The 57,671-nt window shown below is 32.5% G+C and carries 61 protein-coding genes; 55 read left to right on the forward strand and 6 right to left on the reverse strand.

Annotation, left to right across the window (positions count from 1 at the left end; translation table 11 throughout):
• The 20 genes from B5D16_RS05980 to B5D16_RS06070 form a co-directional block, all read left to right on the forward strand.
• Positions 1–183, forward strand: a 183-nt coding sequence (locus B5D16_RS05980) for a transposase (protein ID WP_200803948.1), incomplete at its 5' end; no start/stop codon positions are given.
• Positions 184–406: 223 nt separating this feature from the next.
• Positions 407–565 (forward strand): hypothetical protein, encoded by a 159-nt coding sequence (locus B5D16_RS12455; protein ID WP_159444304.1) that lies wholly within the window; start codon positions 407–409, stop codon positions 563–565.
• 37 nt (positions 566–602) lie between these two features.
• Positions 603–1,052 carry a hypothetical protein gene (locus B5D16_RS05985; protein ID WP_078766075.1) on the forward strand — a complete coding sequence of 150 codons (450 nt, stop codon included), beginning with the start codon at positions 603–605 and terminating at the stop codon, positions 1,050–1,052.
• A gap of 119 nt (positions 1,053–1,171) precedes the next feature.
• Positions 1,172–1,828 (forward strand): GNAT family N-acetyltransferase, encoded by a 657-nt coding sequence (locus B5D16_RS05990; protein WP_143405056.1) that lies wholly within the window; start codon positions 1,172–1,174, stop codon positions 1,826–1,828.
• A gap of 382 nt (positions 1,829–2,210) precedes the next feature.
• A complete protein-coding gene (locus tag B5D16_RS06000; RefSeq protein ID WP_143405057.1) occupies positions 2,211–2,528 on the forward strand; it encodes a hypothetical protein in 318 nt (105 codons plus the stop codon).
• 187 nt (positions 2,529–2,715) lie between these two features.
• Positions 2,716–3,111, forward strand: coding sequence for a hypothetical protein (locus B5D16_RS06005; protein ID WP_078766078.1), 396 nt, complete (start codon positions 2,716–2,718; stop codon positions 3,109–3,111).
• A 56-nt stretch (positions 3,112–3,167) separates the two neighbouring features.
• Positions 3,168–3,554 carry a hypothetical protein gene (locus B5D16_RS06010; RefSeq protein ID WP_078766079.1) on the forward strand — a complete coding sequence of 129 codons (387 nt, stop codon included), beginning with the start codon at positions 3,168–3,170 and terminating at the stop codon, positions 3,552–3,554.
• Between the two features lie 91 nt (positions 3,555–3,645).
• The gene (locus B5D16_RS06015) at positions 3,646–4,386 is read left to right on the forward strand and encodes a DUF7738 domain-containing protein (protein WP_078766080.1); all 741 of its coding nucleotides are present in this window, start codon (positions 3,646–3,648) and stop codon (positions 4,384–4,386) included.
• A 95-nt stretch (positions 4,387–4,481) separates the two neighbouring features.
• Positions 4,482–4,781, forward strand: a complete 300-nt coding sequence (locus B5D16_RS06020; protein ID WP_242943000.1) for an ABC transporter ATP-binding protein — start codon at positions 4,482–4,484, stop codon at positions 4,779–4,781.
• 248 nt (positions 4,782–5,029) lie between these two features.
• Positions 5,030–5,422 carry an HIT family protein gene (locus B5D16_RS06025; protein ID WP_078766081.1) on the forward strand — a complete coding sequence of 131 codons (393 nt, stop codon included), beginning with the start codon at positions 5,030–5,032 and terminating at the stop codon, positions 5,420–5,422.
• 28 nt (positions 5,423–5,450) lie between these two features.
• Entirely contained in the window at positions 5,451–5,588 is a 138-nt protein-coding gene (locus tag B5D16_RS12460; protein ID WP_159444305.1) for a hypothetical protein, read from the forward strand.
• Between the two features lie 36 nt (positions 5,589–5,624).
• Entirely contained in the window at positions 5,625–6,005 is a 381-nt protein-coding gene (locus tag B5D16_RS06030) for a GNAT family N-acetyltransferase (RefSeq protein WP_078766082.1), read from the forward strand.
• A gap of 34 nt (positions 6,006–6,039) precedes the next feature.
• Positions 6,040–6,726: an HAD family hydrolase gene (locus B5D16_RS06035; RefSeq protein ID WP_242943001.1), complete on the forward strand. Its 687-nt coding sequence runs from the start codon at positions 6,040–6,042 to the stop codon at positions 6,724–6,726.
• Between the two features lie 149 nt (positions 6,727–6,875).
• A complete protein-coding gene (locus B5D16_RS06040; protein WP_143405058.1) occupies positions 6,876–7,127 on the forward strand; it encodes a hypothetical protein in 252 nt (83 codons plus the stop codon).
• Between the two features lie 326 nt (positions 7,128–7,453).
• Complete coding sequence (locus B5D16_RS06045) at positions 7,454–7,648, forward strand: hypothetical protein (RefSeq protein ID WP_078766084.1); 195 nt, start codon at positions 7,454–7,456, stop codon at positions 7,646–7,648.
• A 42-nt stretch (positions 7,649–7,690) separates the two neighbouring features.
• Positions 7,691–7,873, forward strand: coding sequence for a hypothetical protein (locus B5D16_RS06050; RefSeq protein WP_143405059.1), 183 nt, complete (start codon positions 7,691–7,693; stop codon positions 7,871–7,873).
• Between the two features lie 160 nt (positions 7,874–8,033).
• Positions 8,034–9,992, forward strand: coding sequence for a leucine-rich repeat protein (locus B5D16_RS06055; protein ID WP_078766086.1), 1,959 nt, complete (start codon positions 8,034–8,036; stop codon positions 9,990–9,992).
• Between the two features lie 204 nt (positions 9,993–10,196).
• Positions 10,197–10,604, forward strand: a complete 408-nt coding sequence (locus B5D16_RS06060; RefSeq protein ID WP_078766087.1) for a hypothetical protein — start codon at positions 10,197–10,199, stop codon at positions 10,602–10,604.
• Between the two features lie 20 nt (positions 10,605–10,624).
• A complete protein-coding gene (locus B5D16_RS06065) occupies positions 10,625–11,134 on the forward strand; it encodes a GrpB family protein (protein WP_078766088.1) in 510 nt (169 codons plus the stop codon).
• 188 nt (positions 11,135–11,322) lie between these two features.
• Positions 11,323–11,922, forward strand: a complete 600-nt coding sequence (locus B5D16_RS06070; protein ID WP_078766089.1) for a helix-turn-helix domain-containing protein — start codon at positions 11,323–11,325, stop codon at positions 11,920–11,922.
• On the opposite strand, the gene B5D16_RS06075 is transcribed toward B5D16_RS06070, so the two are convergent.
• Positions 11,919–12,308, reverse strand: a complete 390-nt coding sequence (locus B5D16_RS06075) for a cupin domain-containing protein (protein WP_078766090.1) — start codon at positions 12,306–12,308, stop codon at positions 11,919–11,921. The genes B5D16_RS06070 and B5D16_RS06075 overlap by 4 nt on opposite strands.
• A 115-nt stretch (positions 12,309–12,423) precedes the next feature.
• Here B5D16_RS06075 and B5D16_RS06080 point away from each other — a divergent pair, with 115 nt between their 5' ends.
• The 6 genes from B5D16_RS06080 (at position 12,424) to B5D16_RS06110 (ending at position 20,546) form a co-directional block, all read left to right on the forward strand.
• On the forward strand, positions 12,424–12,840 hold the full coding sequence (locus tag B5D16_RS06080; RefSeq protein ID WP_078766091.1) for a GNAT family N-acetyltransferase: 417 nt from the start codon (positions 12,424–12,426) through the stop codon (positions 12,838–12,840).
• Between the two features lie 4 nt (positions 12,841–12,844).
• Positions 12,845–13,462, forward strand: coding sequence for a hypothetical protein (locus tag B5D16_RS06085; protein ID WP_078766092.1), 618 nt, complete (start codon positions 12,845–12,847; stop codon positions 13,460–13,462).
• A gap of 564 nt (positions 13,463–14,026) precedes the next feature.
• Entirely contained in the window at positions 14,027–16,354 is a 2,328-nt protein-coding gene (locus B5D16_RS06095; RefSeq protein WP_078766094.1) for an ABC transporter ATP-binding protein, read from the forward strand.
• 9 nt (positions 16,355–16,363) lie between these two features.
• Positions 16,364–16,903: a DUF1854 domain-containing protein gene (locus tag B5D16_RS06100; RefSeq protein WP_078766095.1), complete on the forward strand. Its 540-nt coding sequence runs from the start codon at positions 16,364–16,366 to the stop codon at positions 16,901–16,903.
• A gap of 87 nt (positions 16,904–16,990) precedes the next feature.
• Positions 16,991–19,156, forward strand: coding sequence for an ABC transporter ATP-binding protein (locus tag B5D16_RS06105; protein WP_078766096.1), 2,166 nt, complete (start codon positions 16,991–16,993; stop codon positions 19,154–19,156).
• Between the two features lie 250 nt (positions 19,157–19,406).
• The gene (locus B5D16_RS06110; RefSeq protein WP_078766097.1) at positions 19,407–20,546 is read left to right on the forward strand and encodes a toxic anion resistance protein; all 1,140 of its coding nucleotides are present in this window, start codon (positions 19,407–19,409) and stop codon (positions 20,544–20,546) included.
• 141 nt (positions 20,547–20,687) lie between these two features.
• Here the strand turns inward: B5D16_RS06110 and B5D16_RS06115 are convergent, their stop codons facing one another.
• From B5D16_RS06115 to B5D16_RS06125, 3 genes are read right to left on the reverse strand one after another with little or no spacing between them, the layout of a single operon-like run.
• Complete coding sequence (locus B5D16_RS06115) at positions 20,688–21,326, reverse strand: flavin reductase (RefSeq protein ID WP_078766098.1); 639 nt, start codon at positions 21,324–21,326, stop codon at positions 20,688–20,690.
• 47 nt (positions 21,327–21,373) lie between these two features.
• Positions 21,374–23,071, reverse strand: coding sequence for a vWA domain-containing protein (locus tag B5D16_RS06120; RefSeq protein ID WP_078766099.1), 1,698 nt, complete (start codon positions 23,069–23,071; stop codon positions 21,374–21,376).
• A gap of 32 nt (positions 23,072–23,103) precedes the next feature.
• Positions 23,104–23,829: a hypothetical protein gene (locus B5D16_RS06125; RefSeq protein WP_078766100.1), complete on the reverse strand. Its 726-nt coding sequence runs from the start codon at positions 23,827–23,829 to the stop codon at positions 23,104–23,106.
• A 400-nt stretch (positions 23,830–24,229) separates the two neighbouring features.
• On the opposite strand from B5D16_RS06125, the gene B5D16_RS06130 reads away from it, so the two are divergent.
• The 25 genes from B5D16_RS06130 (at position 24,230) to B5D16_RS06245 (ending at position 49,731) form a co-directional block, all read left to right on the forward strand.
• Positions 24,230–24,886 carry a prepilin peptidase gene (locus B5D16_RS06130; RefSeq protein WP_078766101.1) on the forward strand — a complete coding sequence of 219 codons (657 nt, stop codon included), beginning with the start codon at positions 24,230–24,232 and terminating at the stop codon, positions 24,884–24,886.
• A 25-nt stretch (positions 24,887–24,911) separates the two neighbouring features.
• Positions 24,912–25,085 (forward strand): Flp family type IVb pilin, encoded by a 174-nt coding sequence (locus B5D16_RS12385; protein WP_143405060.1) that lies wholly within the window; start codon positions 24,912–24,914, stop codon positions 25,083–25,085.
• Positions 25,086–25,178: 93 nt separating this feature from the next.
• Positions 25,179–25,307: a Flp family type IVb pilin gene (locus tag B5D16_RS06135; protein ID WP_078766102.1), complete on the forward strand. Its 129-nt coding sequence runs from the start codon at positions 25,179–25,181 to the stop codon at positions 25,305–25,307.
• 141 nt (positions 25,308–25,448) lie between these two features.
• The gene (locus B5D16_RS06140; RefSeq protein WP_143405061.1) at positions 25,449–25,919 is read left to right on the forward strand and encodes a TadE/TadG family type IV pilus assembly protein; all 471 of its coding nucleotides are present in this window, start codon (positions 25,449–25,451) and stop codon (positions 25,917–25,919) included.
• Between the two features lie 13 nt (positions 25,920–25,932).
• Entirely contained in the window at positions 25,933–26,445 is a 513-nt protein-coding gene (locus B5D16_RS06145; RefSeq protein WP_078766104.1) for a TadE/TadG family type IV pilus assembly protein, read from the forward strand.
• Positions 26,446–26,469: 24 nt separating this feature from the next.
• Positions 26,470–27,333, forward strand: a complete 864-nt coding sequence (locus B5D16_RS06150; protein ID WP_078766105.1) for a CpaB family protein — start codon at positions 26,470–26,472, stop codon at positions 27,331–27,333.
• An 18-nt stretch (positions 27,334–27,351) separates the two neighbouring features.
• Positions 27,352–28,491 carry a CpaE/TadZ family protein gene (locus tag B5D16_RS06155; RefSeq protein ID WP_078766106.1) on the forward strand — a complete coding sequence of 380 codons (1,140 nt, stop codon included), beginning with the start codon at positions 27,352–27,354 and terminating at the stop codon, positions 28,489–28,491.
• 32 nt (positions 28,492–28,523) lie between these two features.
• Entirely contained in the window at positions 28,524–29,858 is a 1,335-nt protein-coding gene (locus tag B5D16_RS06160) for a TadA family conjugal transfer-associated ATPase (protein ID WP_078766107.1), read from the forward strand.
• Positions 29,839–30,837 carry a type II secretion system F family protein gene (locus tag B5D16_RS06165; RefSeq protein WP_078766108.1) on the forward strand — a complete coding sequence of 333 codons (999 nt, stop codon included), beginning with the start codon at positions 29,839–29,841 and terminating at the stop codon, positions 30,835–30,837. The genes B5D16_RS06160 and B5D16_RS06165 overlap by 20 nt, the downstream gene beginning before the upstream one ends.
• Before the next feature lie 35 nt (positions 30,838–30,872).
• On the forward strand, positions 30,873–31,808 hold the full coding sequence (locus B5D16_RS06170; RefSeq protein WP_078766109.1) for a type II secretion system F family protein: 936 nt from the start codon (positions 30,873–30,875) through the stop codon (positions 31,806–31,808).
• A 3-nt stretch (positions 31,809–31,811) separates the two neighbouring features.
• Positions 31,812–32,177, forward strand: a complete 366-nt coding sequence (locus tag B5D16_RS06175) for a DUF192 domain-containing protein (RefSeq protein WP_078766110.1) — start codon at positions 31,812–31,814, stop codon at positions 32,175–32,177.
• Positions 32,178–32,319: 142 nt separating this feature from the next.
• Positions 32,320–33,552 carry a DivIVA domain-containing protein gene (locus B5D16_RS06180; protein ID WP_078766111.1) on the forward strand — a complete coding sequence of 411 codons (1,233 nt, stop codon included), beginning with the start codon at positions 32,320–32,322 and terminating at the stop codon, positions 33,550–33,552.
• A 100-nt stretch (positions 33,553–33,652) separates the two neighbouring features.
• Positions 33,653–35,530: a pilus assembly protein TadG-related protein gene (locus B5D16_RS06185; protein WP_159444306.1), complete on the forward strand. Its 1,878-nt coding sequence runs from the start codon at positions 33,653–33,655 to the stop codon at positions 35,528–35,530.
• Between the two features lie 154 nt (positions 35,531–35,684).
• The gene (locus tag B5D16_RS06190) at positions 35,685–37,736 is read left to right on the forward strand and encodes a glycosyl hydrolase 53 family protein (RefSeq protein WP_078766113.1); all 2,052 of its coding nucleotides are present in this window, start codon (positions 35,685–35,687) and stop codon (positions 37,734–37,736) included.
• 88 nt (positions 37,737–37,824) lie between these two features.
• Positions 37,825–39,036, forward strand: coding sequence for a cation:proton antiporter (locus tag B5D16_RS06195; RefSeq protein WP_341465194.1), 1,212 nt, complete (start codon positions 37,825–37,827; stop codon positions 39,034–39,036).
• 228 nt (positions 39,037–39,264) lie between these two features.
• Positions 39,265–39,834 (forward strand): P-loop nucleotide/nucleoside kinase family protein, encoded by a 570-nt coding sequence (locus B5D16_RS06200; RefSeq protein WP_078766234.1) that lies wholly within the window; start codon positions 39,265–39,267, stop codon positions 39,832–39,834.
• A 165-nt stretch (positions 39,835–39,999) separates the two neighbouring features.
• Positions 40,000–41,460, forward strand: coding sequence for a glutamate--tRNA ligase (gene gltX, locus B5D16_RS06205; protein ID WP_078766114.1), 1,461 nt, complete (start codon positions 40,000–40,002; stop codon positions 41,458–41,460).
• 158 nt (positions 41,461–41,618) lie between these two features.
• Positions 41,619–43,301, forward strand: coding sequence for an ATP-dependent helicase (locus tag B5D16_RS06210; RefSeq protein ID WP_159444307.1), 1,683 nt, complete (start codon positions 41,619–41,621; stop codon positions 43,299–43,301).
• Positions 43,302–43,433: 132 nt separating this feature from the next.
• The gene (locus B5D16_RS06215; RefSeq protein WP_078766116.1) at positions 43,434–43,793 is read left to right on the forward strand and encodes a DUF1292 domain-containing protein; all 360 of its coding nucleotides are present in this window, start codon (positions 43,434–43,436) and stop codon (positions 43,791–43,793) included.
• Positions 43,794–43,814: 21 nt separating this feature from the next.
• On the forward strand, positions 43,815–45,242 hold the full coding sequence (locus B5D16_RS06220; protein ID WP_078766117.1) for a bifunctional folylpolyglutamate synthase/dihydrofolate synthase: 1,428 nt from the start codon (positions 43,815–43,817) through the stop codon (positions 45,240–45,242).
• 107 nt (positions 45,243–45,349) lie between these two features.
• A complete protein-coding gene (gene folE / locus B5D16_RS06225; RefSeq protein ID WP_341465198.1) occupies positions 45,350–45,901 on the forward strand; it encodes a GTP cyclohydrolase I FolE in 552 nt (183 codons plus the stop codon).
• Positions 45,902–45,929: 28 nt separating this feature from the next.
• Positions 45,930–46,736: a dihydropteroate synthase gene (folP, locus tag B5D16_RS06230; protein WP_078766119.1), complete on the forward strand. Its 807-nt coding sequence runs from the start codon at positions 45,930–45,932 to the stop codon at positions 46,734–46,736.
• Positions 46,737–46,779: 43 nt separating this feature from the next.
• Positions 46,780–47,604, forward strand: a complete 825-nt coding sequence (gene folK, locus B5D16_RS06235; RefSeq protein WP_078766120.1) for a 2-amino-4-hydroxy-6-hydroxymethyldihydropteridine diphosphokinase — start codon at positions 46,780–46,782, stop codon at positions 47,602–47,604.
• A gap of 83 nt (positions 47,605–47,687) precedes the next feature.
• The gene (locus tag B5D16_RS06240) at positions 47,688–48,836 is read left to right on the forward strand and encodes a bifunctional chorismate mutase/prephenate dehydratase (RefSeq protein WP_242943002.1); all 1,149 of its coding nucleotides are present in this window, start codon (positions 47,688–47,690) and stop codon (positions 48,834–48,836) included.
• Positions 48,837–48,864: 28 nt separating this feature from the next.
• A complete protein-coding gene (locus B5D16_RS06245; protein ID WP_159444308.1) occupies positions 48,865–49,731 on the forward strand; it encodes an alpha/beta fold hydrolase in 867 nt (288 codons plus the stop codon).
• 53 nt (positions 49,732–49,784) lie between these two features.
• Here B5D16_RS06245 and B5D16_RS06250 read toward each other — a convergent pair whose 3' ends face one another.
• Together B5D16_RS06250 and B5D16_RS06255 are read right to left on the reverse strand one after the other, a co-directional pair.
• Positions 49,785–49,952, reverse strand: a complete 168-nt coding sequence (locus tag B5D16_RS06250) for a Flp family type IVb pilin (protein ID WP_078766122.1) — start codon at positions 49,950–49,952, stop codon at positions 49,785–49,787.
• A 156-nt stretch (positions 49,953–50,108) separates the two neighbouring features.
• Positions 50,109–51,746, reverse strand: a complete 1,638-nt coding sequence (locus B5D16_RS06255) for an ABC-F family ATP-binding cassette domain-containing protein (protein WP_078766123.1) — start codon at positions 51,744–51,746, stop codon at positions 50,109–50,111.
• A gap of 240 nt (positions 51,747–51,986) precedes the next feature.
• On the opposite strand from B5D16_RS06255, the gene trpS reads away from it, so the two are divergent.
• From trpS to B5D16_RS06275, 4 genes are all read left to right on the forward strand, one after another.
• Positions 51,987–52,991, forward strand: coding sequence for a tryptophan--tRNA ligase (gene trpS / locus B5D16_RS06260; RefSeq protein WP_078766124.1), 1,005 nt, complete (start codon positions 51,987–51,989; stop codon positions 52,989–52,991).
• Positions 52,992–53,052: 61 nt separating this feature from the next.
• Positions 53,053–54,921 (forward strand): alpha-amylase family glycosyl hydrolase, encoded by a 1,869-nt coding sequence (locus tag B5D16_RS06265; protein WP_078766125.1) that lies wholly within the window; start codon positions 53,053–53,055, stop codon positions 54,919–54,921.
• Positions 54,922–54,988: 67 nt separating this feature from the next.
• Entirely contained in the window at positions 54,989–55,777 is a 789-nt protein-coding gene (locus B5D16_RS06270; RefSeq protein WP_078766126.1) for a TraX family protein, read from the forward strand.
• Between the two features lie 111 nt (positions 55,778–55,888).
• Entirely contained in the window at positions 55,889–57,427 is a 1,539-nt protein-coding gene (locus tag B5D16_RS06275; protein ID WP_078766127.1) for an alkaline phosphatase family protein, read from the forward strand.
• The last annotated feature ends 244 nt before the right edge of the window (positions 57,428–57,671 follow it).

Consider the following 57,671-nt stretch of genomic DNA (forward strand, 5'->3'; position numbering starts at 1 on the left):
CTTCGTATGAACAGAAGCATACAATCTGAAGGAACATTTGGCATTATCAAGTGGGACAGGTCATACAAAAGACTGTTCAGAAGAGGCTTAGAAAACGTAAATTTAGAGTTAACCCTGATTGCTTGTGCTTTTAACCTTTATAAATATCACAATAAACGAAATAGATTGAAGATGATTGCATGATATCAGGTAACTGAATAGATTTAAAAAGCTCTTATTAACATAGGGCTTATTAAAGTGCCTCTAAAATCAACAATTATAATAATTATACATAGAGAAACAGAACTGCATTGGCCATTGCCAATGCAGTTCTGCTATTTAGAGACTTTTTTTACAGTCCCTTTTTATTTTACAATAAAGCATATTGGTCCATTGGACCAATGAAAATTTAAGGAGGAGTATCATTATGAAGGTGAAGAATGTGATCAGAAAATTTAGAAGAATGTACTGGTACCAGCGTGATAGAGGAAAAGGCAAGAAATCATCAGGGCGAAAGAGGAAAAAAGAAGAATATATCTTTTTCTTGAATTTGTTATATGGTAAAATGAATATGATACACAGTTAAATTTCAGTAAAACTTGCTAAGGAGTAAAATCAGATAAATGAAATATAGAAATAATACCGTTGTAACAATAGAAGAAATCAGAGAAATCATTGATAGGCGTGGCCTTACAAGTCAGATTAAAGAGGGCTTTGATATTCAGAAAGAAGAGCATTTTACATATATTGAAGTTTTTCATGGAGATACTAAACTGGAACTTGATCTTGCCGACGAATATACGATTTATTTTGGGGATTGGCACGGACATTACTATACAGATGAAATAAATGATATGAGAGAATTTCGTCGGGACCTGGAGAACCTTTTGGACAGCAAGATATGTTCGGTTGGCTGTTTCCGGGAGAAAAATGATGTTGAAAACTGGTGCGGTTCGTTTATCGAGTTCAAAGAGAATCTTGACCGAGAGTATTTTCTAAGAAAGTATGGAGGCGAAAGTATCATCCGATGCAAATTTTTTGATGAAACTCTGAATCGTGAATTTTTGACGTGATGGTTCCTTCACTAGTTTAATCTCAAATCTACACCATTGGTGAACCAGAATGGCACAGTTACAGCTAGCGACAACTAATGAACTAAGATGGAAGTGGTAGTAAGTTATACCGGAATAAAATGAACTATGAAATTTGTGCCCACCCGATGGCAGTTTATATTTCAGTTTTACGATTGATGGAGATTGTTATGAAAAACGTGACTATAAAGAAATTGTCCTTAGAATTAAAAGACGATTACCTTGATTTTTTTGATAATCGAGCATTTTCTGATAATAATCCTAATGGACCTTGTTATTGTACTTCGCCGAATCAAGATGAAAAAACTATAAAGCAAATGGTTAGTGAGTTCCAAGCGAATGGTGTAAAAGAAACCATTAGGAAATATGCAGTAGAGATGCTTGATAAAGGTAATATAAGAGGATATCTGGCGTTTGATGGTGATATATCAATAGGCTGGTGTAATGCAGCCGATATTGATAGTTACAAAGGATTTGTGCCGGATTTTGCCAGAGATAATATGTGTGGAAAAACAATCTCGATTGTGTGTTTTGAAATAGCTCCTGAATATAGGGGCCAAGGTATAGCTTTAGCATTTATTGAACAAGTATGTGTAGACGCAAAGGCAAAGGGATATGTTGCTGTAGAAGGTTATGCCAAAGTTATTGAACATCGTGATGAGTATGATTTTACGGGACCTATCCATCTTTACGAAAAGGCTGGATTTTCCCAAATCATAGAGCAAAATGGTGTAGCTGTTATGAGGAAGTTGTTATAGACAATAGTGTGTAAATCTTTAGTCTAAAATAACTTACAGCATAAATGGTTAAGCAAATCGGAGTTTGTAGGGGAAAAAGATGTTGAGGCAGGAACCGAGTTTAAGGTTTTTGATTTTGATGGAATAAAAATTGGCATAATGATTTGTTATGATGGGTAATACATTCAGAAAAGTAAAGGCATATAAAGGGTTATTAGATCCAACAATTTCAGAACCATTTATAAGAAATGGGCAAGAATAGATTCACAGATAAATTTCATTTTGGGGTATGATGTGTTAGCGTGTTATACCGGAAGATAAATGTGTTAAATAAAAAAATAAAATGTATAAAGGATTGAATAATTATGTTTTTTTTTCAAAAGCAGAATATAGATCTGTCCTTATGGACTACAAATTTAAAGAAATCGACGGACTTCCATGTATTCAAGCAACAGATGGCACATATTATTGTAATGCGGATTATGCAATTAAAACAAAGGCATACAGCATGTGGGAAGATGGAAGATATGAAAATGTAGCAAGGGATCTTAGAGAATCAGCAGGCAGGGTACAAATTTTTGTGGAACTTAAGATAAAAAATGGTGTTCCTGTTGATTTTAAAATTGATTTGGTAAAATTAGCTTCTACTATTGGAAATAAAGATATTGAAAATCTTGAATTATGTGGATGGGGATTTTTTGATTCTCCTATCGAATATTGATATATTTCTTTATATTCTAGTTTTATAGTCAAATACAGAGTGAAGCTTTGTAATATGGTACAATCGAACAATAATTCAAGAATTTTGACAACTTTGGTTGGTGGATAATCACGCAATTATTCTTGACAATTTAAAATTCCAGTTTTACATACTAAGCTGTATTCTTCTGAAAGTGGTGAAAAGAGATATGGATTTATATAAATGTACAATAGCAGACCTTGCTTATTATGAGAATGAGAAGCGAATCGTAGTCAAAGTTGATATTCAAGATGATAACATTGAGATGAGTTGCAAGGTGGATGGAGTTTGCTTTTCAGCCGCTGGTGAGTATTATTTTGAAACATTCCAATTATTCAGGGATCGTCTTCTGGAATTGGGCTATGGAATAAAATGTAATGGTTCAAGAATAAATGCAATTCAATCAGGGATGATGGGATATTGCGAAAAAATATATCTTGTGGAATTCGGTAAGCAAGCATTAAACAAAGATATTTTCAATATCTGGGATTATGCAGATATAAAAGAATTTCCGTCGACAGAGGAGCAAAAGTTATTCGCTAACAAGTGGTATAATGGTTTTTAAAAGAATTAAGATATTTCGGAAGTCAACTTGATAGTTCGGTAAAAGGGGATTTGATTATGGAGGGTAAAATATCTGAGAAAGTGAAAGTTCCAACTCGGAGAGATATTAAAATAAATTACATGCTTCAAAATCTTGGTGATAGAATTCATAAAATGGAAAAAGACAAGTATTGTGAAGGAAAAATAATATTATCGTCACAAAATGCTGAAGCACTCCATGAGGCGATTTTGATAACTGAGAATTTTTTGTCATATAACGGTTCGTGGGATTTTGAAAGATATGAATTTCAGACGGGGGACTGTATGATTTGTGAACTTGGTTTTAAGTGGAATGGATATTTATCAATGATGAATATTATTAGAGATAAGCTTAAGCTGCCAGATGGAGTCAATAAAGAACTTGAATTGAGTCATAATCACGCAGCCATATCTAAGCAGGGCTAAATGCTTGTTATGAACTTATCTCTTTAAGTTATTTAGTGAAAAAAATTACAGTAGAATTTACGAGGATATGTAATTAGGAGGATATGAATTCATGAATATTATAGATGTATTAGATACTGCAGTGAATATAAATGGACATATTCTAGAATTTTCTATGTCCTATGGCGAAATAAAGGAGCTCTTAGGAGAAGCGAGAATTGTTACAGATGGAGATGCTGAAGCGCTTCATACAACCTACTATTATGATGGACTGGGAATAGAATTTGAAGGCTCTGTTACATATCTTAGTAAGCTTAAAAGAAAAAAAGCTTATAAGGACAATGAGCATAATATAGTTGGGTTAACCCTGTATGTAACCGGAAACAATATATACGAGCATAAAGATGGAAAATGTGAAAAGAAATATGTGGGGAATCTGACTGTTTTAGGTAAAAAAATAGAACGAGAGAACACTTGGAAATCCGTACTCGGATTTGGGTGTCAGCCACTTTTGGATGATAAAAGCAAAACTAAGAGGTATATTCAGATTATGACATCTATTGTTACAGAGGAAGAGGGAGTTTTTTATGATGGTGATATTCTGTTAAGGGATGTTATTATATCATTTGAGCCGGAAAGACCAAAGAGTAATGTGAATTATAATATTGAGATACTGAAGGAAGAATGCCTGGTGTTTGATACATTTAATTTCAAATTGGCCGTTATCAACGAATTAATGTATAACCAGGAACTTCTGAAGCCTTATTTTGATATTTATGATTATATGGCATTTAAGAAAGCACATTGGAATCTTGAAACTGATAAAAATGTGAGGGCAGCGGTTAACCATTAGGAATTGAGGTTGAACCATTGGCTACTTTAGAATAATAAAACCTGATTGATAAGATAGGAAGAATAATTCCAGGATAAGTTGTAAAGGGGAACGCATTGATAAAACTTGAAAATGAAAAGGTTAACAAGGAAAAATATTACTCCGTAGGATATTCGGTAGAATTGGAAAAATATATCTTAGTAGATGTTGTGACATGGATTGCTTGGTATAACAGGTATTTTGAGATTACGGAGAAAGAGTACAATTCATTTGGAACAGTTACACTTGATAGTATTGCGGACTTGTTACATAAGGACGGGAAGAACTCAAGAAGATTTTTGTTTTCCGACAAAACGGAAGAAAACAATGCTGAACAAAAACTATGTGCTCAGAAATGTGGGATTCGGTGGGAGTAATGGTTAGTTATTTCGGAATAAAATGAACTATGAAATTTGTGAACCCCCGATGGCATTTTATATTTCAGTTTTACGATTGGTGGACCTTGTTATTGTATTTCGCCGAATCAAGATGAAAAAACTATAAAGCAAATGGTTAGTGAGTTCCAAGCGAATAGTGTAGCTGTTATGAGGAAGTTGATATAGACAATAGTGTGTAAATCCTAAGTCTAAAATAACTTCCAGTAAACTGAAATAAGGAGGGACGTATGTGCTTATTCTGTGACATCGCTGAACACAAGTTTGAAGCCAATATAATATGCGAGACTGAGAAGACGATTTCTTTCTTAGACATCGCACCCGTTAACGAAGGTCACACTCTCATCATCCCAAAGATGCATGTAGATTCAATCCTCGATCTTCCCGACGATTATGTTATGGAGATCACAGATGTGTCCAGAAAGATAATCAGAGCCTTCCAGAAGATTTATGGTGCTGTGGGTTATGGCATTATGCAGAATGGCGGCAGGAACTGCGAGTTCGGGCACTTTCATTTCCACGTATTCCCGAGACTTGAGAACGACGGTTATGACTGGATTTACCCCAAGGGTGAGAAGAAAGTATCCAAAGAAGTAGCGAAGAAGATCGCTGACAGTATGTGAGGGATTAATCACAAAGAGGACGATAATAATGAGTAGAGAGGATGATGTGGCCGTTTTTCGCGACACAGAGAGGTTGTGTAAAATAAATGAAAGATTGAAGGCATCCGTAAAGAATGCAACGGCAGGGCAAAAACTTATCTTGGAGATAGATTCTGTTTCGAAATAAGATAAAGAGCGCTTTGCGTTTAACGATGCACCAGTTTTGGAGTATTATTCAGGTGATTCACATGAAGGTATTGATAAATATCTTAAACGAAATCCTAATACTTCTTTTGTTGCAGTACTTGATGAAAAGATTGTTGGTGTTATCCTTTGTGGACATGACGGTAGAAGAGGTATAATTCAGCATGCATGTGTATCGCCAGATTGCAGGAGAATGGGAATAGGAAAGAAACTTGTAGATCTTGCTCTTGACGCTTTGGAAAAAGAGGGTATTAACAAGGTTCTTCTTGTTGCTTTCAAAAAGAATGAAAGTGGCAATGCCTTCAGGGAATCCCAGGGATTTATTTTACGCGATGATCTAAAATATAGAAACAAAGCATTAACTGAAATGATTCGGATTGATTCAGATTATTTGAAGTAATTAAACAGAGTGTTTGAGAAAAGAAGAATAAGCTTTGAAAAAATATGTAAAAGTTGAGGCATATAAGATGATTAATACAATTATATTTGACATGGATGGGACGGTTTTGAATACTCTAGATGATTTAACAGATTCGGTTAATTATGTTCTTCGGGAGTTTGGAATGCCACCAAGGAATATTGATGAATACAGAAGTTTTTTTGGTAATGGAATAAGATTTGCCATGGAGTGTGCAGTTCCTGAGGGAACACCAGCAAGCGTAATAGATGAAATGTTGCCAGTTTTTAAGGATTGTTACAATAAACATTGCCTTGATAAGACAGGACCATATGAAGGCATACTTCCACTTATGGAAAGTCTTAAAGAAAAAGGATATAAAATGGCAATTGTGTCAAACAAGATTAATTCTGCAGTTGTGGAATTGAATGATAAATTTTTTTCTGAGTATGTGAAGGTAGCAGTAGGTGAGCGTGATGGAATAAAAAGAAAGCCAGATGCAGACATGGTTTTTGCTGCACTTGATGAATTGCAAAGCACATGTGAAGAGTCTATATATATTGGTGATTCCGAGGTGGATCTTAAAACTGCACAAAATGCGGGATTGCCATGCATTGCTGTATTATGGGGTTTCCGTGACAAAGAGTATCTGATGAAAAAAGGTGCAAAGTATTTTGCCGAAACGCCAGAGGATGTGGAAAGAATAATATTAGAAAACACTTAATCACCTTATTGATTGCTGAATCAAATGTATGGGAGGTGATGTATGAAGAACTACCTGCGCCGAAGAAAAAGAAGTGAGTTATTGTAGGAAGAATCGGAATACAATATCCCATCAGTATGTTAAAGCGTGCAGTGCATCTTGGGGGTAATATGCAAAAGACATTGATCTATTTTCCGCCGGAGTACAGAGATCTGGCACTTAAAATAAGAGAAAACTATATTGAACATCATCACGGAGAAGTCGATCTCGTTTCTGAAACAGATCAGAATGATATTAAATATGCCAGGAAAAATAAATATGATGAGGCTATATTTATAGAAGATGGTAATACGGTTGTCTTTCATGACATCGAATCGGGCTTTACAAATAGATGTCCAATTTCGGATGTATGTTATATGTGAAGATAAAAGTAATAGTAGTTTAAATCGGAATAAACTTTACGATAGTATTTTTTTGTGGAGTTTATATAGAAAATGATATTTTCAAGTTTTCATAAAAACCAATTTTTATAAAATTCACTGAAAGGATAATAATGACCATGAAACAGGGATATGAAGATGTTTTTTCTGAACTACAGTCGTATTATATTTCACTTTCCATTAGTAGAGTCATAATTATGATGAAGAGCTTTCTAAATGGAAGGCTCTTCTTTATTAACCCGGAAGTAATCTTACTAATGACGATAATTTTTCACCATGTATTCCCAAAATAGAAGGATAATTTCAATATGAGTATATTAAATGTATCTGAGATAGAAAAAAGGCTTGCTAAGTTTTATAAAAGGTTAGATGGTTTTAATGAAAAAGCTATAACCCGATCGGAAGGCGATATATATAAATACCTTGTATCAATACTAAATGGGTGGTCATATATATGTTCTTCTGACAGTGATTTTGCTAATTTGTGTATTGATGCTTTATAGAGGGGACTTAAAGAGAAAGACTTCTTCTTAATGCAGGCAACAATGAATTTTGTGAATAAGGCAGATTTATTATGGAATCTTCATAATGGTTGCGATCATTCGTATATGGTATATCATATCGTAAACTATCTTTCATCTGCGGAATATGAAAATCTGAGCAGAGCATTTTATAAAACATTAACATTACAGAAATATGGGAGTATATCTCATAGAACTGCAGCATAGTCAAGTAAATGGACACATTTTTTGAATATTTTTTGTGGAAAGACAGAATCTTGCCTGCAAATATAGTAGATATTTATATAAAAAAGTGATAATATAATACAGGCAATTTAAATTCGTATTTTTTGATTAAATATACTTGATTTAGAATGGGAGAAATAAAATGAAAGATAATTTAATGAAATCGATAGAAAAGATGATTTTTATGTTGATATGTATGATAGCACTTACAGGTGTGGGATATGTTAAAACCGCTGCTGCTATAAGTGATGATCATATATTTAAGGAAATTGACTTTAAGAAAGGTGAAAAAGTAACCATACCTATAAGACCGGGAAAGACTGGTGTATATTGCATACAGTTTACAAAAGTAGGTTTTTCAGGAACGTATAGCTGGTATAATCAAGAACATGAAGCAATTGTTGAAAACTCCAGTCTATATGGTGATGATTTCAGATGGATTGAAGATTTCTATATGGTAGCAGGAAAAACATATTATATTGAATTTAATCCGGCTGAGGATATAACAGCAACCGCTGAATTATCATTCGTTTCAGCAGATATGGAACCTGAGATTACAGTTTATAATACAGAGAATGATGAAAGATATTTTGAAGAGGAGATATTAGAAAACACCATACCGGGAATTAACTGGGATAAGAAAAACAGAAAACTTGTTTTGGACAGTGTTGATGGACCATATAATATAAGGTTTGGTGGAAATAGAAATTATTATGGCCCAAACTATGATATAAAAGATTTTGATAAATTAATTGACGTGACTGTGGAAATAAAAGGTGAGAATAAATTGAGCATTAAGGGAGGAACCAGCAGATTTTGGTGGGCAATAGAAACTGCTGGTCCATATTCTCTTAATATAATTGGTGATGGTACATTAGATGTATTAGTTGGAAGTAATGGAAGTATGATCAGTGGTCAGGATGTAGTGATTGATGGCCCAACTATTAATTTTGAATTTGATGGTGATTTTGAAAGATACAGAGAATATATATGTGCTGACAGAAATTTGGAAGTTAAATCAGGAACTATATTTGCCGAATTAAGACCAAGATTTATGGAAAGCAGTTATTTTGACAGGACTGAATATTATCTCTATTATGAAGTCTTTCGTGCTGACAATATAAGTTTTGAAAATACCAATGTCATCGCGTATTATGAGGATTTCCCTAGTGATTATGAGGGGGCTGTTTATGCATATGGTATGTTTTATGCATATAATGATATAAATATTAAATCCGGAATGATCTTTATGGTAGCTAACGAAAAAGTTATTAATGCCGTTGATGAGAATGCAAAAAGACTTACAGACTTGTATGCGAAAGAAAGTATTTGTTCTTGTTACGAAGATAAAATAAATATAAGTGATAATACACTGATATTTAAGGGTAAGCCTATTGATATTAATAATTTTGATATATCACTTGAACAAGATGAATATAAATATGATGGTAAAGCAAAAACACCAAAGGTAATAATCAATGGATTAGAAGAAGGTAAGGATTTTACTGTTTCTTATGAAGATAATGTAAAGCCTGGAATAGCTAAAGTAACTGTTAAAGGTATTGGATCTTTCTGGGGAAGTAAGAAACTTAAATTTATAATCTCAGGTAGAGAGAACACTAAAGAAGGTACTACGCAATCTTATGATGGCATTCATGGATTACAGCTTAGTAGTATATTTGATGATGGTAAATTAATTTATAAGGTTACTAAGGAAGGCACATTGGATGGAAAGACAGCCGGTAAAGTAACAGTTATTGGACTTAAGAAGAAGTCTTTAAAGAAAGTTAGTGTTAAATCACTACTAACTGTTAATGGTGTTAAGTATAAGGTAACTGCTATAGGTAAGAAGGCTTTTAAGAAGGGTAAGAAACTTAAAAGTATTGTGATTGGTAAAAATGTAGCTAAGATTGGTAAGAAAGCATTTGCTGGTTGTAAGAAACTTAAGAGTATTAAGATAAAGTCTAAGAAGATTAAGAAGTTTGTTAAGGGTACTTTTAAGGGAGTTAAGAAAACTTGTGTGATTAAGGTGCCTAAGGCAAAGAAGAAGGTATATGCAAAGAAGATTAAGAAGGCTGGATTTAAAGGAATAATTAAGTAGTTTAAACAAAAGGAAGAGTATATTCAACAACAAGGAAGAGAATACTCTTCTTTTTTTATGTCAGGATAAGAAAGTAAATAATTATAGCGTATGTATATTAGGTTATGATAAAATAAGTTTGTAGTTTTGAATTATAGGGTAATCTAGGGAAGAAGCAAATGATTTTATTAATAATATGATTATAAGTCAATAAGGAAGATGAATATGAAGAAGAAACTTGCAATATTAGGATTGTGTATAGGATTGCTGAGTTTGCTCAGTGCATGTACGTTAAGGTCAAATAAGAAAATCAGTGAAGAAAAGATAGAGGCAAGACGGGAGATGTTTGAGGAATACCTGAAGGAAAAGTATCCGGATAAATCATTTACTGTGAAGGTATGGCAGGAGCATACGAAAAAGACAGGTGCGGCTGGTCTACCAGATTATGAAGGATATGTTTATAGGCAGGTAGTTATAGATTCGGAAGGAAAATGCTTTATGGTTTTTCCAGGTGATAATGGTAAATGTACGGATGATTATCAAAAGGTCTTAGATGGATGGATACATTATAATGAAAAAGGCCAACATGTTGTATATGATGAGGAAAGTAACATAGTGGATGAGTATTATTAACTCGGAGGTAAGAAAGATTTATGAAAAAGCATGTAGTTGTAGAACCATATAATAAGGAATGGAAGTCTGATTTTATAGCTATTAGAGATGAATTAGATGCCGTTCTTAAAGACATTGTATTGAAGATAGAACATGTTGGTAGCACATCTGTTGAAGGGCTTTCTGCAAAACCAGTTATTGATATTGATGTTGTTATTAAGGATACAACAGTTTTACCGGATGTGATATCCGCACTTCAAACAATAGGTTATTTTCATGAGGGTGATTTGGGTATTCCTGGTCGCGAGGCTTTTAAGTACGAAGGGAAGGAACATCTTAGGAAACATCATCTCTATGTATGTTCACAGGATTCAGAAGAATTGAAAAGACATATAACATTTCGTGATTATCTTCGTAGTAATCCAGATGCTGTTGAAGAGTACAGCAAAATTAAGGAAGAAGCAGCAAATTTATATTCATGGGATATAGATAAATATATAGAGCATAAGTCACCAGTTATTGAGATGATATATAAACGTATAGGATTATAATTATGATTAAAAGATATAAATATCAGCAAATGACACCATACAGTTTACACGATATGACTGTAAATAAAATTGAATGTATGAATAATGAAATTTGCTTATGGATTAAAGATGAATGGTCAAAACAAACCGAAGAAATTGTGTTAAATATATAAAGTATAAAAACAGATGGCATATGTGGAGGGATAGCTATGAAAGAAGTGACATATAGTAAAAAGAATAATGAAATTGAATGTGTTCACTATCAGTCTAGCAAAAAAGAGTTTGGACCTCACACACATGCGAATCATCTTATGGTTGGATATGTAGAATCAGGTAGAGTGTGCATTAGTATTGATGGCGATAGTGATATATATGAACAAGGTGATGAATTTAAGATTGAACCTAATGTTATTCACGAGATAAAGACTGTAGAAGATGATGTTTATTCTATGATGGTTCTTTGCATTGAAACTGAAACTGAGGTAGATGATGAATATTTGAAGGATTTACAGAATACTATTCTTGATAATCCGGAAAATTTATATTTGATTGAGCAAATGGCTAAGGACTCACAAATTAGTCCTTATCATATGATTAGAAAATTTAAGAAAGCATTTGGTTTGACTCCGCATCAGTTTCAGATACAGAGTAAGGTTCGAAAGGCACAGAAACTTTTAGAACAAAATAAAAGCATCTCTGAAGTGGCTTATGAGTCAGGTTTTTATGATCAAAGTCACTTAGATAGATGCTTTCAAAAAATAGTTGGAATGACACCTAAAGAGTATCAGAAAACTATAGAAAATAATTAGCAGAGGGCTGGAAAGAATTTAGCAAATAAATATAAACCTTCTTCACCAGCATTGACTGCGTGATGAACATTTGCTGGCATAATTGATATTATACCTGGTTCATAGATTAATTCAGAACCGTCATTAATACATGTTCCTTTACCAGCAATTACTTCGTGAGTTTCGAGTTGAGTTTCATGGATATGATCTAAGATACTTTTATTAGGAGCGATGCGTACTAGATGGTAGCTATATTCTCCGTTAGTATCTTTTGAGGTGATGATATGTTTTAATTCTACTCCCTCAAAAACTGGATGTTTAGACCATGGAATTTGCTGAAATTCTATGACTTGATTAGGAAGTCTTAGCTCTCCGTGGTTAAATTTTTCAAATGTTTCTTTGTTCATATTGTTTTCCTCCTTTGTTTTTGTAACGTAATCATAACAAAAGAAGAAAAATAAGAATTGTATAAAATTGCGAAAATTAAAATAGATGAAGAATAGATGGAAAGGATGATGAAAATTGATTAGATACGTAGAATTAGATGATAAAAAAAGATGGTATGAACTAGATCAACATTTACCAGAAGAAGTATTTGCTGAAAAGGTTAGAACCAATCAGGGATATGTTTTAGTTGAAGATGGAGTGGTAATTGGTATTTTACGATACAATCTTTTTTGGGATAATACTCCGTTTTGTACTATGTTGTTTATCGACGATGGTTATCGTGGTAAAGGATATGGTAAACAGATGATGGAATACTGGGAACAGGATATGAAAACTAAAGGATATGGAATGTTGATGATATCTACGCAGGTTGATGAGGATGCACAGCATTTTTATCGAAAGCTTGGATATAAGGATGCAGGTGGTTTTATAGTTGATGTTCCAGGTTTTGAACAACCGATGGAAATGATTATGATAAAAGAGGTGGAGTAATAAAATGAAAACATTAAAGAAGGCTGGCATTGGATTGTGTTTCTTTATAATTGGTACTATATTTGTGTTACTTTTTATAGCTGTAAAGATGATAGTGTCCGAATATTTAAAGGAAGTACATAATAGGAAAAAATATACGGAAGTAGTTTCAGCTCTTGTTGAAGATGTTGAACTTAAGGGGAAAGGAAAGAAAGTAGCGGGTTATCAGTTGGTTAGTTATGAATACAATGGTAAAAAGTATAAAAGTGAAGTGGAAGACTATGTAGATAAATATTATTATACAGAGGAACATATAGATAGTACGATGAGTTATGAGGAAATTCAAGAAGTTGAATCGGAAAATGAAAGAGAATTAGAGAAAATGGAGGAGAAGCAGCAAGAACATTTTAAAGAACTAGAAAAAACGGTAGGAAAGACAGAAGAAATTTTCATTAATCCTAAAAATCCATCAAAGGCTGTTAAGCTAGCGGATGATGCTACGATGACCGCTTTGAAGATTTTCACTTTTACGGCTGTAGGAATATTTGTGGGGTATACTATCACTCTTGTTATATTAATTATTATATTTAGGGAGAAATTGATTTATTTATTTAATTATCTTATGGGTGATATTCCAGATTAAGTTCAAACGTGAGAAATCAAGTTGATTAAATATAACAAATGGAGCAAGTTTTTGTATAAATAATATTACTCCACAATATTGGAAACTAAATTTTCTTGCTTTGAAAAATTTTTTAAAAATTTTTTCAAAAAAGGGTTGTATTTAAATTTTGTATGATGTAAAATACTGACTATCACATTTTTGATTTAAGTATTTAAGAAAGGAGGACGAATCATGTTTAATAATAAAACAATGAATATTAAAAATATAATTTCAAATATTAAGATTACTATTATCGCGTTTGTTAAGACTAAGAATCAGGTCCAGAATAACGTGAATAATAGTTTATTTGTGATGACGCTAAGTGAGTATTTGTTGGTATGCATTCGCACTCCTTATGAAAGATATAGAGGACGTGCTTATTAATGGTTACCAAGTCACTGCGTTATGCAGTGACTTTTTTTGTTTGGCAACGAGTCAAGTACATCAAGCTTGCTTGAATGTATTTGACGACTGCTCACAATCCTGAAACTAGCGTAGCAGTTTCAGTGATTATTTCTAAAATAGCTAAATGAAGGAGGCGACATGAAAGAGAATAAGTTAAATGAAAAAGCATTGATGCAACTTGATGGTTTTGGCATTCGTGAAGAAGATGTGTTATCTGTTTGCCCGATTGATTTGTCTTTCGATGGAGAATATATTCTTGGGTATGTTTTCTTTACCAAAAAAGTAATTGGTATATGTGAAAAGAAAACTCCAGATGAGTATGTTCATTATTTCAGAGGGACGAAGAATCAGAAGACTTCGGAAGATGAAGATGGTGACTTTAGTATTGTCCTTTTAGATATTGATAAAGTCAGTAATTTGAGATTAGAAACTTCAATTGGTTCAGTGACATTGCTTTCTGATTATGAAGGTAAATCTAAGAAAATTGCTGCTCTTACAAATTTATACTTAGAGCAGATGAACCTTTTTATCCGTCACTTTGAAAATATAAAAAATGGTAATGATATAGACTTTGGACTTAATGTAAAGGAAGAAGAGGATGAGGAAGAATTATATTGTCCTATTTGTAAAACAATGTATCCTGATCCTGCTAAAAAGGTGTGTCCGAAGTGTACTAATAAGAGAACTATATTTGGTAGAGTTTTAAAGTACTTTTTTAAGTATAAAATTTCGATATTTATTTTGGCATTAACTTATATAACTTCTGCAGTTATAAGTATCGCATGGCCATATCTTAATGGTAAGGTTTTGTTTGATCATGTACTTAAAAAGGATAATAAATTTCTTGCTAAATACGGACTTAAAGGTGAATATACATTAGCACTTTTAGTTGTTACTTTGATGCTTATAGGTTGTAGATTAATATCTGAAATTTCTAATATGGTTCAGATGGCTGTTATGGCGAAAATTTCTACAGCAACAGTTAGAGATATTAAGACAGATGTGTTTAATTCTATGAGTAAGTTATCTCTTAACTTCTTTACAAGTAAGCAGACAGGTGGTCTTATGACAAGAGTATCAAGTGACTCTCTTACAGTTACAATGTTATTTATTGATTGTATTCCTTCGATTATTGTTCAAGGCCTTACAATTATCGTAACATTTGTTGTTATGTATAGACTTAATTGGAAAATGGCATTGATTACTTGTATTCTTTTACCTTTATTAGTTTTTATGACAATTAAGTTAAGACCAGGTCTTTGGTCTTTATCAGGTAAGAGGCATAGAGCTGAAAAGTCAGTTTCATCAAGAGCAAATGACAACTTAGTTGGTGCAAGAGTTGTAAAATCATTTGGTCAGGAGGATGCGGAAATTGAAAGGTTTATCAAACCAAATGAAAATTTAAAAGATGCTGAGATTAATATAGTTAAGCTTAGAAACAGATTTACGATTCTTTATAATATGGTACAGGAAATTTCTAGTATCTGGGTATGGATGTTAGGTGTATTCTTTGTTTTAAAAACAAACGAAATTGAACTTGGTGTTTTAATAACATTTGTTGGTTATGTAGGACAACTTAATGGACCTATGAATTTCTTTTCAAGAGTATTTCGTATGTGGTCTGAAAGTATTAATGCTGCACAACGTTTGTTTGAAATTATAGATTCAATACCTGATATAAGAGAAGGAGCAAATGCTATTAGTCTTGATAATCCAAGAGGTGAAATTGAACTTTCGGATGTTACTTTTGGATATTCAGTTACAAAGCCTGTTTTAAAGAATATTAATTTAAAAGTTAAAGAAGGTGAAATGCTTGGTATCGTTGGGCGTTCTGGTGCAGGGAAATCAACATTAGTTAACCTTATTTCAAGATTGTATGATGTTGAAAAAGGTAGCATAAAAATTGATGGAGTTGATGTTAAAAAACTTGCACTTAAGGATCTAAGAAAGAATGTAGCAATGGTTTCACAGGATACATATATATTTATGGGTTCTGTTGCTAAAAACATTGCATATGGTAATGAAGATGCAAGCATGGAAGATATTATTAGAGCAGCTAAACTTGCAAGTGCTCATGATTTTATATCAAAAATGCCAGATGGTTACGATACAATCATTGGGGCTTCTGGTAAGAGCTTATCGGGTGGTGAAAAACAGAGAATTTCCATTGCGAGAGCAATTCTTGCTAATCCGAAAATTTTAATTTTAGATGAAGCTACTGCAAGTGTTGATACACAGACTGAAAAAGCAATACAGAATTCTCTTAAAATTTTAACTAAGGGAAGAACGACACTGTCAATTGCGCATAGACTTTCAACACTTAGGGATGCTGATAGACTTATAGTAATTGATGATGGTTGTATTGTTGAAGAAGGAACTCATGATGAATTATATAGTAATGAAGATGGTATCTTTTATAAACTATCAGAATTGCAAAATAAGTCATTAGCAAATGTTGAGTTATAGGAGGTAGATATGTCAGAGAACGTTACAATTGATATGTTTGAAAAAGAAGCTGAAGAGATGACAGCAATGCATATTATTTCTAAAGATGATAAGTTTGAAAGCACAGAGGGTGGATTTGTCAATTTAACATATAACGGTAAAAAATATGAAAAGGTAAATGTTGTAAGATTATTTCCATTTACTGATGCAAATAAATATATTTCGATTAGAGCAAATGATGATAAGGCTAAGGAGATAGGCATTATTAAAGATCTTGATGAAATGCCAGATAGTACCAAAAAGATACTAACTAAGCAGCTTGATATGAATTATTTTACTCCTGTTATCAAAAAGATTTATAACATTAAGGAAGATTATGGTTATGCATATTTTTCAGTTTTAACTGATAAGGGTGAGTGTGAATTTGCTATTAATATGGCATCTAATGCTGTAACAAAACTTTCCGATAATAGACTTATCATTATGGATCTTGATGAGAATAGATTTGAAATTAGAGATGTAAATGCTCTTACTATGAAAGAAAAAAGAAAATTAGATTTATTCTTATAGAGATAGTAGTAAATTGATACTAAGAGAAAATGATTTGTAGAATTAATTAGTAACTAGTCGATTAGCATTTTAAAAGTGAGGACTAAGATGAATTTAAAATTTGAATTAGCTAACGATATAAAAGATAAAATTAAACTAACAAAAGATGAGCGTTTATATTATGTTGTTCCTTATGACATTAATGAAAATGCAAATTGGAATAATAAATCATATTTAATAGTTACAACTAAGAGAATATTAGTTTATGATGGCGAAAAGATTAGTGCTTCTTATAATATAAGTGATTGTAAAAAGGCTTATACAAAGTCACAGGTTGGATGTGGAATGCTTGTTGTAAATCATAAGGGCGTTGAAAAACACGTTGTTTCATATTCGGCAAAACACTTAAGTAGATATGCTTATATTTCTAGAGGAATTAATATTTTAATTTCTGGTAGATTTGAGGAAGTTGAGAGTCATGAATACGAAAAGACTTGTCCTATATGTGGTCGAGCAATTCCAGGAACTAAAACTTGTCCTAAGTGTTCAAAACAGGGAGGATTTTTAAAGGCTTTTTTACGAATGGCTAAACCATATAAAATGGATTTCTTAAAGATATTTATGTTGATGGTTTTAGTTGCCATTACAACTCTTTTGAATCCGGAAATTCAAAAACATCTTATTAATGACGTTTTAAAAGGAAACGGTGGTATGAAAAAAGCGCTAGTTTATCTAGGTGTTATGTTTTCGTTAAGTGTTTCCATTGTAATTATTAATATTTTAAAGAGTAACGGTTCAACTAAACTTGGTGCTAAGATAGCAGCGGATTTAAGACTTAAACTTTTTAAGAAATATCAGGAATTACCTATTAGTTTTATTAACGAAAGAAGACCAGGTGAGCTTTTAGATAGAATTACTCAGGATACAAAGTTTATTAGGGAGTTTATGGAGGATGTGTTCTGTAATCTATTTGCTATTTTATTCATTTTTATTTGGGATGTTATATTTATGTTGGTACTAAATGTTAAACTTGCATTATTAACATTTATATTTGTTCCAGTTGTAGTTGTAATGATTATTGGCTTTAGAGATACAGCTTATAGAATCTTTCATTTGCAAAGAAGAAAGAGTGATGATGTATCAAGTGATTTGCAGGATGTAATCTCAGGTATGAGAGTTGTTAAAACATACGGTAAGGAAGAAATTGAAGCTGAAAGATTTAAACATTTATCCAGTGAATTTGCTAATACCCAGAGAAAAAACGAACAGTTTTGGGCGATTTTTCAGCCTATAATTTCATTTCTTATGGGTATGGGTGTAGTAATTGTAGTTTACTTTGGCGGTAACGATGTATTTGCTGGTAAGATGTCACCGGGTGAATTATATCAGTTTATTGCATATACACTTCTTTTGTTCCAGTATATTAACTGGATGAGTTGGATGCCAAGACAGCTTACAATGCTTACAAGTAGTCTTGAACGTATTAATGATATTCTTACGCAGGATGTATATGTTGAGGATGAAAGTAAGGTTAAAGATGTTGCTATTAAGGGTGAAGTTACTTTTGATCATGCTACATTTGGATATAAGTCATATCAGCCAGTTCTTGAGGATATTAATGTTACAATTAAGCCAGGTGAGATGATAGGTATCGTTGGTGCATCAGGTACAGGTAAATCAACACTTATTAACTTACTTATGGGACTTTATGAAGTTGATGATGGACGTATTTTAATTGATGGCATTGACATGAAGGATATTAAGAAGAAGTCATATCATTCACAAATTGGTGTTGTTCTTCAGGAGACTTTTTTATTCTCGGGTACAATTATTGATAATATTAGATTTTCAAAACCTGATGCAACTTATGATGAAATTGTTAAAGCAGCTAAGATGGCAAATGCTCATGAATTTATTTGTAAAACACCTGATGGTTATAATACATATGTTGGCGAAAAGGGATATTCTTTATCAGGTGGTGAACGTCAGCGTATAGCTATTGCTAGAGCAATTCTTACAAATCCTCGTCTTCTTATTTTAGATGAGGCAACAGCAAGTCTTGATACTGAAAGTGAATTTATGATTCAAAAGGCGTTGGAGAGACTTACAAATGGTAAGACGACATTTGCTATAGCACATAGATTATCAACTCTTAAGGCAGCTAATAGAATTATGGTTATTGATGGTCATAGAATTGCAGAAATTGGAACACATGAAGAGTTGTTAATGAATAAAGGTATTTATTACAATTTATATAAAGCTCAGGTGAGCTAAGTTTAATACTCGCAACAGGCAGGTTAAGTATTTGTTTAAGATGGATACTTAATCTGCTTTTTGTTTACACGACGAGGAAAGTGCATAAAGCTAGCTTTCTGACATTTGACGACCGTGATACAATCTCGAAATAAGCGTAGTGGTTTCGATGATTGTAATTGAAATAAATCCCTACAAATAGTATAATAGAGGAGTGTATGACACGATTATGAAAGAAAGGGTATATATAATATACAAGAGGGCATTTATTATGGGATTTACATTAGAGCTTCCTACAGAGGAAGAAGTAAAACAGGAAGTAGAAGAAACTATTAAACCTACTGAGAAGGAAGAGGTTGTTATTGTTGATGCTGCTAAGGAAAAGGCAGATCAGATTATGGAAGTTGATATTGAAAACTTCGAGAATAGAAAAGAATATACTGATGTTATAGAACAGTTTGGTCTTGATGACATGAAGGCTTGTCATAAGAAGAATGCTATTTTACAGCAGCGTTTAACTAATTTTCATGCTGTAGGTGGTGAGACTGGTGATGTAGCTAAGGGGCTTGAAGATTTAACAATTAAGATGAAAGACTTAGATCCATCAGGTATTGACTTTGTAAAGCAGGGAGCGCTTGGTAAGATTTTTAATCCTGTAAGAAAGTATTTTGAAAGATATAATTCTGCTGATAAAGAAATTGCAACAATTGTTGATTCTCTTGAAAAGGGTAAGAAGACTTTGATTGCTGATAATACTACGCTTGAGATTGAACAGGCTGAAATGCGTGATATGACAAAGAAGATGCAAAAGAACATCGAACTTGGAAATAAACTTGATGCATATTTAACTAACGCAATTGAAAATGCTAAGGCAAGTGGTGAGAATCAGGAAAAGATTGAATTCCTTGAGAATGAAATCCTATTCCCGCTTCGTCAGCGTATTCAGGACTTCCAGCAGATACAGGTTGTTGATCAGCAAGGTATAATTGCAATGGAACTTATTAGACGTAATAATAAAGAACTTATTCGTTCTGTAGATAGAGCACAGAATGTTACAGTTACAGCACTTCGTACAGCAGTTACAGTAGCAGGTGCTTTATACAATCAGAAGATTGTTCTTGAAAAGGTTAATGCATTAAATGCAACAACTAATCATATGATTGAAAGTACATCAAAGATGTTACATGAACAGGGAGTTGCAATTCAGAAACAGGCTTCTGAAGCTTCAGTTTCACCTGATACATTAAAGTCAGCATTTGATGAAATGTTACAGGCTCTTGATGATATTAATACATATAAGAAGGAAGCTCTTCCAAGAATGAAAGATACTATTAATACATTTAATGAACTTGCAGTTGTTGGTGAGAAGAAGATAGAAGAACTTGAAAAGTCAGGTATGTTACAGAAATAAGGAATAGATGCATAAAGTATATGTATAAAAAATATATATAAGATAAGTAGTAAAGTATAGAAGTATACTGAGTTACAAAAAAAGGATGTGTTTAATTGAAATCTAAACTAAACACATCCTTTTTCCTCTATATTAAAATAATTATTTTTGTAATTCGAAATCTGACTTTGGATGTTTGCAAAGTGGACATACCCAATCATCAGGTAACTCTTCAAAAGGAATACTTTCTTTAGCATCATCATAAACATAACCACAGATTTTACAAACCCAAACTTTGCCTTCGCTTTTCAATGCTTGTGGCTTTGGTTTGATGTTAGCGTGATAGTAAGAGTATGAAGCTGAAGGTGTTTCGCTTAATACATCCATATCTGTTACAGTTGCAATAAACATAGTATGTGTACCTAAGTCAATAGTTTGATTAACCCAAGCACTAATGTAGGCATTTGTTCCTTTTGTTATATAAGGAATGCCGTTGCCTGATAGTTTATAATCATTATTTGACATATCCGCAAATTTATCAGTATCTCGACCACTTTTGAAACCAAATCTTTCAAATAAATCAAATGTAGCATCTTCTGAAATGAAAGAGAGGTTAAACTTATTGCAGTTTTTAATAAGTTCTTCAGTATAGTTTTGTTTGTTGACAGTGATAGAAATCTGATTTGGACTAGTTGTTACTTGAATTGCGGTATTTATTATACAACCATTATAGGAATCACCTTTTTCAGTTGATAGAACAAATAGTCCGTAAGTAAATTTATGTACTGTTTTTTCGTTCATATAATCACCCCCTGTTATTGATATTTATATAATGTTTATATGGATTATTACATATTAGCGTTAAACAATTGTTTTAACTGATATACAACGTCGTCTGTTTTTGCATCAATGCAAACGCCTTCATTAATATCTGAAAGTTGTTTAAGTGCATCGATATTTGCATTGTATCCAATAGTATAAATTGGTGTTTTTAAACTTGATACAATTGGTGAAACTTCTTTTAACGAATGTCCACGATTGCATTCACCATCACTAAGTACAAAAATCATTGTTTTTGCATTAGGTATTTCTTCTTTTTTCTCTTCAATCATTTTCATTGCTACACATAAACCGTCGAAGGTTGCTGTGCCACCTGCAGCAGAAAGGTTTTCAACTGTACCTACAAATAATGATTGCTGATTTAAATCAAACTTATTAATAGGAAGTCTTTTTTGTACATCATCATTATATGTAATAAGACCAATATAGTTATCTGTATTAATGTATTGCATTGAATTAATAAGAGAATCTTTCAGTGCGTTTATGGGTTCACCAGCCATGCTACCTGAAATGTCCGCAACAAATACACAGATAACAGGATCGCTGTCTTTGTTTTCTTTATATAGTTTTTGAGCATCTATTAAAGTGCCGCCAGCGTAATTTGTTGAAGGTGGAGTATATGCATCAATTTTTTGATTGAATCCACATTCTTTGGCAAGCTTACTTCCATTGTTCTTGCAATATTCAGCAAATAACTGTAATGTCTCTTTGCTTTCAGGACTAGCACTAGAAAGAGCTACAAGTGGATTTTCGTGTTCATATCCAAATGGTATAAACTTGTAATTTTTCGTTAGTGTATTGTCATTTATGAAAGCTTGATATTCTAATACAAAAGCATCAAGTGTACCTTTGTTAGCGGCATTTCGCATTTGACCTGTGGTTAATGCTACAAAAGGAATTTTTTTCTGAAATTCGATAAAACTGTTAGTTGCTTTTTCGGATAAAATATTATCAGGATCGTAACTATCTAATAATGTGATTAAGAAGTTTAATCCTGTAGCACTTGTAAATGGATTTGTATATCCGGTAGTAATTGCACCTTCAGAAGTAGCTTTTGCGACTGTTTGAACACTTACTCCGCCATAATCTTCGACTAAAGTACTATATGCCTTCTTTGAAAGAACAACACCTGCGTAGTTTTTTACTAATGAGTCAGAGATGGTTTCGGTTTCGATTTCTCTGAAATTTAGCATTTCAATTGAAAGAGAACTAGAAGGTGAAATTGCATCAGGAATATATTTTTGTGACGCAATATAATCAACTTGTTGACCTGAACTTACTGTTCTTAATTTAATGGATGTTTTTTCACCACTTTTTAATTTTGGATTGCTTTCGTTGAACTGCTTAGCCATAGTTCTTAAATATCCGTCTGTTCCTGTGCCGGTTTTTTCAGAAGAAGAAAAAATTTCAGCAAATGTAGAAGTGGTATTTTGTACAACAATGGAATCATCTGTTAAATTAGGAAGTTCCTGAAAAGTTGTATCATTCTCTTCGTAATTTACGATACCTTGAATAGGTTCTACATCTTCAGGGTCAATGGAATTTACGTATTTATTTAACTTTCTCATTCCATTTTCTTTTGAAATGGTCTTACTAGACTTGCCTATGTTTCTTGAAGCGGAAATTCCGCCGAATATAGCTATGCATACTATAATGGCTATTACTCCAAAAGTTATGTAAGATTTAGATTTGTTATCGATGTTCATATTGTTACCCCTTTTATATTTATGATTTTTGTTTATACATAATATTTTACTTCGTCTGTTAATTTTTTTATTTCGGTTAAAAGATTGATGTTTTGTTCTTCAATTTCGCCAGGTTTTGCAAACTCTATGCTTAATCGGTCTAAACCAAGAATTAGGTTTTCATTGACTGATACTGCCGATTCTATTAACTTCATATTAGTATTATATAATTCTAATTGTTGCATTTGGATGTCATCTGGAATAGCATCATATTTGTATTTCTTAAGTCTGGAATATTCACTTTCATCAAAAAATTGAATTCTATTCGCTAAGGAAATTACATTATCCAAAGCAATTGAATTAGCTTCTTCGATAGCACTGTAATATTTTTGCCAACTCAATGATCCACGTTCAAACTTTCTTCCGATTTCTATTTTGGCTCTTTGAGTAGAAGACTCGAGGCGAGATATTTGACTTATTACAGTAGTTGCAATTTCACCAAAGTATTCTCCGTTCGTATATGAAGAAAGAATACTTTTAGCTTCGCTCATATCCTTTATATTTTCCTTTGAATAAGTTACTTTTTCTTTTGGCTTTAATAAGGAATAATTTCCATAACAAAATGCAAGTAATAAAGCAAGAAAAATTATTATAGACATACCAGCTCTAAATACGGATACATCTGATGGCCTTAAATAGAAAAAACCAGGTGAATAAGATAATATTGCAATTATAATAATTGATAGGTTTAAAAATATTAGTTTAAATGTCTTGTTCACTATATATACCTCTTAACTGAATTCTTTCTTATATTATATACAAGGTATTTTATCATAAAATACATAATAATTGAATAAGAAGGTTTAATTAAGAGAAAAAACTTATTTTTTTGACGAAACTGTAAAGAAATAAAAGCTTAATCGATGGAGGGATTTACAGTTTGTTCATAATTTGTTAACAAAAAAGAGTGGTTTGATGTGCTAAACGAACAAAATGCACAAGTGTAAGGCTGATAATATAGTAAAAATGCACAAACAGGAGGATAAAAAAATAAAAAAAGTGTGAACAAATTTAAAATTAATGTTGACATACTATAGATGTGATGATATAATCTCATTAGATTAAAAAAGTGCTTAGGAAACACTTGAAAATGTGTTTTCTGACAGCGGAGGTGTTCTAGTGAGAGACGTATTGATTGCTAGTGGATCGGGAGTTATACTTGGTATAATTTTTTATTTCTTAGCTATATATCAAGTTTCCGTTAGAGCTCAGTTCACGGATGCAGATACTGTAAAGAAAATAAAAGATAGAAGATGGATGATTGTATGGATAGTTATCTTGATAGTCATATATAATCTGATTTTTCTTACAGGTCAGAATATGTGGATGAAAGCTATGTTTTCGTTGTTTGTGGCAATGGCATTTAACGTTTCTGCTGTAGATATTGCATTAAGAAGAATACCTAATGCGCTTTTGTTAGGAATGATGCTTTTAAAAATAGCTGATATTGTCATAGGTGGAGTATATGGAAAGAGCAATGTTATTGAAACGTTATTTTACACGGTGATAAGTATGATAGCTATATATATTCTTTGCACCTTGCCTAGCATAGTTGGTATTACGATGGGTGCTGGAGATATAAAGTATTGTTCAGTTTTGGGGTTTGTATTTGGAATTGTAGGATTTGCTCAAGCAATGATAGTTATGAGTATACTTCTTGTTTTTTATTGGATGTATCTGAAGAAAACGAAGACTGGTAATATGAAAACCGCTACACCAATGGGACCATTTTTGTCGATTGGAGCGCTCTTGCCGATATTCATAATTCTTTGCTGATATAGTAGAAAAACGAGGGTTGATTATGAAGAGTGGATTTATTATCTTCTTATTAGACGAAAACGGACAAAGTGTGGTTGAGTATGGACTAATAATAGCTCTAATCGCCCTAGCGGCTATTATAGCCCTAGGTATATTTGGAGCTGCGGTTAGAAGTAGCCTATACGACAAGTCAACTAACAGTATTCCGAATGTATAAAAAGCGTTAAACAACGCATGTTGTTTACAACCCTATCAAGGGAATATAGGCGAAAGCCACTATTCAACTTTCATGGAAGGAGGACGACAAATTATGAGAAAAATGTTAGACTTTTTAAAGGATGAAAATGGTCAGGGTATGGTAGAGTACGGTCTTATTATCGCACTTATCGCAATCGTAGTTATTGCTGCATTAACAATTCTCGGACCAAAGATTGCTTAGTTATTCAACAAAGTTAGCGAACAGGTTAACGAATAATTGATGTATTATTTTGAAGAGTAGGGCACTTGTGTCCTACTCTTTGTTTTTTTAAAAAGATTTGGGGCGAAAAAAGATAATAAAAAAGGAAGGAAGGTGGGCGATATGTTGTTAGATGCTGTTTCTCCTATAAAAAGACTTAAGGGCGAAGAAGGTCAAGATATAGTAGAATTCGCATTGGTGTTACCGATTCTTGCAGCACTTTTATTTGGCATTATTGATTACGGTTGGATTTTTTTGAATTCGGCGAGAGTTGCGAACGCAGCTAGAGAGGGTGCTAGATTTGCGGTTATGAATTATAAGCAAGCAGATGCGGATAGAGGCGCTCAAAGTATTGAAGATTATCTTGGCAAACAGGTTGAAGATAATGTTAGAGATGTTTTGCCGGCAAATTTAAAGAATTCATTCGCTGGGTTACAGGTTAAGGTTACAGAAACAAATATTAGCGCTGATGATCATAAAATAGAAGTTGAAGTTAGTGCAAATATTAAATTATTTACTCCTGTTGTTAGTACGATAATAGGCAGTAAAAAATATCCGGTAAGGAAGAAATTTGCTATGAAGAAGATGAATTAAAAGGAGTAAGTTTATGGTGAATGTTAGATCGTTATTTTGTCGTAGAAGACGAAATGAAGAGGGTCAAGGAACTGTAGAGTTTGCTTTGATATTGCCTATCCTTCTTATTATAATATTTGGTATAATTGATTTTGGATGGCTTTTTTTTAACATGGAAATGGTTGCAGATGTTGCTAGATCAAGTGCAAGAAAAGCAGTTGTAAGTATACATGATTATGGTGAAACAAATGCTGCAGGAGAAAAGGAAACAGATGCGATTACGAAGGATGTTAAATTTAACAAGGTTGCTTTTGAAACAAACTTAAAAAGTATTGTTGGAAAGAAATTACCTGGATATTTAAACAAACCAGGTGCTAATCTTCAGGTCAAAGCAGATGAGGAAGATACAGCTTCTTCGATTAAAAATAAGGTTATAAAAGTAACAGTAGAAGTGGACATCCCGTTGTTCACGCCAGTTTTGTGGACTATAACAGGACACAAAAAATATCATGTCAGAAGAGAAGTTAAAATGAAACGGGAATATTAATAAATACGAAAGGCAGAAACAATAATGAAAAAAGTATATTTAGTTGCAGTTGTAGTCGCACTTGTTGCGGGTATTTGTACGTTTTTATTTGCAAATCAGTTATTTAAAACAGTATCTGCTAAATCTGCAGATACAACTAAAGTGTGGGTTCCAATTCAAAATATTGAACCTAATACAAAGTTATCACTTGATATTCTTACAAATGAATTTGAAGAAAAAGACATTTTCACAAAGGATTTAATTGAAAATGTTGTTCTATCTAAAGAGGATTTGGTTGATAAGATTAATCGTGAAACATTATATGCTCATGAACAGATTAATATAAACAGATTTTATGATTCTAATGCTGAAAACTTAGCATTATCGCTTAAACTTAGTGCTGATGAACAGGCTTACACTATAAAAGCCACTGAAAGACAGGGTGTTGATGGTTATATTTCCGTTGGCGATACTGTAGATCTTTTATATATTCCACGTGATGTTGAGGATTTAAGAGATTACATTAATGGTACAGGTAAGTATGAAGATAAGGAAAATGGAGGATCAAACCCTAAATCAGATACTGACAAGGGTAATGATAATAGCACTCAGAAAGATGGAACTAAGAGAGACAAAGATGGTAAACTCTTATACGGTCCAAACCAGGATATGACATTAGAAGATATTTATAGTTTATATGATGTTGAAGTATTTTCTGATTTAGAAGTATTAGCGATTTCAAGCCATGATGCAAGTAGTGCTTCAGAGCAGAGTGGTGGAGAAGTTACTAATTATTCAAATATTACACTTAGACTTAGAAAAGAAGATGTTAAAGAAATTAAAAAGTTACAGGTAATGTTTGGTGAAGATAGTTACACACTTGCACTTAATAAGAAAGCAAATAATTAAGGTTAAGGAGAAGAATCAATGGCAAAATTAAATATCGTTGTTGTTTCAGCTGAAACACAATATAAAGTTACTATTAAAAATAAGATATCAGACCCTGAAATTGCTATAGTTGGATACGCTGATTATACAAAAGAGTCTAGACTTAAAATCGAAGGTTATACACCGGATGTAGTTGTTTGTGTTGCAAGTTCACCTGTTGAAGCAGAAATATTCAAGTTTATTGAAGGTATGCATTTCCAAAAAAGTGGATGTTCAGCAGTTATTGTTACAGATGACGTTAATGTTAATATGGTTAATAAAGCTGCAAGAATTGGTGTGCGTCAGGTTATTGATATCAACTCAACACCAGATACATTCTGTCAGATTTTAAGAGAAGTTAACGAATATGAACAGGAAATCAGATCACAGCTTAATATTGAAAGAAGAGTACGTTCAAAAGTAATTTCTTTCTTTGGTAGTAAGGGTGGTACTGGTAAATCAACAGTTGCTGCTAACGTTGCATCAGCTCTTGCTAAAAAAGGTAGTAAGGTATTACTTTTAGACTTCGATTTTTCATTTGGTGATCAGAACTTATTATTAGACCTTGAACCAAAGGATACAGTTGTAGAACTTGTTCAGGATCCAGAAGGTATTGGTATTGAAAAGGTTAACAGTATTGCAGTGATGCATTCATCAGGTGTAGTATTACTTGCTGCTCCTAAGAGTCCTGAGTATGCTGAATATGTATCACCAGAACATGTTTCATCAATTATTGAAAATGTTAGACCATACTATGAATATGTAATTATAGATATTAGTAATGGCTTTTCGGATCAGAGTATTGTAGCTCTTGAAAATAGTGATGAAATTATGCTTGTTGGTGAACCTGATATTTTAAGTTTAAAGGAAGCTAAGGAAACTGTTAACATTTTAGATCAGTTACAGCAGAAGAGTAAAATTAAGGTTATTCTTAATAAAAATACTAATGGTCTTATTAAGGCTAAGGATTATGAAAAGATGCTTGATATGGATGTATATTCAACAATTGGATATGACTATTCAACATGTGCAAAAGCAACTAATAAAGGTCAGCCGTTTGTTTTATATTCAACACATTCAGTTGTTGCAAGAGATACAATGCAGTTAGTAGAACGTATTGTTAAAGATAAAGTTGATTAATTAATCTAGAAATGTATAAGGTGGTAATATAGATGGGATTATTAGATAGAATCCAAGATCAATCCAGTGTTTTAGTAGATTCGAATGCAAATGATTCAGATGAAACTCAAGTTAAGGTTGATCCATATGCAAAACAGAAAAATATGATTCATTCAAGGGTAATTGATAAATTAAACCGCCAGGGCAAGAGTGATGTTGATAGAGTTGAAATGCTTCAATTGCTTGAAGAAACTATTGCTGAAGATGTGTTTGATATTCCTAGAATGGAAAGACCTAAGATGGCAATTGAATTGTTGAATGATATCTTAGGATATGGTCCTATTCAGGAACTTGTTGATAATCCAAGTTATTCTGAAATTATGGTTAATGGTCCTAATCAGGTATACGTGGAATATAAAGGTAAATTAACACTTACTGATATTAAATTTAGAGATGATGCTCATCTTATGAACATAATCGATAGAATCGTATCATTAGTTGGACGTCATGTAGATGAAGCTAGCCCAATGTGTGATGCTCGTCTTAAAGATGGTTCCCGTGTTAACGTTATTATTCCACCAATTTCACTTGTAGGTCCAGTACTTACAATTCGTAAATTCGGTAAGGATCCTGTTACAGCACAGCAGTTGCTTGAATGGGGTTCTATGACACCAAAGATGCTCAACTTCCTTGAAGCTTGTGTTAAGGGTAAACTTAATATTATCGTTTCGGGTGGTACTGGTTCAGGTAAAACAACGTTGCTTAACGTTTTATCAACTTATATTCCAGCTGATGAGCGTATTGTTACAATAGAAGATGCAGCTGAAGTTCAGCTTAAACAGGAACATGTAGTTACTCTTGAAGCAAGACCTGCAAACCTTGAAGGTAGAGGTCAGGTTAGCATTCGAGATTTAGTACGTAACGCACTCCGTATGAGACCTGATAGAATTATCGTAGGTGAGTGTCGTGGTGGCGAAACACTCGACATGCTTCAGGCCATGAATACAGGTCATGATGGTTCACTTACAACAGCCCATGCTAACTCTCCACGAGATACAGTAGCCCGTGTAGAAACCATGGTTATGATGTCAGGTATGGAATTGCCGGTACGTGCTATTAGAGAACAGGTAGCATCTGCTATTGATATGATTGTACAGCAGAGCCGTCTACGTGATGGTACTCGTAAAATTACTCAGATTACAGAAGTAGTAGGTATGGAAGGTGATGTTATTAGTACGCAGGATCTTTTCGTATTTGAAACAGATGGTAAACTTGATACTAATGGAAAATTCCAGGGTAAGTTTGTTGCTACAGGTATCCATCCTAACTGCTTACAGAAGATCCGAGAGAACGGAGTAGTGGTAAAGAATGATTGGTTTACAAATTAGTTTTATGAACATGGATATCGCTATAGGCTTGTTTACTCTTGGTATGATGGCACTTGCTGGTGTTGTAGGATTTATTGTATATGCAAAAATGTCTGAGGATCAGCGATATACTGATGGAAGAGTAAATAAAATTGGTGTTTTAAATTTAGTAGAACTTAAAGATGATGATGATGTATTGACGCAGGAGAAGAAAAAAAGAAGAAAAAAGCAAAGTGATAAGAGTCTTACTGTGAGAATTGAAAATTGGTTGTTTGAAGAATTACTTGCAGCAGATATCATGATGAAGCCAGAGGAATATATGACAATTTGGATTTTGGTATTTTTTGTTCCGGCAGGTATTATTTTCTTGTTTAGTCAGAATATCACGTTTACACTTATTTTATTGGTGGCCGGTGGAGTTGGTCCATATGTTTTTATTAAACGTCAACAAAATAAAAGAAGAAAGATTTTTGAATCTCAGTTGTGTGATGCTTTGATGATTAGTACAAGTTGTTTACGTTCAGGTCTTACATTCCAACAAGCTATGGAAACTATAGCCAAGGATATGGAAGCACCAATTAGTACAGAATTTGCCAGAGCATGTAGTGAAATAAATTTTGGTAGCTCAATGGATAAAGCTCTTTCGGATATGGTTGCAAGAATTAAGAGCCCTGATCTTATGCTTGCTGTTTCGGCTGTAAGTGTACAGAGACAAACGGGTGGTAACTTGTCACAGATTCTTGAAACAATTTCTAATACGATTAGAGAAAGAATTAAGGTTAAAGCAGATGTTAGTGCTGTTACTTCACAGGGGAGAATGTCGGGACTTCTTATAGGTGCTTTACCAATTGGTCTAGGACTTGTACTTAATTTGATTAACCCTGAATATATGAAACCGATGTTAGAAACAAGTATAGGACATATATTGTTAGGTTTATGCGTTGTTCTTGAAGTTGTAGGTTTCTTGGCAATTAAGAAGATAGTAGACATTAAGTACTAACTATTGAATTAGAAATATAGTTAGGAGGAAAAATAATGATAAATGCATTAGTATTTGCATATACTGCATTAGCCTTTATGATTGTTGTTGTGGTTCTTTGGGATAAAGGTACAGAAGAAGATACAAAAGACAGACGTATAAAGGTTATTAATAGAAGAAACAGTAAAGATAATGTTTATAATGAACTAGATGATAGTTTTGTTAACAGATTTATAAAACCGTTAATTAATAGAGCTAAACAGTCAGTAGAAGATGCAACGGAAAAATCAAATTCAAAAACTGGTGCAAATGAAGAAAAAGAAGTAAAAGTTAGTAAACAGTTAAGACTTGCAGGTGTAAAGATGTCGGCAGGTGATTACGCTTTTTTGAAGCAGGCTGTGTTTATTGTCTCAGTTTTTTTAGGCATACTTCTAGCAATAATAGTACCTATCGACATAATATATAGATTTATGTTATTTGGTGTGATTTTTGTATTTGGATATGCTGGTCCGGATTTTATATTGAAATCAAAAGTAAATTCACATCAGGAAGCTATTAGAATGCAGTTACCTGATGCTATGGACTTACTTGGAACATGTATTGAAGCAGGTTTGAGTTTTGATGGCGCTTTAGTTAAGGTTGCTGAAAAGATGGAAGGACCGTTTATTGATGAATTGATTATTTTATATAATCAAATTCAAATGGGCAAACCTAGAAATGAAGCTTTAAAACAGATGGGTGATAGTTCAGAAATTCAGGAGTTGAAGACATTCGTAGCTGCTTTAGCACAGGCAAATGAACTTGGTATTCCTATTAATAATGTTATGCAGGTTCAGTCTGAGCAACTTAGAGAAACTCGTAAAAGAATAGCACAGGAAAAGGGATTAAAAGCTCCAGTCAAGATGATGATTCCTATGGTTGCGCTTATATTTCCAAATATATTAATTGTTATTATGGCACCAAGTGTGCTTAATATGATGGGTGGCTTATAAAAAATGAGTAAAGTAAAAATAGTAAAAGCTATTTATAAAAATCAAGTTTTATGTGAAGAAGTAGAACTTGCGAACAATTGGTATAGAAGACTTATGGGTCTTATGTTTAGAAAGACCATGGCAGAAAGCCATGGTCTTCTGCTTGACCCTTGTAATTCTATACATACGTTTAATATGAAATTTAATATAGATACTATATATCTCGACAGGGATGATGTAATTGTATCCTTGGATAAAGATATTCCAAAAGGGAAAGTTAGACCTATTGTAAAAAATGCAAAAAAGGTTTTAGAAATAAATTCAGGATTAATTGAAAAATATCAATTGCAATTAGGAGAAAAAGTTAGTATAATAGAGAAAAATGGATAGTTATCTTATGACTATTAGTGGGTCGTGGGCTGACTAAATCGGGAGAATCGATTGAGTGAGTCAATTTTGTGTGTGATAATTTACAGCGCACAGACGGGTAGAATAGTATAATTTTAACAGAAAGTAGGAGGAGTGTGGTATTATGGCTAAAACAAAAATTCCATCATCAAACCCAATTGGATTAAGACGTAATGAGTTAGGTGAGGTTTCAGGAACAGATAATAGCTATGGATTTTCACGTGCAGTAAGAGGATATGATCCAAAGGAAGTTGATGAGTATATTGATAACCTTTTAGATAATTATAGAAATGCACAGAGAGTACTTGACCAGAATAGGGAAGAATTTGAAAATGAAAGAGAACTCATAAGTTGTGAAGTCGATGGACTTAAATCTCAAAAAGCTGAATGGGAAGCTAAAATAGCTGAATATCAGGCTGTTATAGATGATTTATCTAATAAAATGGTTGAATCAGCAGGTGATGAAGCTGTTGAGGAGATGAGAAAACTTAGAGATCAAATAAAAAAATATGAACGTAAGGATGCTGAAAATCAGGAAATTATAGATAATTTAAGCAATCAGCTTGGAGAGTCACAGAAGATTATTAACACACTTAATGCAAAGTCAAATACTAATATTCGAGAAGTAGAAGATTTAAATGCAAAAATTAGAGAGTTACAGGCTTCAGTTGATAGTTCTGCAGATGCAGAAGCAGCAAAGATGCAGCTCACCACTGAAAATATGCAACTCACAGCGCAAATTGCTGAACTAGAAAAAGTTAATGCTGATAATGCAGCTATGGTAGATACTTTGTCAAGAGAGAATGAAGAGAATGTTGCAAAGGTTGCAGAGTTATCAGATAAAATGGTTACACTTGAGGATACAGCTGCTGAATATGAAAAAATCAGGGCTGAACATGATGATTTAGTAAAACATGCTGAAGATTCAGAAGCAACAATCGAAAATTTAAGAAATCAGTTATTAGTTGTTAATGATATGGTTAAAGAGAATGAAGATTTAAGAGCTCAGATTAATACATTCCAAACACAAATGAGTGATTATGATGAGATTCTTGCAGATAGAGATTCATTAAGAGGTGAGTTTAATGACATTGCAAAAGAGAATGAAGATTTAAGAGCTCAGATTGAAACATTCCAGACTCAGATGAATGATTATGATGAATTGCTTGCAGATAGAGATTCATTGAGAAATGAGTTAGAGGGATTCCAATCTCAGTTTGATGAAACTAGAAGTGCAATGAAAGAAAAGGATGAAGCACTTGAGCAGTGCATAGATCAGTTGAGTAAGTTAGAGGAATCTATCAGTCTTATTCAGTACCAGATAGATGAGGCTAAAACAAGAGCTCAAAAAGCATAATTTGTTGATTAGGGGAGTAAAGGTCATTTATGTAAGGGGAGTTTTTGGTTAATGGACTTATATGGATGACTATAAAATAATTTAATTTATGGAGGTTAATATGAAAAAAATGCTAAGAAAGAAAGAAGAAGGCGCAGTTATGGTCTTTGTTGCATTGTTAATGGTTGTACTTCTTGCATTTACTGCACTGGCAATTGATTTTGGAACAGCCTATTACAAAAAACAAAAATTGCAAACTGCGTGTGACGCTGCAGCACTTGCAGGCGTTCAGTACTTACCTAATACAGTAAAAGCAGAAACAGTAGCCAAGGATTATTTAAAGGCTAACTTTAGTAATGCGATTACAGTAAATGTTGAATTTTTGGATTCTAATAAAAAGATTAGAGTGAGTGCTAATTATAATTCAGAGACAACATTTGGACAAGTTCTAGGTAGTAAAAGTATTGGAGTTACTACACATGCGGCAGCGGGCACTAAGACAATTACGAAAAGTAATGGTGAGTTTCCATATTTATTATATTCACAGGGTGATTTAAAAATGAATCTTGGTGGAAAGGCTCATATTAATGGTGCTGTTCATGCCAATGGTGCAGTAGAGTATCAGTGTCAAGATGGAGAGGGCGCTGTTGGACAGATTTCAGCAGGTGGAGCTGTTAAGATTTCATCAGGCGATATTTATGTAGGTAGTGGAGATGATAAACTTAGATATTCGATTTATAAGTGGACTGGTTCAAGTTTTCAAAAAGTTAGTGCATCGACTACAGAATTTGATAGTGATATTTCTAGTGGAAATATAAGCGATTATTATTTAATTCCTGTTGGTACTTTTTATACTGCATCAGGTAGTCCGGTTAATTCATGGAATATAAATTCAAGTAATATGAATGATACATATTATGCTGATTCTGCGCGTACAAAAGAATCACCAATTTATCCATTGAGTGCAGTGACAGATGTAGTTAAGAAAGAGAAATTTACTGATTGGGATAATGATGCTCCATTAAAAACAATTAAGAATTTACAAAAACAATGTGAAGATAAGATTGATGATATTGTAAGTGGATATGTTCACGCGCAAGCTGATTTAGCAGGTCATCCAGGAACAGCACAGTCGGATTCGTATATTGAAACTTCTCATTCGGATTCTGGCAAAGTTAAAATTAATACGATTAATAATGATTCTAAGTACCATTCAATATCAGGTACTGTAACGCAGAATGCGAGTAGAATTGATGTGGAAGGTCCAGGACAGCAGAAACTTCAAATCGCTGGTTCTGGTAAGCTTAAGATAAATGATATTTTATTTAACAGTACTTCGTTAAATAATAAAAATAACAATACTGTTTTGGTGGTTGATGATAGCGGTAGCGGTGGAGGAAGCTCAAGCGGTGGTAATGGCTTATATGTTGATCCATCAGTTAAAGTTGAAACAGGAAGTATCTATTCATATGGTTCATTAGGTGTTGGTAGATATTCTACTGATCCAACAACGTTTGTTATAAATGGAGATGTATATTGTGATGGTAATTTATGTATAGAAGGTTGTACAGTTAATGGAAATATATTTGCAACAGGATCTGTATCAATAAAGAATTGTGCAATTAATGGTTTCTTGGGTGCAGATGGAAATATTAGTTATACAGGTGTACCTTCATCAGCCGTTGCCTATACTGAAAGTAATCCAAATACACTAGCAGTATACTCAAGAAATAAGAATGTTAATTTTATAGCTGCTAATGGTAATCCACCTCAGTATGTTGCAGGTATTGTTTTAGCAATGAAAGGCCATGCATCGTTATTTGGAGATTTTAAGTTTTATGGTAACGTAATTGCAGATGAGATTACTGATACAGCAGGTTCTGCATGGGAAGCTTATCCACTTAGTGCTTTGCCAAATTATAAAGATATTAAGGATAAAGTTATTAATGGTGGAGGCGGATCTCCAATTACAGAAACAACATACGTATTAGTTGAATAGTATATAAATTTTATATAATGATAGTATTTTTGACCGATGTTTATGGGGACATAGACATCGGTCTTTTTATATTTGACATTATTGACAATTACTTGCATTATGATAAAATATAAGTATATTTTATGTAAATAAAAAATAATTAGGAGGATAGTTTATGAGAAAAGACATTGCTAAAAAGACATTAATACTGACACTTTCTTTATCAGTTATGCTTGGATTAACTGCTTGTGGTCATAAGAAGGCAAGTAAGGGTGCAGCTAGTGCTAGAAGAGAAAGAAAAGAAGTTACTTGGGATAAGGGTGAACTATCAGAAAAACATAAACAGGAGAATAAAGAAGTAACAGAATTATTTGTTCAAAAAATAGATAATATGTCAGAGAACATCATAAAGGGAATGGATGTTTCATCTCTTTTGGTAGAAGAAGCTGCGGGAGTAGTTTATCATGATAAGGATGGCAAAGAAGCAGATATGTTAAAGGTAATATCTGATGCTGGATTTAACTGGGCTCGAGTTCGAGTTTGGAAAGATCCTAAAGATAAAGATGGAAATTATTATGGTGGGGGTAATAATGACATTGATGCATGTGTTGAGATTGGTAAAAGAGCAACAAAGAATCATTTGAAATTATTAGTTGACTTCCATTATTCAGATTTCTGGGCTGATCCTGAGAAACAGTATGTTCCTAAGGACTGGGAAGGTTTAGATATTCAGAAAAAAGCTGATCAAATGTATAACTATACAAAGGCTAGTCTTATGAAACTTAAAGATGCTGGCGTAGATGTAGGTATGGTTCAGATTGGAAATGAAACTAATTCATATTTTTGTGGTGAAGCAACATGGGAGAATATTGCAAAGCTTATGAATTCGGCATCAAAGGCTATTAGAGAAATTATGCCAGATGCACTTATAGCAGTTCATTTTACTGATCCAGAGAGAGTATCAGCATATCAGAATTATCTTGTGGTTTTAGATAACTATGATGTAGATTATGATGTATTTGCTAGTTCATATTATCCATATTGGCACGGAACATTAGAAAATCTAACAAGTATTTTACAAGTTGCTGCTGATGAATATGGAAAACTTGTAATGGTTGCGGAGAATTCATATGCATATGATCCTAATGATATGGATGGTTGGACAAATACAATTGGTACAGGTGCAACTGTAATTCAGGATTATTCATACACAGTAAACGGCCAAGCAAGGGAAATGCGTGACGTTATGGATGCTGTAGTTAAAGTTGGCGATAAGGGTATTGGTGTATTCTACTGGGAAGGTGGATGGATTGCGGTACCTGAAGATGAAAATGGAAAACGTAAAGAAAAATGGGATAAATACGGTTGCGGATGGGCAAGTAAATATGCCGGTGATTATGATGCAGACGCTGGACAGTGGTTCGGTGGATGTTCACAGGAAAATCAGGCGTTATTTGACTCTGACGGAAATCCACTTCCATCATTATACACATGGGATCTATGTTATACAGGTTCACTTTCAGAAGTTAAACTTGATATGGTTGAGAATGCAGAAGTTACTATTAAGTTAGGTGATGAAATTGAATTACCAGGTTCAGTACAAGCAAAATATAATGATGGCTCAACAAAGAGTGTAAGAGCAAAATGGGAAAAACCTAACAAAGAAGCTATGCAGGCTAATGGTCCGGCTAAATACTTAGTATGGGGTGAAGCCGCGGGTGAACGAGTTAGGTGTATGGTAAATATGGTTGAACCAAACTTCGTTCAGAATTATAGTTTTGAAGAAGCAGATGATACAGTTAATTGGAAGATTGATGATAGAAGTGCTGATGATGACGAGCATGAAGTATATATGATGGATAAGGTTACAGATGCATCACTTGGTACACATGCTATGCATTGGTATTCAAAGAATAAAGTTGATTTAGATATCACACAGGAAATCGAAGGCCTTGAACCAGGAAAATATAAGATGAGAGCAACATTCCAGGGTGGTGATAGTACAAATCAGGATATTTATATTTATTGTGTAACAATAGGTAAGACATATAAACAGAATACTGAAGTTACAGAGTATAGATCATTTAGTACACCTGAACTTAATGAAATTGAAGTAGGTGAAGATGGTAAGGTTACAGTAGGAATTCATGTTAAAGCTGATGCTGATGGTGTTAAGGGACCATGGGGCACAGTCGATGAAGTTTTATTTAATAAAGTAGAAGAGTAATCACGTTATAAGATGTAGAAAAAGATAATATATTGGGAATTACAAATATAGTAACATTTCGGCCTTGAGGAGACTTGAGGCCGAATTTGTGCGAAAAAGAAGTAGGGTGATTATAGTGGAAAGTTATCTTGTATTTAAAGATTTGGCAATTATTATAGTTGTTGCAAAATTATTTGGTATTATTGCAAAGAAATGTAAGGCTCCAGAGGTGGTTGGAAGTATAATAGCTGGTATTGTTATTGGCCCTTCGGCACTTCATTTGGTTAAACAGACTGATTTTTTATCTCAAATGGCTGAGATTGGTGTTTTATTATTAATGTTTTCAGCGGGCCTTGGAACTAATCTTAAGGATTTGATGAAGACAGGAGTTATGGCATTTTTAATTGCGTGTACAGGTGTGTTTGTTCCGCTTGTGGGTGGTACACTTTTATATATGGGATTTTATGGATATGTACCTATACATGATCCAGGTTTTATAAGAGCAATTTATATCGGAACGATAATGACAGCTACGTCAGTAAGTATAACAGTTCAGGTTTTGAAAGAATTGGGTCATTTATCGGAAAAAGTTGGCACTACTATTTTAAGTGCTGCTATTATTGATGATGTCATCGGTGTTGTAGTTTTAACTGTGGTAATTGGAATGAAGGATCCATCTTCAAAACCATTAAAGGTCGTTTCTAATACAGTTTTATTCTTTGCATTATCAATTATTGTGGGAATAATTATATATAAGATATTTAAGATAATAGATAAGAAACATCCACATACTAGAAGAGTACCTATTTTAGGACTCGCTTTATGTTTTGCTTTTGGATATGTAGCAGAAGCTATATTTGGAATTGCAGATATTACAGGAGCATTTGTTGCGGGAATTATTCTTTGTAGTATTAATGACTCCGATTATATTGCTAGAAAAATGGATGTTAGTTCTTATATGCTATTTGGTCCAATATTCTTTACTATGATTGGACTTAAAGCTGATTTAAGTGGACTTAATAAAGATATGCTATTGTTTTCACTAGCATTTGTTGCTGTTGCTTTAGTTACAAAGATTATAGGCTGCGGAATTATGGGTAAAATTTGTAGATTTAGCAATAAAGATTCACTTAAAATCGGTGTCGGTATGATGACAAGAGGAGAAGTTGCATTAATTGTTTCTCAAAAGGGATTGAATGCAGGTGTTCTTGACAGCAAATACTTTGCTAGTGTTATTTTATTGATTGTTGTATCATCAATTATTACACCAATATTTTTAAAGATTTTATATAAGGATGATAAAGTTGTTAAAGCGGCTTAAACAAAGTTTATTAGTTTTGTTAAGATATTAGGGTATTTAAAATTCATAATAAAATAATAACATTAATAATGGTAGTTGTGCATTATTACGAATTTAACGAAAACGATTAAGAAAACAAATAATTATCATTGAAAATATAAATAATGTATGTTAAAATTTTAGAGATATTTGTTTAAGATAATGGGTGGAGAGTATAGTAGATTATTCAGAGAAGAAGGAAAGTATAGTATGAAGAAGTTAATTTTAGTCACATCACCACCAGCGTGTGGTAAATCATTTGTTACTAGAAGAGTAGCTAAGGAGATGAAAAACTGTGTATATCTTGATAAGGATTCATTAATTGTTTTATCAAAACAGATTTTTTTAGTTGCTCATGAAAACTATAATAGAAGTTCAGATTTCTTTGAGGAGTATATCAGAGATCCTGAATATGATGCAATTATGCAGATTGCATATGAAGCATTAGATTATAATGATACAGTTTTTGTTAATGCTCCATTTACTAGAGAAATTGAAGACAAGGAATATATGGACAAGTTAAAAGCTGATTTAGCTAGAAGAGATACAAAACTTGTTGTTATTTGGGTTCATACTTCAATCGAGGCTTGTAAGCGTCGTATGATTTCAAGAAATTCTGATAGAGATACATGGAAACTTGAAAACTGGGATGAGTATGTAAAGAGTAGAAACTTTAATCCACCAGCAGGTGTTGATGATGTTTATATTTTTGAAAACTCAACAGATGAGGAATTTAAAGATTCACTTGATAAAGTTATCAAGTATTTAAAATCAATATAGAGACATAAAAAAGCAATGAAACATAATGTTATCATTGCTTTTTTAACGGTATGATATTATTATATATATTGCAAGTATTTTGAAATATAAAGAATAAAGGTTTTATTGATGAATGTATGGAGAATGAATGCATTTGCTGATAAGGCTTAATCAAGGAGTAAGAATATGAAGATTAGAACAAGATTTGCACCTAGTCCAACAGGTAGAATGCATGTTGGAAATTTAAGAACAGCTCTTTATGAGTTCTTAATCGCTAAGCATGAAGATGGCGATTTTATTTTAAGAATTGAAGATACTGATAGAGAAAGACTTGTTGAAGGTGCGGTTGACATTATTTATAGAACGTTAGAGGGTACTGGACTTGTACATGATGAAGGACCAGATAAGGATAAGGGATTTGGACCTTATGTTCAGAGTGAACGTATGGCTTCAGGAATGTACCTTGAATATGCTAAGCAGCTTATTGAAAAAGGTGAAGCATATTATTGCTTCTGTGATAAGGAAAGACTTGAAAGCCTAAAAACTGGTGTTAATGAAGAAGGTGATAAGGAAATAATTGTTTATGATAAGCATTGTTTATCTTTATCAAAAGAAGAAGTTGAAGCTAATTTAGCAGCAGGTAAGCCTTATGTAATTAGACAGAATAATCCAACAACAGGTACAACAACTTTTCACGATGAGATTTATGGTGATATTACAGTTGATAATAGCGAACTTGATGATATGATTTTAATTAAGTCAGATGGATATCCAACATATAATTTCGCTAATGTTGTTGATGATCATCTTATGAATATCACACATGTTGTTAGAGGTAATGAATATATTTCTTCATCACCAAAGTATCAGAGATTATATGATGCATTTGGTTGGGAATCACCTAAGTATATTCACCTTCCACTTATTACTGATGAAAATCATAAGAAGTTATCTAAGCGTTCAGGACATTCTTCATATGAAGATTTAATTGAGCAGGGATTTGTATCAGAAGCAGTTGTAAACTATATTGCGCTTCTTGGATGGAGTCCAGCAGATAACAAGGAAATTATGTCTTTAGATGAACTTATTAAGGAATTTGATTATAAGACTATTAATAAGTCACCAGCTGTATTTGACATTAATAAGCTTAAGTGGATGAATGGCGAATACATCAAGATGATGGATAACGAAAAATTCTATGAAATGGCAATGCCATACATCGATAAGGTTATTACTAAGGATCTTGATAAGAAAGCTATCTTAGACATGGTAAAGACTAGAATTGAAGTATTACCAGATATTTGCGATATGATTGATTTCTTTGAAGAGATGCCTGAGTACGACATTGCTATGTATACTCATAAGAAGATGAAGACTAATAGTGAAAACTCACTTGAAATATTAAAGGAAGAACTTCCAATTATTGAAGCAACTGATGATTTCTCAGTAGAAAACCTTCATGATTTAATTATGGAATACATTCAGAAGAAAGAAATCAAGAATGGTCAGGGCTTATGGCCACTTAGAACTGCAGTATCAGGTAAGCAGATGACACCTGCAGGTGCTTTTGAAATCATGAATGTAATTGGTAAAGAAGAAAGTATCAGAAGAATTAAGATTGGAATTGAGAAACTTGAAAATGCATAAATAATATTGACATTTGTATTTATGTATAGTAGATTATATTTATTCGAAGCATATAGAAAGAAATAGAGTTTTATATCTGTAAAGAACACGGACTATGTCCGTGTTCTTTTGCTTTTGTATAACCTATGAGTAATTACCTGTCACTAATGGGAGGTTTTATGAAGAAATATAATTTAGATGAGTATCAAAAGAAAGCAATAGATGTAAAGGATGGAGCATATCTTTGTATAGCAGGACCAGGTTCTGGAAAAACAACGGTTATAACTCACAGAGTTTTAAGTCTTATTAATAAAGGAGTTAGTCCTGATAATATTTTAGTGATTACATTTACAAAGAAGGCGGCGGTATCCATGGAATACAGGTTTAAAAACATGATAGGATTAGATACTTGCATGCCTGTAACATTTGGAACATTTCATTCTGTTTTCTTTAAGCTTATAAGAATGTACACGAAGATTAATGTTGATAATTTAGCCAGTGATAAGGAAAGGATGAATATTTGTTTTGAAATATTAAAAAAATTAGGGTATTTACAGAAATATGATAAAGATGCCATTAATGATGCACTTAATATGATTAGTGTTTTGAAAAATGATGTCAAGAAAGAGGATGAACAAAATGGGTATGAAAAAAATGGAATGCTTGCCATGGTGTCTTCTGAATATGCTAGTAAAATATTATGTATGTATAATGCCTGTTTAAAGGAAAAGGGATTGATTGACTATGAAGATATTTTAATAATAATGAGAGAGATATGTGTTAATAATCCTGATATTCTTGAAAAAATACAGGAAAAATATAAATACATTATGGTTGATGAGTTTCAGGATATTAATGAATTACAAATGGATATAGTAAATAGAATTGTTGGTAAGTATGGAAATATTTTTGCAGTTGGGGATGAGGATCAGGCTATATATGGTTTTAGAGGGGCAAGAAGTGATATAATGTTAAGGTTTAAGGAAATATATACTGATTCAACAATTTTAAATTTGAAAAATAACTATAGATCTGATAGTAGTATTATTGATACTTCAAATAAACTTATAACTAATAATAAAAAGCGATATAAAAAAGAGATACTAGGTGTTTCGAATATAGATGGAGCATTTGCTGTGAAAATGTATTTAAATGCTAATGATGAATATGCTTTTATACGAAATTTGATTGTAAACAGAAAAAAAGGAGAATCTATAGCAATATTAATAAGAAAAAATATAGATGGAGTTGTAATTTCGAACTATTTGGATAGATTAGGGATTAAACATGATTTCGATATGATTGGTCATACAATGTATAAGACGGGAATACTATTTGAGGTGATGAAGGATATTAAAGAGGCGGTTAGAAGTAATAAACTATATAATGTTGATTCTAGAATAATAGGTAAACTAAAGCCTCCTAGAGCTTTGGAATATATATTAAACGCCAAAGGTTATAATTTAAGAGCGAAAACAAGTGTTATGGTTGCAGATGGAATAGATATATTAAGGGAGGATTCGAGAAAGTTCAAAACAATAAATGAATGGATTGATTATTCAGAAGGAATTATTTCAATTGGGAATGAAGAAAAGATAAGGGATGTTTCATTAGAACCATACCCTGTGATTTTAACAATGCATGCCTCTAAAGGTCTGGAGTTTGATACAGTTATAATTCCTATGTTAAATGAGGGTATAATACCAAACCGAAGGATAGTTACTAACGATGATATGGAAGAGGAAAGAAGGTTATTATATGTTGCTATGACAAGAGCAAAACATAATTTATACATAACTGCAAGAAAATCAGAGGATGGAAAAAGTTTTGAAATTAGTAGATTTTATAATGAAATAATCTAGCAATACAATGTGATTTTAAAGTTTTACTTGTGATTATTGCTAAGAAAATATATAATATAGTAGTGTATGTACTTTTTTGAGACATATGAAATTGTTAAGAGAATTTGATGGTTATACAGAAAGGAAATAAATATGGTAGATAAGAAGAATAATGAAATTGAAGATATTGATGAAGAAGCGTTAATTACAATCATTACAGATGATGATGAAGAAATAGAGTGTGTAATCATCACTATTCTTGAAATTGATGAATATGGTGATTATATTGCACTTATGCCAGTTAGTGCAATTGATGATGAAGAGGAAGGCGAGTTATATTTATATCGTTATAGCGAGGATGAAGATGAAATGCCAGTTCTCGGAAACATTGAATCTGATGAGGAATTTAATGCAGTAAGTGAAGCTTTTGAAGATTTCCTTAAGAATGCTGATGAATATGATGAAATCTTATCAGATGAAGACTATGATAAATTCTTAAATGGTGGCGAATAATAATAGTTAGGAAGAATTGTTATGAAAGTTAATAAACAGGATTTGATGAAGAATCCCAAAGTGGCTAATCGATTGACAAAAATGGATATGAATCCTTTAACAACAAGTAATCATAAGATAAATACATATGAGGAAGCCAGGGCATTTGTTAGAGGTTGCTCTGATGGAAAGATTGAATTAGGACTTGAAAATGTTCGTAATCTTATGGAGAAACTTGGGAATCCACAGGAGAGTTTAAGTATAATTCATGTGGCAGGTACTAATGGTAAAGGCTCAGTCATAGCATTTCTTACTAGTATTTTTGAAAAGGCAGGGCTTAGAGTTGGCAGGTTTACTTCTCCAGCGGTATTTTCATATGAAGAGATGTTTTATGCTGATAAATCAAACATTACTGATGATGAGTATATAGAAATTACAAGTGAAGTGGCTGATAAGTATGATGATCTTGTAAACGAAGGCAGATACAAACCTACAACTTTTGAAGTGGAATTTGCTATAGCGTGCTTGTTTTTCAAGATGAAGAGATGTGATATTGTGTTAATTGAAACAGGAATGGGTGGAGGTCTTGATGCTACTAATATCATTCAAAGACCTATTTGTACTGTTATAACTTCGATTAGTATGGATCACATGGCATATTTAGGCAAAAATATTTCTGATATTGCCAAGGCTAAGGCTGGAATAATAAAATTTGGTATTCCATGTATATCAATTGAGCAATCAGATGAAGTTAAGATGGTTTTAGATTCAGTTGCAAAGGAAAGACTTACGGCGGTTACTTATGTTGATAAAAGTAAAAGTAGCTTATATGAGACAACGAATGATTTAAGAACATTTCTTGGTGGTACAACAGATGCAATTGGTTTAAAAGGTGATTTTCAAATTGAAAATTCCCTTTTAGCAAGGAAAGTTGCTATGTTCATATTTAATAATATTCTTGGAAGCAGTCTTGGTAATATGGAAGATTATTTTGAAGGAATTATTAATGAAGGAATAAAGACTGCAGTTCATCCTGGAAGATTTGAAAAAATTAGTGATAATCCGGATATTTATATTGACGGTGCACATAATGAAGATGCTGCAATTAAATTAGCAAATTCAATTGATAGATATTTTGGCGATAGACCTGTTGTTATGATAATGGGGATATTTAAAGATAAGGACTATAAAACAATTGCAAAGGTTTTAGCACCTAAAGCAACTAAAGTATGTGTTGTAAGTCCAAAGAGTGATAGGGGATTAGATACTAAAGTATTAGAAGATGTAGTGAGTAAGTATTGTAATGATACTAAGTCCTTTAATGAATATAAGGATGCTGTTTTATCTGCATTAGATTATGCAGGTAAAAATGATTATGATAAAACTAATCAGCCAGTAATATTAATATGTGGTACTTTGTCAATTTTGAAGGATATGAAGGATATAGTAGGTACGTTGAAGGTTGATTAGATTAGTAGATAATAAATTATTTTGAATATGTTATATATTTTTTATTGTAACGATTTAGGAAGTGAGTAAGCAATATGTATGTTAGTAAAAATGTGACTACAGGTAAAATTGATAAGGAAAAGGTTGAAGAAGCCATAAGAATGCTTCTTGAAGCAATTGGTGAGAATCCTGATAGAGAGGGGCTTAAGGCAACACCTTCAAGAATAGCTAGAATGTATGAAGAAATTTATACAGGTTCAGATGAAATGGCTTATGATCATTTATCAAGAACTTTTACGTGTGAAAATTCTGATATGGTAATTGAGAAGGATATAACTTTTTATTCGACATGTGAGCATCATATGATGCCATTTTATGGAAAGGCTCATATTGCATATATACCGGATGGAAAGGTTGTTGGAATATCAAAGCTAGCAAGAACTGTGGAAGAATTTGCTAAGAGATTACAGATTCAGGAGAATCTTACAAGTCAGATTGCAGATGCAATTATGGATAATCTTGATCCTAAAGGAGTTATGGTTATGCTTGAAGCTGAGCATATGTGCATGACTATGAGAGGCGTAAAGAAACCTGGAACTAAGACGGTTACATTTGCTTATAGAGGATTATTTGAGGAAGATAAGGAATTAAGAGATGATTTTTTAGCAATTGTTAAATAGATTATGCATTTATGATAAGGAGAACATGATGATAATAGGCAATAAAGAATTTGATTTTGAGAAGAATGCATATATTATGGGAATACTTAACATGACACCAGATTCTTTCTCGGATGGTGGAAAGTATAATAATCTTGATGATGCTTTATTTAGAGTTGAAGGCATGATTGAGGATGGGGCAACTATAATAGATATAGGTGGTGAATCTACAAGACCTGGATATACGAGAATATCTGATGAAGAGGAAATAGATAGAATTATACCTATTATAGAAAGTGTAAAAAAGTGTTTTGATACAGTTATTTCTGTTGATACATATAAATTAAAAGTTGCTAAGGCGGCGCTTGATTCAGGTTGTGATATGATTAATGACATATGGGGACTTAAAGGGGATGAAAGCATGGCAAATATTGTTGCTTCTTTCAAAGTTCCAGTATGTATTATGCATAATAGGGAGAATGCCAGCTATAATGATTATATGATTGATGTTTTAAATGATTTAAAAGAATCTGTTGATATAGCATTAAAGAGTGGTATTGATTCGAAGAATATAATTCTTGATCCGGGAGTGGGGTTTGCAAAGGATTTTGAACAAAATCTTCAAGTAATAAATAATGTTGATAAGATTGTAAATTTGGGGTATCCGGTTTTACTTGGTACATCAAGGAAGTCAGTTATTGCAAAGGCGCTTGATTTACCTGTGGATGAAAGAGTTGAAGGGACAATAGCAACCACTGTTTTAGGTTATGCAAAAGGTTGTAGAATTTTTAGAGTTCATGATGTTAAAGAGAACATCAGGGCTTTGAGAATGTCTGAAGCAATAATTAATTCATAACTTAAGCAGTTAGTTATGTTTTTGGTTAAGACTGGAGAAGATTATGGGTAAGATATTTGTAGATAAGTTAAAAGTATTTGCACACCATGGTGTATTGGAAAAGGAAACAAGAAATGGTCAGTTTTTTTATGTTTCATTAGAAATAGAAACTGATTTTTGTAAGGCTGCTAGGTCAGATGATCTTAGTGAGACCGTTGATTATGCAAGTGTAGTAGAGTTTGTTTATCACTTTATGGTTAGAGATAATTATAAATTGATTGAAACAGTTTGTGTTAGACTTGCGGATGCTATTTTATTAGAGTATAAAAAAGTTAGAGAAATAAAGGTTACTATTTATAAACCAGATGCACCTATAGATAGGGACTTTGAAAATGTATCAGTAAGTTGCGAGAGAAAAAGACATATAGCATGTTTATCCATAGGCTCTAACGTGGGTGAAAGTGAAAAGACTCTTAAAGATGCAATTAGTGAAATAGATAGAGATTATAGATGCCAGGTTTTGAATAAATCTAAGTTTATAGTAACTAAACCGTACGGTGGTGTTGAGCAGGATGATTTTGTAAATGGTGCAATTATGGTTGAGACATTTATGGAACCAAATGAATTTTTAGACTTCTTACATGAAATAGAATATAATCATGGAAGAGAGAGAAAAGTTCACTGGGGTCCTAGAACTCTTGATTTGGATATTGTATTTTATGATGATATTGTTTTAGATACTTCTAATCTTACAATACCTCATGTGGATATGCAAAACAGAGAGTTTGTATTAAAACCATTATGTGAAATAGCGCCAGATAAAAGACATCCTGTATATGGTAAGTCTGTAAAACAATTATATGATGAATTGCTAGATAGTAGTAATTAGATACTATGTGTATTTGGTGAGAATTAATGTAAAGAGTTATATAATGTTTGCTGAGACTAAAATATAAGTTTTTGGAGAAAAAAGTGAGTAATAACGAAGAAAGACAGTTGGATTTAAAAGATATTAGAAGTGAAATTGATGTAATTGATAAGGAACTTGTTGATTTATTTGAAAAAAGAATGAAATTATGTAGAGATGTGGCTGAGTTTAAGTTTAAAACTGGTAAAGCTGTTTTGGATAGAGAAAGAGAAAATGAAAAACTTGCCACATTAACAAGTCTTGCAAAAGATGATTTTTCAAAGCATGGTATTGAAGAATTGTTTACTCAAATCATGTCAATGAGTAGAAAGTATCAATATAGATTATTAGCATCAAAGGGTTTAAATGATACTTTAGAATTTAATTTTGTAGATAGACTTTGGAAAGATGATGTGAAAGTTGCATATCAAGGAATTCCAGGTGCATACAGTCATGAAGCTTTAAGAAGTTATTTTGGTGAATACGTGGAAGAATATAATGTACCTACATGGAGAAAAGCCATGGAGGATATTAGAGATGGTAGAGCTGATTATGCAGTACTTCCAATAGAAAATTCTCAGGCAGGTGCAGTAGGAGACGTATATGATCTTTTAATGGAATTTGAAAACTATATTGTTAAGTACGTTGATATAAAAATTAATCATGCTTTGTTAGGCGTTAAAGGTGCTAATTTGGATGAGGTGAAAACTGTATATTCACATCCACAGGCTATAATGCAAAGTCGTGAGTTTTTAGAGAAATATGATTGGCAGGAAGTTGCTCAGAGTAATACTGCAGTGGCTGCTAAAAAGGTATCTGAGTTAAATGATAAATCAAAAGTTGCAATAGCAAGTATAAAAAATGCAGATATTTATGGACTTGAAGTATTAGCAGAACATATTAATACTAGTGATGTTAATACAACTAGGTTTATTATTTTATCAAGAAGTAAAATTTGTAAGAAGGATGCAAATAAGATTCTTATTAGTTTTGAGGTTGCACATGAAAGTGGTTCTTTATATGGTGCATTAAGTCATATTATTTATAATGATGTTAACATGACAAAGATTGAATCAAGACCAATTCCTAATAAGAAGTGGCAGTATAGATTTTTTGTTGAAATAGAGGGGAAAGTTGATAGTCCAGGTGTGGTTAATGCACTCCGTGGACTTAACGCAGAAACTATTAATATGAGAATTTTAGGAAATTATTAGGGTATAAAATATGCAACCAGTAACAATAATGATGCCACCAGGGGATATTAAACCAATTGGTGTTATGAACTTTGTTCATGGTATGTGTGAACATAGAAAAAGATATGAAAAAATAATGACATATTATTCTAAAAAGGGATATATATGTGCAATGAAAGACTTAAAAGGTCATGGAGAGAATATCGAAAAACCTGAAGATTTAGGATATGTTGGTAAAAAAGGTTATATGCAGTATATCGATGATTTGCAGGACTTTAATGTATATTTAAGAAGAGAGTATCCAGGAATACCGTTGATTTTAATTGGACATAGTATGGGCTCATTAATTGTAAGAACTTATATAAAAGAGCATGATGATATGATAGATTGTCTTATTATTTCAGGAAGTCCATCTAATAGCAAATTGACTGGATTAGGAAAGATTTTAACTCGAGTTCTAGCGGTATTTAATGGGTGGGAATATAGAAGTCCAATGATTGCAGATATGGTTACCGGAGCGTTCGAAAAACCATTTGCTACGGAGGGAATTAAAAATTCATGGTTATCATCGGATATGGGTGTTGCCACTCTCTATAATAAAGATCCGTTATGTGGATTTACATACACTCTTAATGGTTATATGGCTTTACTTGATCTTGTAAAGCAGACATATACAGAAAAGGGATGGAAGTTAAAAAATCCGAAACTGAGAATAGCTTTTTTATCTGGAGAAAAAGACCCTTGCAGGGTTAGTAATAAATTATTTAAAACAGCTGTACAGCTTATGCGTAATGTGGGGTATAGAAGAGTAACATCTAAACTTTTTCCGGGTATGAGACATGAAATCTTTAATGAAATAAAAGTTAGAGATGTATATGCTGAAATAGATAATGTGTTAGATACGATATATAAATAATACATAAATGGGATAAAAAAGAGCCTACATATATAGTAGACTCCTTTTTTATCCTAAGGTTCGTTAACCTGACCGCTTACTTTATTAAATAATGCAGCAACCTTAGGTCCTAAAATAGTTAGAGCTGCAATAACAACAAGAGCTATAAGAGTAATAATAAGTCCATATTCTAGCATACTCTGACCATTTTCATCTTTTAAGAAATCTAACATTTTCTTCATAAGACTTATCCTCCTTCCAAACAAAAATCTAACATAACATATCTTACAGATATCTATATTATAACATATTATTTTGAATATGGCATATTAAAAATAAAAAAGTGTAAAATATTTTGATTTCATTTTCTGAAATAATATTTTACACTTTTAATCTAATTAATCATCTTCTTCCTCGTCAGCAGTTGTTTCATAAACTGTACGTTTACGAGCCATTTCATCGCTTTCGAGATATTCATCATATGTTGTAATCTTATCGATGAGTTTACCATTAACAATTTCAAAGATACGGTTAGCTGTTGTCTGTACGACTTGATGATCTCTTGATGAGAAGATAAGTACACCAGGGAACTTAATAAGACCATTGTTAAGTGCTGTAATACTTTCCATGTCAAGGTGGTCAGTAGGTTCATCAATAACTAATACATTAGCACCACTAATCATAAGTTTCGAAAGCATAACTCTTACTTTTTCACCACCGGATAAAACTCTAACTTTTTTAACTCCATCATCACCAGCGAATAACATTCTTCCAAGGAATCCTCTTACATAAGTTGCATCCTTGATTTCTGAATACTGTGTAAGCCAGTCAACAATAATGTCATCACAATCAAAGTCCTTTGTATTATCTTTAGGGAAGTAACTTTGAGTAGTAGTGATTCCCCATTTATAATCACCTTCATCAGGTTCCATTTCTCCCATTAAAATCTTAAAGAGAGTTGTTTTAGCAAGACCATTGCTACCAACTAAAGCAATTTTATCTTCACGGCCAACTACAAATGAAATATCATCTAATACTTTAACACCGTCAATTGTTTTTGATAAGTGTTCAACCGTTAATACTTCATTACCGATTTCACGTTCTGGTCTAAAATCAATGTATGGATACTTACGGCTTGATGGTTTGATTTCATCAAGTTCGATTTTTTCAAGTGCACGTTTTCTTGAAGTAGCCTGTTTCGATTTAGAAGCATTAGCTGAGAATCTCTGAATAAAGTCCTGAAGTTCCTTGATTTTTTCTTCTTTCTTTCTGTTAGCTTCTTTCTGCTGCTTAATAATAAGCTGACTACTTTCATACCAGAAGTCGTAGTTACCAGCATAAAGCTGAATTTTAGCATAATCAATATCCGCAATCTGTGTACAAACCTTGTTAAGGAAGTATCTGTCATGGGATACAACAATAACTGTATTTTCAAAATTAATGAGGAATTCTTCAAGCCAAGCGATAGCATCTAAATCCAAGTGGTTAGTAGGCTCGTCGAGAAGTAATATGTCTGGATTACCGAAAAGTGCCTGTGCAAGTAATACTTTAACCTTAAGTGTACCAGGAAGGTCCTTCATAAGGCTGTAATGATGTTCAGTTTCAACACCAAGACCATTAAGAAGAGTAGCAGCATCACTTTCAGCTTCCCAACCATTCATCTCAGCAAATTCTCCCTCAAGTTCGGCAGCTCTTACACCATCCTCGTCTGAAAAATCAGGCTTCATGTAGATGGCATCTTTTTCTTTCATAATTTCATAAAGACGTGCATTACCCATGATAACAGTATCAAGAACTGTATATTCATCATACTGGAAATGATCCTGCTTTAAGAATGAAAGTCGCTCACCAGGTGTGATAATAACATCACCGCTTGTTGGTTCGATTTCTCCTGTTAAAATCTTAAGAAATGTAGATTTACCAGCACCATTTGCTCCAATGAGACCATAACAGTGGCCGGGTACAAACTTAATGTTTACATCTTCAAATAATGCTTTCTTGCCAAATCTTAGAGATATATTACTTGTACTAATCATATGGTTTGAATCCTCCTATTAACTAATATTTATAGTAATATGTTTCGATATTAAAAACATCAATGATTAGTATATCAGTTTTTCCGTAAAAATCAAGGCAAATCGGTTAGACAAAACAAAGTATTTATGATAAAATTGAAATGATTTTAGGCCTTGTTTTCAGCAAATTTGAACGAAGTTGTTTTGCAAGGACATAAAAATAAAAGATTTATATGAATATTAATATACATAGGAGGCATTATGTTAGGCGAAAACAAAGTTCTTTATAGTGCAATGCAGAGCACAGGAACATTAACTTTAGGAAATTATATGGGAGCACTTGATAACTGGGTAAAGTTAGCTGATGAATATCAGACATTTTATGCAATTGCTGATCTTCACTCACTTACAGTTCGTCAAGATCCAGCAGATATTAGAAAGAGAGCAAGGGACCTTTACATTCTTTATGTTGCAGCAGGTCTTGATCCAGAGAAAAACTGTATTTATTATCAGTCACATGTTGGTGCACATGCTGAATTATCATGGATTTTAAATTGCTTTACATATATGGGTGAACTTAACAGAATGACTCAGTTTAAGGATAAAGCTGCTAAGCATAGTGATAATATTAATGCTGGTCTTTATACATATCCGGTATTAATGGCAGCAGACATTTTATTATATCAGGCTGATGTTGTACCAGTTGGAGCAGATCAGAAGCAGCATCTTGAAATCACAAGAGATATTGCTAACAGATTTAATAGTATTTATGGCGATGTATTTACTGTTCCTGAACCATACATTGGTAAAGCAACAGCTAAAATCATGAGTTTACAGGATCCAACTAAAAAGATGTCTAAATCAGATGAAAATCCAAATGCTAGTATTTTGCTTATGGATGATCCTGATACAATTATGAGAAAGTTTAAGAGAGCAGTTACAGATTCGGATGCTCAGATTATTTACAAAGAAGATAAGCCAGGTATCATGAACCTTATTAACATCTATTCTTCAATTACAGGTAAGACTGTTGAAGAAGTTGAAAAAGAATTTGATGGTAAGGGTTATGGAGATTTCAAGATGGCAGTTGGTGAAAGTGTTGTTAATAAACTTAAACCACTTCAGGATAGATTCTATGATCTTCAGAAGAATAAGGATTACATCAACTCATGCATTAAGGAGAATGATGAAAAGGCTGCATATTTTGCTAATAAGACACTTAGAAAAGCTCAGAAGAAAGTTGGCCTTTTAGAAAGAATTAGATAGTTTTAGCAATGCTGTGAAAACCACAGGAAGGAGATATCCTATACTTAGGATTGTAAATGATATGAAAATAGAGTATAAGACCCCAAATCCTCTTATTAGAGGTGTTCATAAAACTGAAGATGCGTATACATTTACAATGGAAGTATCTTACGATGATTTAAGTAAGGATTGTGGCGTGGTTCTTTATAAAAAAGGTACAAGTGAAGAGTGTATTAGAATACCATTTGATAAGGGTGTTACATGCGGAAGAATTCTTTCGGTAAGTTGTGAAATTGATAATGGATATGATTATGATTACAATTTCTATATTGATGATAAGATAATTACTGATGAGTATGCAAAAGCTATTAATGGAAGAGAAAAGTGGGGAGAAAAATCCACATTTACTTCAGCACCTTTAGATGTTTATGGTAAAGATAAAAAAGACTTTGAGTATTTGCTAAAAAAACCAAGAATTAAACTTAATGATAATGTTATATATAAACTTCATGTAAGAGGATTTACAAAGAGTACTACCGCTAAAGTTAAGAATAGGGGAACATATTCAGGAATAGTTCAAAAGATTCCTTATCTTAAGGAACTTGGAATTAACATGGTTGAACTTATGCCTGCATATGATTTCTTTGAAAATGCAGAAGATAGGGATGAGAAGCTTAGTCCTATTTCTATTGGTACGGATATCATAAATTACTGGGGATATTGTAATGCGTTTTACTATGCTCCTAAGGCAAGTTTTGCTGGAAAGAGTGGAGTTGATGCAATTAATGAATTTAAAAACATGGTTAATGAACTTCATAAAGAAGACATAGAAGTCTGTTTGGAGTTTATGTTCTTAAATAAATCTGCTGAGTATATTCTTAAGTGTTTAAGATATTGGGTTATGACTTATGGTATTGATGCAATTCATTTAACAGGAATTGCTGATGATACTTTAGATATTATATGTGAGGATGCACTACTTGGTGATACGAAAGTATTCGCCATGAATATGAAGAATAATTGTAATGGGTATGAGCAACCTCTGTTGCGAAGATTTGCATCATATAATGATGGATTTTTAAAGGGAGCAAGACATTTCCTAAAAGGTGATGAAGATCAGGTTTCATCTATGTGCTATAACGTTAGAAATAATCCTAATGGAATGGCAAACATTAATTATCTTTCAGGAACTGGTCAGCTTACATTGTTTGATACTGTTTCATATGATAGAAAACATAATGAAGCAAATGGTGAGAATAACAATGATGGTGCTGCGAATGATTTTAGTTGGAATTGTGGTGTTGAAGGACCAACAAAAAAGAGAAAGGTTTTAGAACTTCGTAAAAAGCAGATTAAGAATGCATTTGCTATGCTTTTATTAAGTCAGGGTGTGCCGGTTATATTCTCAGGTGATGAGTGTGCAAATACACAGAACGGAAATAATAATCCATATTGTCAGGATAATGAAATATCTTATATTAAATGGACGAGAAATTCGTTTGAAAAAGAGATATTTGAATATACAAAGAAGTTGATATCTTTTAGAAAGTGTCATGCGATTACACATATGGAAAGTGAAATGAAAAACATGGATTACTTATCAAAGGGTTATCCTGATATGTCATTTCATGGTAGCAGGGCATGGTATTTAGACAGTGGATACTTTAACAGACACTTCTCATTTATGTTGTGTGGTGAGTATGCAGATGAAGTAGAGGATATTTTCGTTGCTTTTAACATGCATTGGGAAGAACAGTCATTTGATGTTCCAAGTCCAAGAAGTGGTATGGTGTGGAAAAAGTATTTAGATACTAATATAAATACAATTGATACATTTATCATTGATGATGTTGTTGAAAGAAGTATTAAAGTGACGCCGAGAACAGTTGTGATTCTTGTTGCTGTTAAAGATGATAGCAAGAAATTAACAAAAAAGAGAAAAAGTAAGTAGTAAAATGATACTAAGCAGAATGCAATAGTTAGTATAAATATGATACTAAATAAATAGAGGGCCTATTATGAATGAAATTAAAGAATGGCTTGAAGAATGTAAAGAGAAATATGGAAATCTAAGTGGAGAACAACTTAAATTAATTGCTTTGTTTTTTATGTTATTAGATCATGTTGGTTATAGAATGACTCTTTGGAATTTAGTTGATAATACTAAGATATGGATTCATATAGGTGATACATTTAGAGTGTTTGGAAGAATAGCATTTCCAATATTTGCTTTTTTAGTTGCTGAAGGTTTCAGATATACTTCAGATAGAAAAATGTATGCATTAAGAATGATGGTATTTGCTGTGATTTCTGAAATACCATTTGATATGCTTAAGAATTATAGTATGCATAAAAATAATGATTATTCTCGCTTTTTTGACATGTCAAGTCAGAACGTTATGTTTACTTTTTTCTTGGCTATAGTAATGCTTGTTCTTATAGAAGAATACAAATTGAGGAAAACTACATATTATGCATATTATGAATATGTATATGTGATTGGATTTTGTATATTTGCTTATATTGTGAGATGCGATTATCATTATTTTGGAATATTGCTTGTATGGTTTTTTTATAAGTATGTGGATGAATTTTATATATGTGTAATATTTGTTACATTAATGTATTTTATGCAGGGAGAATATATGGGAGCGGTATCACTAATTCCAATTTTTTTATATAATGGTAAACGTACAAATAAGCTTATGAGTAGTAGAGAGAGTAAAATGCATAAATATTTCTTTTATGTTTTTTATCCAGTACATATGGTGTTTCTTTCTTTTTTGTTTGATTCTACTATAATATAGGAGATGAAAAATAGTATGGGGTTAATAATTTGTTTTTAGTTTAATATTTAGTGTTTGTGTGTGAAAAGGGAATATGAAAAAACATGAAAAAGTTTAACAGGAGACAGATTTATGAATTCAAAAATTAACGCTGTATTTAAAGCACTAACTAAAACAAGAAAAAGAATAGTACTAGTTTTAATGATGTTGTTAGTGGATGCATATCCATGTGCATTTATATATTTTAATAATATTGACGAAGTAAATATTGCAGGGGCAATTGGACCATTTCTTTTATTCGTTGCGGTATCGGCAGTTGTTGGAATGATAACGTTTAGAATAATGAAAGAGGGAAGTAAAGCTGGTTTATTCACTGCGGTATTTATGATGATATTTATGAATTATATGGTAATTCAAAAACTGGTTAATAAGATATTACCATTTTTATCATATTTATTGTTTTTAATATTAGTAATAGTATTATTAGTATTATTATTTAAGAAAATAAATAAATCAGAAGCAGATTTATATACATGGTGTCAAATTATTACATTTGTATGTGGTGGACTTGTTTTATTTAATGGGTTAGCTGCGATTCCTAAAGTTATTAATGAACACAAGACGGTGAAAAGACTTGATGTTTCTCAGTACGCTGTAAATAAAGATGTGAAAAATAATGTATATTATTTTATCTTTGATGAATATGGTGGATATGAAAATTTAAAATACTATTATGGTTATGACAATTCAAAATTTTATGAAGATCTTGTATCTGAAGGATTTAGTGTTTCAAAGAATACATATAATAGAGAAGGAATAATGACAAGAGATATTGTTCCTAATATTTTAAATCTTGATTATGTTACAGATGTAAATAAACTTGAAAAACAGTGTCTTGATTATTTAAATCAGCCAGTATTATATAGATTCTTTGAAGATATGGGATATCAGATTAATATGATTAATCATGATAATTATCTTTTAGCAAATGGTTGTAACGAATTAAATGAATATAAAGGTAGTTCAAGAAAAAATGAAACTAGAGAAATGCTTGAAAAAATCTTGGAAAACAGCGCCTTTGATTTTATTGATTTAAAGATTAGAAGACAGTTTAAGCATGACATTGATGATGATAAAATTGAAAATATTCAGGTTGTTATTGAAGATTTAAAAAATGCATATAAGTATACTGAAGACAAACCAACATTTACAATAGGTTATATTCAGCTACCACATAATCCATTTATCTTTAAGAGTGATGGAACAATTTCACCTGATAAGTTATACAATCAATGGAATAAGAAAGAAAAGTACATTGAACAATTAAAGTATACAAATAGTCTAATCAAAGAAATTGTTGATAACATTAAAAAGAATGATCCTAAGGCAACAATAGTAATTCAGTCAGATCATGGTGCAAGATATCCATATTTCTGTATGGTTGAATATAAGAGTGATCAATACAATGAAGTTGTAGAAACGGAGAAAATGCAGAATGCATTAAACGTAGTATACAATGGCGAAGATGGCAAAGTCATCGACATATCCGGATTGTCAGCCATTAATACCTGGAGAACAATTCTAAATACAAACTACGGAACTAACTACAAGATGTTAGACGAACCTCACGATTTTGTATTTAAATGGTACTTTACAGATTCCTACAGGTAGTGCAATAATCCACTCAACTCGAATTTGTATTGTCTATCCAGGACTCAGCTCTCGCACGGTGCGGGCTACCCCTAGTGGTACTAAGCTCGTAAGTTGTGGTTTAGATGTCATAAATATTATTAATAAATATAATACGAACATTATATAATAAAAAAACAGGAATCATACTTTGAATGTAAACATTCAGTATGACTCCTGCTTTTTCATTACCTAGCGCTTCGCACTAGGTTTATTAATCATATTT

Origin of the sequence: Eubacterium uniforme (assembly GCF_900167115.1) — a bacterium.
Lineage (GTDB): Bacteria > Bacillota > Clostridia > Lachnospirales > Lachnospiraceae > Eubacterium_S > Eubacterium_S uniforme.

Coding starts and splice junctions, on each gene's coding strand:
- B5D16_RS12455 (WP_159444304.1), top strand. CDS start 407: ATGAAGGTGAAGAATGTGATCAGAAAATTTAGAAGAATGTACTGGTAC.
- B5D16_RS05985 (WP_078766075.1), top strand. CDS start 603: ATGAAATATAGAAATAATACCGTTGTAACAATAGAAGAAATCAGAGAA.
- B5D16_RS05990 (WP_143405056.1), top strand. CDS start 1,172: ATGAACTATGAAATTTGTGCCCACCCGATGGCAGTTTATATTTCAGTT.
- B5D16_RS06000 (WP_143405057.1), top strand. CDS start 2,211: ATGGACTACAAATTTAAAGAAATCGACGGACTTCCATGTATTCAAGCA.
- B5D16_RS06005 (WP_078766078.1), top strand. CDS start 2,716: ATGGATTTATATAAATGTACAATAGCAGACCTTGCTTATTATGAGAAT.
- B5D16_RS06010 (WP_078766079.1), top strand. CDS start 3,168: ATGGAGGGTAAAATATCTGAGAAAGTGAAAGTTCCAACTCGGAGAGAT.
- B5D16_RS06015 (WP_078766080.1), top strand. CDS start 3,646: ATGAATATTATAGATGTATTAGATACTGCAGTGAATATAAATGGACAT.
- B5D16_RS06025 (WP_078766081.1), top strand. CDS start 5,030: ATGTGCTTATTCTGTGACATCGCTGAACACAAGTTTGAAGCCAATATA.
- B5D16_RS12460 (WP_159444305.1), top strand. CDS start 5,451: ATGAGTAGAGAGGATGATGTGGCCGTTTTTCGCGACACAGAGAGGTTG.
- B5D16_RS06040 (WP_143405058.1), top strand. CDS start 6,876: ATGCAAAAGACATTGATCTATTTTCCGCCGGAGTACAGAGATCTGGCA.
- B5D16_RS06045 (WP_078766084.1), top strand. CDS start 7,454: ATGAGTATATTAAATGTATCTGAGATAGAAAAAAGGCTTGCTAAGTTT.
- B5D16_RS06050 (WP_143405059.1), top strand. CDS start 7,691: ATGAATTTTGTGAATAAGGCAGATTTATTATGGAATCTTCATAATGGT.
- B5D16_RS06055 (WP_078766086.1), top strand. CDS start 8,034: ATGAAAGATAATTTAATGAAATCGATAGAAAAGATGATTTTTATGTTG.
- B5D16_RS06060 (WP_078766087.1), top strand. CDS start 10,197: ATGAAGAAGAAACTTGCAATATTAGGATTGTGTATAGGATTGCTGAGT.
- B5D16_RS06065 (WP_078766088.1), top strand. CDS start 10,625: ATGAAAAAGCATGTAGTTGTAGAACCATATAATAAGGAATGGAAGTCT.
- B5D16_RS06070 (WP_078766089.1), top strand. CDS start 11,323: ATGAAAGAAGTGACATATAGTAAAAAGAATAATGAAATTGAATGTGTT.
- B5D16_RS06075 (WP_078766090.1), bottom strand. CDS start 12,308: ATGAACAAAGAAACATTTGAAAAATTTAACCACGGAGAGCTAAGACTT.
- B5D16_RS06085 (WP_078766092.1), top strand. CDS start 12,845: ATGAAAACATTAAAGAAGGCTGGCATTGGATTGTGTTTCTTTATAATT.
- B5D16_RS06095 (WP_078766094.1), top strand. CDS start 14,027: ATGAAAGAGAATAAGTTAAATGAAAAAGCATTGATGCAACTTGATGGT.
- B5D16_RS06100 (WP_078766095.1), top strand. CDS start 16,364: ATGTCAGAGAACGTTACAATTGATATGTTTGAAAAAGAAGCTGAAGAG.
- B5D16_RS06105 (WP_078766096.1), top strand. CDS start 16,991: ATGAATTTAAAATTTGAATTAGCTAACGATATAAAAGATAAAATTAAA.
- B5D16_RS06110 (WP_078766097.1), top strand. CDS start 19,407: ATGGGATTTACATTAGAGCTTCCTACAGAGGAAGAAGTAAAACAGGAA.
- B5D16_RS06115 (WP_078766098.1), bottom strand. CDS start 21,326: ATGAACGAAAAAACAGTACATAAATTTACTTACGGACTATTTGTTCTA.
- B5D16_RS06120 (WP_078766099.1), bottom strand. CDS start 23,071: ATGAACATCGATAACAAATCTAAATCTTACATAACTTTTGGAGTAATA.
- B5D16_RS12385 (WP_143405060.1), top strand. CDS start 24,912: ATGAAGAGTGGATTTATTATCTTCTTATTAGACGAAAACGGACAAAGT.
- B5D16_RS06135 (WP_078766102.1), top strand. CDS start 25,179: ATGAGAAAAATGTTAGACTTTTTAAAGGATGAAAATGGTCAGGGTATG.
- B5D16_RS06140 (WP_143405061.1), top strand. CDS start 25,449: ATGTTGTTAGATGCTGTTTCTCCTATAAAAAGACTTAAGGGCGAAGAA.
- B5D16_RS06145 (WP_078766104.1), top strand. CDS start 25,933: ATGGTGAATGTTAGATCGTTATTTTGTCGTAGAAGACGAAATGAAGAG.
- B5D16_RS06150 (WP_078766105.1), top strand. CDS start 26,470: ATGAAAAAAGTATATTTAGTTGCAGTTGTAGTCGCACTTGTTGCGGGT.
- B5D16_RS06155 (WP_078766106.1), top strand. CDS start 27,352: ATGGCAAAATTAAATATCGTTGTTGTTTCAGCTGAAACACAATATAAA.
- B5D16_RS06160 (WP_078766107.1), top strand. CDS start 28,524: ATGGGATTATTAGATAGAATCCAAGATCAATCCAGTGTTTTAGTAGAT.
- B5D16_RS06165 (WP_078766108.1), top strand. CDS start 29,839: ATGATTGGTTTACAAATTAGTTTTATGAACATGGATATCGCTATAGGC.
- B5D16_RS06170 (WP_078766109.1), top strand. CDS start 30,873: ATGATAAATGCATTAGTATTTGCATATACTGCATTAGCCTTTATGATT.
- B5D16_RS06175 (WP_078766110.1), top strand. CDS start 31,812: ATGAGTAAAGTAAAAATAGTAAAAGCTATTTATAAAAATCAAGTTTTA.
- B5D16_RS06180 (WP_078766111.1), top strand. CDS start 32,320: ATGGCTAAAACAAAAATTCCATCATCAAACCCAATTGGATTAAGACGT.
- B5D16_RS06185 (WP_159444306.1), top strand. CDS start 33,653: ATGAAAAAAATGCTAAGAAAGAAAGAAGAAGGCGCAGTTATGGTCTTT.
- B5D16_RS06190 (WP_078766113.1), top strand. CDS start 35,685: ATGAGAAAAGACATTGCTAAAAAGACATTAATACTGACACTTTCTTTA.
- B5D16_RS06200 (WP_078766234.1), top strand. CDS start 39,265: ATGAAGAAGTTAATTTTAGTCACATCACCACCAGCGTGTGGTAAATCA.
- gltX (WP_078766114.1), top strand. CDS start 40,000: ATGAAGATTAGAACAAGATTTGCACCTAGTCCAACAGGTAGAATGCAT.
- B5D16_RS06210 (WP_159444307.1), top strand. CDS start 41,619: ATGAAGAAATATAATTTAGATGAGTATCAAAAGAAAGCAATAGATGTA.
- B5D16_RS06215 (WP_078766116.1), top strand. CDS start 43,434: ATGGTAGATAAGAAGAATAATGAAATTGAAGATATTGATGAAGAAGCG.
- B5D16_RS06220 (WP_078766117.1), top strand. CDS start 43,815: ATGAAAGTTAATAAACAGGATTTGATGAAGAATCCCAAAGTGGCTAAT.
- folP (WP_078766119.1), top strand. CDS start 45,930: ATGATAATAGGCAATAAAGAATTTGATTTTGAGAAGAATGCATATATT.
- folK (WP_078766120.1), top strand. CDS start 46,780: ATGGGTAAGATATTTGTAGATAAGTTAAAAGTATTTGCACACCATGGT.
- B5D16_RS06245 (WP_159444308.1), top strand. CDS start 48,865: ATGATGCCACCAGGGGATATTAAACCAATTGGTGTTATGAACTTTGTT.
- B5D16_RS06250 (WP_078766122.1), bottom strand. CDS start 49,952: ATGAAGAAAATGTTAGATTTCTTAAAAGATGAAAATGGTCAGAGTATG.
- B5D16_RS06255 (WP_078766123.1), bottom strand. CDS start 51,746: ATGATTAGTACAAGTAATATATCTCTAAGATTTGGCAAGAAAGCATTA.
- trpS (WP_078766124.1), top strand. CDS start 51,987: ATGTTAGGCGAAAACAAAGTTCTTTATAGTGCAATGCAGAGCACAGGA.
- B5D16_RS06265 (WP_078766125.1), top strand. CDS start 53,053: ATGAAAATAGAGTATAAGACCCCAAATCCTCTTATTAGAGGTGTTCAT.
- B5D16_RS06270 (WP_078766126.1), top strand. CDS start 54,989: ATGAATGAAATTAAAGAATGGCTTGAAGAATGTAAAGAGAAATATGGA.
- B5D16_RS06275 (WP_078766127.1), top strand. CDS start 55,889: ATGAATTCAAAAATTAACGCTGTATTTAAAGCACTAACTAAAACAAGA.